52 protein-coding genes (1 of these 52 cut by a window edge) are annotated in these 56,983 nt (G+C 61.0%); 28 read left to right on the top strand and 24 right to left on the bottom strand.

The genetic code is table 11. The annotated features are described in order from the left end of the window. The 6 genes from I2G20_RS16970 to I2G20_RS16945 form a co-directional block, all read left to right on the top strand. Positions 1 to 987 carry the 3' portion of a CoA transferase gene (locus I2G20_RS16970; protein ID WP_196260926.1) on the top strand. Its footprint begins 108 nt before the window's first position, so only the last 987 of its 1,095 coding nucleotides appear in the window; its start codon lies off the left edge, out of view; its stop codon occupies positions 985 to 987. Next, a complete protein-coding gene (locus tag I2G20_RS16965) occupies positions 984 to 2,153 on the top strand; it encodes a CaiB/BaiF CoA transferase family protein (RefSeq protein ID WP_196260925.1) in 1,170 nt (389 codons plus the stop codon). The genes I2G20_RS16970 and I2G20_RS16965 overlap by 4 nt, the downstream gene beginning before the upstream one ends. 48 nt (positions 2,154 to 2,201) lie before the next feature. Beyond that, positions 2,202 to 3,215 carry a TRAP transporter substrate-binding protein gene (locus I2G20_RS16960; protein ID WP_196260924.1) on the top strand — a complete coding sequence of 338 codons (1,014 nt, stop codon included), beginning with the start codon at positions 2,202 to 2,204 and terminating at the stop codon, positions 3,213 to 3,215. A gap of 62 nt (positions 3,216 to 3,277) precedes the next feature. Next, a complete protein-coding gene (locus tag I2G20_RS16955; protein ID WP_196260923.1) occupies positions 3,278 to 3,796 on the top strand; it encodes a TRAP transporter small permease in 519 nt (172 codons plus the stop codon). Continuing rightward, the gene (locus I2G20_RS16950; protein WP_196260922.1) at positions 3,793 to 5,088 is read left to right on the top strand and encodes a TRAP transporter large permease; all 1,296 of its coding nucleotides are present in this window, start codon (positions 3,793 to 3,795) and stop codon (positions 5,086 to 5,088) included. The genes I2G20_RS16955 and I2G20_RS16950 overlap by 4 nt, the downstream gene beginning before the upstream one ends. Beyond that, positions 5,085 to 6,317, top strand: a complete 1,233-nt coding sequence (locus I2G20_RS16945) for an MFS transporter (protein ID WP_196260921.1) — start codon at positions 5,085 to 5,087, stop codon at positions 6,315 to 6,317. Before I2G20_RS16950 ends, I2G20_RS16945 begins: the two co-directional genes overlap by 4 nt. A gap of 415 nt (positions 6,318 to 6,732) precedes the next feature. Here I2G20_RS16945 and bla read toward each other — a convergent pair whose 3' ends face one another. Then, entirely contained in the window at positions 6,733 to 7,620 is an 888-nt protein-coding gene (gene bla, locus I2G20_RS16940) for a class A beta-lactamase (RefSeq protein WP_196260920.1), read from the bottom strand. A gap of 99 nt (positions 7,621 to 7,719) precedes the next feature. Between bla and I2G20_RS16935 the strand changes: the two genes are divergently transcribed. Next, complete coding sequence (locus I2G20_RS16935) at positions 7,720 to 8,079, top strand: phosphotransferase (protein ID WP_196260919.1); 360 nt, start codon at positions 7,720 to 7,722, stop codon at positions 8,077 to 8,079. Positions 8,080 to 8,134: 55 nt separating this feature from the next. Here the strand turns inward: I2G20_RS16935 and I2G20_RS16930 are convergent, their stop codons facing one another. The 4 genes from I2G20_RS16930 to I2G20_RS16915 form a co-directional block, all read right to left on the bottom strand. Beyond that, positions 8,135 to 9,163 carry an ABC transporter ATP-binding protein gene (locus I2G20_RS16930; RefSeq protein ID WP_196260918.1) on the bottom strand — a complete coding sequence of 343 codons (1,029 nt, stop codon included), beginning with the start codon at positions 9,161 to 9,163 and terminating at the stop codon, positions 8,135 to 8,137. Between the two features lie 8 nt (positions 9,164 to 9,171). After that, complete coding sequence (locus tag I2G20_RS16925) at positions 9,172 to 11,376, bottom strand: ABC transporter permease (protein WP_343070362.1); 2,205 nt, start codon at positions 11,374 to 11,376, stop codon at positions 9,172 to 9,174. Further along, complete coding sequence (locus I2G20_RS16920) at positions 11,373 to 12,398, bottom strand: ABC transporter substrate-binding protein (protein WP_196260916.1); 1,026 nt, start codon at positions 12,396 to 12,398, stop codon at positions 11,373 to 11,375. Before I2G20_RS16920 ends, I2G20_RS16925 begins: the two co-directional genes overlap by 4 nt. A gap of 130 nt (positions 12,399 to 12,528) precedes the next feature. Next, positions 12,529 to 13,554 (bottom strand): LacI family DNA-binding transcriptional regulator, encoded by a 1,026-nt coding sequence (locus I2G20_RS16915; RefSeq protein ID WP_196260915.1) that lies wholly within the window; start codon positions 13,552 to 13,554, stop codon positions 12,529 to 12,531. 267 nt (positions 13,555 to 13,821) lie between these two features. Here I2G20_RS16915 and I2G20_RS16910 point away from each other — a divergent pair, with 267 nt between their 5' ends. Next, entirely contained in the window at positions 13,822 to 15,432 is a 1,611-nt protein-coding gene (locus tag I2G20_RS16910) for a Na/Pi cotransporter family protein (RefSeq protein WP_246473161.1), read from the top strand. Positions 15,433 to 15,477: 45 nt separating this feature from the next. Here I2G20_RS16910 and I2G20_RS16905 read toward each other — a convergent pair whose 3' ends face one another. Then, complete coding sequence (locus tag I2G20_RS16905; protein ID WP_196260914.1) at positions 15,478 to 16,491, bottom strand: LacI family DNA-binding transcriptional regulator; 1,014 nt, start codon at positions 16,489 to 16,491, stop codon at positions 15,478 to 15,480. Positions 16,492 to 16,614: 123 nt separating this feature from the next. Between I2G20_RS16905 and I2G20_RS16900 the strand changes: the two genes are divergently transcribed. The 5 genes from I2G20_RS16900 to I2G20_RS16880 all read left to right on the top strand — a co-directional run bounded on the left by I2G20_RS16900 (position 16,615) and on the right by I2G20_RS16880 (position 21,932). After that, positions 16,615 to 17,568 (top strand): glycoside hydrolase family protein, encoded by a 954-nt coding sequence (locus tag I2G20_RS16900; RefSeq protein WP_196260913.1) that lies wholly within the window; start codon positions 16,615 to 16,617, stop codon positions 17,566 to 17,568. A 5-nt stretch (positions 17,569 to 17,573) separates the two neighbouring features. Next, positions 17,574 to 18,728, top strand: a complete 1,155-nt coding sequence (locus I2G20_RS16895) for a serine hydrolase domain-containing protein (RefSeq protein WP_196260912.1) — start codon at positions 17,574 to 17,576, stop codon at positions 18,726 to 18,728. A gap of 111 nt (positions 18,729 to 18,839) precedes the next feature. Further along, entirely contained in the window at positions 18,840 to 20,141 is a 1,302-nt protein-coding gene (locus I2G20_RS16890) for an extracellular solute-binding protein (protein WP_207747678.1), read from the top strand. Between the two features lie 46 nt (positions 20,142 to 20,187). After that, on the top strand, positions 20,188 to 21,111 hold the full coding sequence (locus I2G20_RS16885; RefSeq protein WP_196260911.1) for a carbohydrate ABC transporter permease: 924 nt from the start codon (positions 20,188 to 20,190) through the stop codon (positions 21,109 to 21,111). Next, complete coding sequence (locus I2G20_RS16880) at positions 21,108 to 21,932, top strand: carbohydrate ABC transporter permease (RefSeq protein WP_196260910.1); 825 nt, start codon at positions 21,108 to 21,110, stop codon at positions 21,930 to 21,932. The genes I2G20_RS16885 and I2G20_RS16880 overlap by 4 nt, the downstream gene beginning before the upstream one ends. A 67-nt stretch (positions 21,933 to 21,999) precedes the next feature. Here the strand turns inward: I2G20_RS16880 and I2G20_RS16875 are convergent, their stop codons facing one another. The 9 genes from I2G20_RS16875 to I2G20_RS16835 form a co-directional block, all read right to left on the bottom strand. Beyond that, a complete protein-coding gene (locus I2G20_RS16875; RefSeq protein WP_196260909.1) occupies positions 22,000 to 24,633 on the bottom strand; it encodes a nitrate reductase in 2,634 nt (877 codons plus the stop codon). A gap of 9 nt (positions 24,634 to 24,642) precedes the next feature. Next, entirely contained in the window at positions 24,643 to 24,978 is a 336-nt protein-coding gene (gene nirD / locus I2G20_RS16870) for a nitrite reductase small subunit NirD (RefSeq protein WP_196260908.1), read from the bottom strand. Positions 24,979 to 24,984: 6 nt separating this feature from the next. Beyond that, positions 24,985 to 27,432 carry a nitrite reductase large subunit NirB gene (nirB, locus tag I2G20_RS16865; RefSeq protein ID WP_196260907.1) on the bottom strand — a complete coding sequence of 816 codons (2,448 nt, stop codon included), beginning with the start codon at positions 27,430 to 27,432 and terminating at the stop codon, positions 24,985 to 24,987. 28 nt (positions 27,433 to 27,460) lie between these two features. Next, positions 27,461 to 28,726: an MFS transporter gene (locus I2G20_RS16860; RefSeq protein WP_246473160.1), complete on the bottom strand. Its 1,266-nt coding sequence runs from the start codon at positions 28,724 to 28,726 to the stop codon at positions 27,461 to 27,463. Between the two features lie 321 nt (positions 28,727 to 29,047). After that, positions 29,048 to 29,839, bottom strand: coding sequence for an ABC transporter ATP-binding protein (locus I2G20_RS16855; RefSeq protein ID WP_196260906.1), 792 nt, complete (start codon positions 29,837 to 29,839; stop codon positions 29,048 to 29,050). Positions 29,840 to 29,851: 12 nt separating this feature from the next. Further along, positions 29,852 to 30,742, bottom strand: a complete 891-nt coding sequence (gene ntrB / locus I2G20_RS16850; protein ID WP_196260905.1) for a nitrate ABC transporter permease — start codon at positions 30,740 to 30,742, stop codon at positions 29,852 to 29,854. Between the two features lie 52 nt (positions 30,743 to 30,794). Beyond that, on the bottom strand, positions 30,795 to 32,102 hold the full coding sequence (locus I2G20_RS16845; RefSeq protein ID WP_196260904.1) for a CmpA/NrtA family ABC transporter substrate-binding protein: 1,308 nt from the start codon (positions 32,100 to 32,102) through the stop codon (positions 30,795 to 30,797). A 359-nt stretch (positions 32,103 to 32,461) separates the two neighbouring features. Beyond that, on the bottom strand, positions 32,462 to 33,694 hold the full coding sequence (locus I2G20_RS16840) for a CmpA/NrtA family ABC transporter substrate-binding protein (RefSeq protein ID WP_196260903.1): 1,233 nt from the start codon (positions 33,692 to 33,694) through the stop codon (positions 32,462 to 32,464). Between the two features lies 1 nt (position 33,695). Beyond that, positions 33,696 to 34,283: an ANTAR domain-containing response regulator gene (locus I2G20_RS16835; RefSeq protein ID WP_196260902.1), complete on the bottom strand. Its 588-nt coding sequence runs from the start codon at positions 34,281 to 34,283 to the stop codon at positions 33,696 to 33,698. Positions 34,284 to 34,394: 111 nt separating this feature from the next. Between I2G20_RS16835 and cutA the strand changes: the two genes are divergently transcribed. Together cutA and I2G20_RS16825 are read left to right on the top strand one after the other, a co-directional pair. Next, positions 34,395 to 34,721, top strand: a complete 327-nt coding sequence (cutA, locus tag I2G20_RS16830) for a divalent-cation tolerance protein CutA (protein WP_196260901.1) — start codon at positions 34,395 to 34,397, stop codon at positions 34,719 to 34,721. Between the two features lie 137 nt (positions 34,722 to 34,858). Beyond that, on the top strand, positions 34,859 to 36,784 hold the full coding sequence (locus I2G20_RS16825; RefSeq protein ID WP_196260900.1) for a potassium/proton antiporter: 1,926 nt from the start codon (positions 34,859 to 34,861) through the stop codon (positions 36,782 to 36,784). 9 nt (positions 36,785 to 36,793) lie between these two features. On the opposite strand, the gene I2G20_RS16820 is transcribed toward I2G20_RS16825, so the two are convergent. After that, complete coding sequence (locus I2G20_RS16820) at positions 36,794 to 37,360, bottom strand: flavin reductase family protein (protein ID WP_196260899.1); 567 nt, start codon at positions 37,358 to 37,360, stop codon at positions 36,794 to 36,796. A gap of 88 nt (positions 37,361 to 37,448) precedes the next feature. Between I2G20_RS16820 and I2G20_RS16815 the strand changes: the two genes are divergently transcribed. From I2G20_RS16815 to I2G20_RS16800, 4 genes are all read left to right on the top strand, one after another. Next, positions 37,449 to 38,105 carry a helix-turn-helix transcriptional regulator gene (locus I2G20_RS16815; protein ID WP_196260898.1) on the top strand — a complete coding sequence of 219 codons (657 nt, stop codon included), beginning with the start codon at positions 37,449 to 37,451 and terminating at the stop codon, positions 38,103 to 38,105. Positions 38,106 to 38,223: 118 nt separating this feature from the next. After that, entirely contained in the window at positions 38,224 to 39,162 is a 939-nt protein-coding gene (locus tag I2G20_RS16810) for a VOC family protein (RefSeq protein ID WP_196260897.1), read from the top strand. After that, positions 39,159 to 39,761 (top strand): alpha/beta hydrolase, encoded by a 603-nt coding sequence (locus tag I2G20_RS16805; protein ID WP_196260896.1) that lies wholly within the window; start codon positions 39,159 to 39,161, stop codon positions 39,759 to 39,761. The genes I2G20_RS16810 and I2G20_RS16805 overlap by 4 nt, the downstream gene beginning before the upstream one ends. A 134-nt stretch (positions 39,762 to 39,895) precedes the next feature. After that, complete coding sequence (locus tag I2G20_RS16800) at positions 39,896 to 41,728, top strand: sensor domain-containing diguanylate cyclase (protein WP_246473159.1); 1,833 nt, start codon at positions 39,896 to 39,898, stop codon at positions 41,726 to 41,728. 9 nt (positions 41,729 to 41,737) lie between these two features. Here the strand turns inward: I2G20_RS16800 and I2G20_RS16795 are convergent, their stop codons facing one another. Beyond that, positions 41,738 to 42,031, bottom strand: coding sequence for a GNAT family N-acetyltransferase (locus I2G20_RS16795; RefSeq protein ID WP_246473158.1), 294 nt, complete (start codon positions 42,029 to 42,031; stop codon positions 41,738 to 41,740). A gap of 95 nt (positions 42,032 to 42,126) precedes the next feature. Here I2G20_RS16795 and I2G20_RS16790 point away from each other — a divergent pair, with 95 nt between their 5' ends. Then, positions 42,127 to 42,501: a RidA family protein gene (locus I2G20_RS16790; RefSeq protein WP_196260952.1), complete on the top strand. Its 375-nt coding sequence runs from the start codon at positions 42,127 to 42,129 to the stop codon at positions 42,499 to 42,501. Between the two features lie 3 nt (positions 42,502 to 42,504). On the opposite strand, the gene I2G20_RS16785 is transcribed toward I2G20_RS16790, so the two are convergent. Then, complete coding sequence (locus I2G20_RS16785) at positions 42,505 to 43,476, bottom strand: VOC family protein (protein WP_196260895.1); 972 nt, start codon at positions 43,474 to 43,476, stop codon at positions 42,505 to 42,507. An 84-nt stretch (positions 43,477 to 43,560) separates the two neighbouring features. Next, complete coding sequence (locus I2G20_RS16780) at positions 43,561 to 44,322, bottom strand: GntR family transcriptional regulator (protein WP_196260894.1); 762 nt, start codon at positions 44,320 to 44,322, stop codon at positions 43,561 to 43,563. A gap of 187 nt (positions 44,323 to 44,509) precedes the next feature. Between I2G20_RS16780 and I2G20_RS16775 the strand changes: the two genes are divergently transcribed. Continuing rightward, on the top strand, positions 44,510 to 45,055 hold the full coding sequence (locus I2G20_RS16775) for a thermonuclease family protein (protein WP_246473157.1): 546 nt from the start codon (positions 44,510 to 44,512) through the stop codon (positions 45,053 to 45,055). Positions 45,056 to 45,059: 4 nt separating this feature from the next. Here I2G20_RS16775 and I2G20_RS16770 read toward each other — a convergent pair whose 3' ends face one another. Continuing rightward, positions 45,060 to 45,281 carry a SlyX family protein gene (locus I2G20_RS16770; protein ID WP_343070361.1) on the bottom strand — a complete coding sequence of 74 codons (222 nt, stop codon included), beginning with the start codon at positions 45,279 to 45,281 and terminating at the stop codon, positions 45,060 to 45,062. A 135-nt stretch (positions 45,282 to 45,416) separates the two neighbouring features. Between I2G20_RS16770 and I2G20_RS16765 the strand changes: the two genes are divergently transcribed. Continuing rightward, a complete protein-coding gene (locus I2G20_RS16765; RefSeq protein ID WP_196260893.1) occupies positions 45,417 to 46,376 on the top strand; it encodes a carbohydrate kinase family protein in 960 nt (319 codons plus the stop codon). A 111-nt stretch (positions 46,377 to 46,487) separates the two neighbouring features. Next, the gene (locus I2G20_RS16760; RefSeq protein WP_196260892.1) at positions 46,488 to 47,351 is read left to right on the top strand and encodes a c-type cytochrome; all 864 of its coding nucleotides are present in this window, start codon (positions 46,488 to 46,490) and stop codon (positions 47,349 to 47,351) included. Here the strand turns inward: I2G20_RS16760 and I2G20_RS16755 are convergent. Further along, complete coding sequence (locus I2G20_RS16755) at positions 47,348 to 48,937, bottom strand: L-aspartate oxidase (protein WP_196260891.1); 1,590 nt, start codon at positions 48,935 to 48,937, stop codon at positions 47,348 to 47,350. The genes I2G20_RS16760 and I2G20_RS16755 overlap by 4 nt on opposite strands. A 58-nt stretch (positions 48,938 to 48,995) precedes the next feature. On the opposite strand from I2G20_RS16755, the gene I2G20_RS16750 reads away from it, so the two are divergent. Next, positions 48,996 to 49,388: a VOC family protein gene (locus I2G20_RS16750; protein ID WP_207747677.1), complete on the top strand. Its 393-nt coding sequence runs from the start codon at positions 48,996 to 48,998 to the stop codon at positions 49,386 to 49,388. On the opposite strand, the gene nadA is transcribed toward I2G20_RS16750, so the two are convergent. After that, positions 49,385 to 50,422, bottom strand: coding sequence for a quinolinate synthase NadA (gene nadA, locus I2G20_RS16745; RefSeq protein WP_246473164.1), 1,038 nt, complete (start codon positions 50,420 to 50,422; stop codon positions 49,385 to 49,387). The genes I2G20_RS16750 and nadA overlap by 4 nt on opposite strands. Before the next feature lie 164 nt (positions 50,423 to 50,586). Here nadA and eda point away from each other — a divergent pair, with 164 nt between their 5' ends. Further along, positions 50,587 to 51,222: a bifunctional 4-hydroxy-2-oxoglutarate aldolase/2-dehydro-3-deoxy-phosphogluconate aldolase gene (gene eda, locus I2G20_RS16740; RefSeq protein ID WP_196260889.1), complete on the top strand. Its 636-nt coding sequence runs from the start codon at positions 50,587 to 50,589 to the stop codon at positions 51,220 to 51,222. Here the strand turns inward: eda and I2G20_RS16735 are convergent. Both I2G20_RS16735 and I2G20_RS16730 read right to left on the bottom strand, forming a co-directional pair. Then, entirely contained in the window at positions 51,212 to 52,561 is a 1,350-nt protein-coding gene (locus I2G20_RS16735; RefSeq protein WP_196260888.1) for an MFS transporter, read from the bottom strand. The two genes, eda and I2G20_RS16735, sit on opposite strands and share 11 nt — an antisense overlap. Before the next feature lie 125 nt (positions 52,562 to 52,686). Next, a complete protein-coding gene (locus I2G20_RS16730; protein WP_196260887.1) occupies positions 52,687 to 53,112 on the bottom strand; it encodes a hypothetical protein in 426 nt (141 codons plus the stop codon). A gap of 138 nt (positions 53,113 to 53,250) precedes the next feature. On the opposite strand from I2G20_RS16730, the gene I2G20_RS16725 reads away from it, so the two are divergent. The 3 genes from I2G20_RS16725 to I2G20_RS16715 are packed head-to-tail and all read left to right on the top strand — an operon-like array spanning position 53,251 to position 56,534. Then, on the top strand, positions 53,251 to 54,036 hold the full coding sequence (locus I2G20_RS16725) for a creatininase family protein (RefSeq protein ID WP_196260886.1): 786 nt from the start codon (positions 53,251 to 53,253) through the stop codon (positions 54,034 to 54,036). A 12-nt stretch (positions 54,037 to 54,048) separates the two neighbouring features. After that, complete coding sequence (locus tag I2G20_RS16720) at positions 54,049 to 54,957, top strand: LysR family transcriptional regulator (protein ID WP_196260885.1); 909 nt, start codon at positions 54,049 to 54,051, stop codon at positions 54,955 to 54,957. After that, the gene (locus I2G20_RS16715) at positions 54,954 to 56,534 is read left to right on the top strand and encodes a HoxN/HupN/NixA family nickel/cobalt transporter (RefSeq protein ID WP_196260884.1); all 1,581 of its coding nucleotides are present in this window, start codon (positions 54,954 to 54,956) and stop codon (positions 56,532 to 56,534) included. Before I2G20_RS16720 ends, I2G20_RS16715 begins: the two co-directional genes overlap by 4 nt. Positions 56,535 to 56,983 lie beyond the last annotated feature (449 nt).

Raw genomic sequence — 56,983 nt, 5'->3', positions numbered from 1 at the left:
AGCGGAAGTCGACCGGAGGCCGACATTGCTATCCATCACGGCAAGACGCGCATAAATGCCGACTCCCGGGATGCCATTGTGGCCCTGGCACGACAAGCCGACATCGTTCTCGATGGACAGCGGCTGGGAGACAAGTTCGGCCTTGCCGAGGCGCTGAGCGGCAACCCGGAAACCATTCATGTTCTGGTTACCCCGTTTTCGAGCGAAGGTCCTTACGCCCGGCGCCCGGCAACAGATCTAACGCTATTTGCACTCTCCGGGCTCATGCACGTGACAGGTGATCCGCAAAGTCCTCCGCTCAAGTTTCCAGGCCGGCAAGCTTATGTGCTGACGGGAATTCAGGCCGCCACCGCTGCTCTTCTGGCGCTGTATGCTCGCCGCGCTACGGGCCACGGCCAGCAGGCGAGTCTTTCGGCGTTCCAGAGCGCGACGCTTGCCAATTATCGCGAAGCGGTCATGTATGAATGGACCGGCCGAATCGGTCGCCGCCAAGGCAACATGCTGGTGCGGGGGAAGTCCGGTGTGCGCCAGATCTGGCCATGCAAGGACGGGCACGTTACCTGGTCCATGATCGACAACCCCTCGATGATGCGAGCCTTGGTTTCGGTAATGGCCGACCAAGGCTGCTCAGGCGAGCTAAGCGACATTGATTGGGACAATACCCTTGTTGCCGACACGCCCCAGGAAACGATCGAGCGCTGGCAAGCGATTGTTGGCGCATTCTTTGCGGAAAACACAAGGCAGCAACTTGGCGCCTGGTCGCTTGAGAAGGGCTGGGGACTTTCCGTAATTGCCGAGCCGCGTGACGTGCGCGAAAGCGAGCATCTCAAGGTGCGCGGGCTGTTTGTGCCTGTAACTGACGAGCAGACCGGCAAGGTGATCAATCTACCTGGCCCGATGTTTCATTGTGACGCCATGGATGGGTCGGAACGTGTCTTGAAGGCCCCGATTCCCGCATCGCAGTTTGAAGGATGGGGGGGGCGATGAGCTTGCCGCTTGAAGGCCTGAGCGTCATTGACTTTTCCAAGTTCCTGCCGGGTCCGTATTGTACGTGGTTATTGGCCGATATGGGCGCGGACGTTATCCGCATCGAGAACCCGCGTGAAATCGCCAAACAGGCGAAAGTCTTTGGTTGGGATAGGCTCTCGGACCAGGAACGCCTTCGCTTGCGCGAGACCGACATTCTGGCACGCAATAAGCGTTCCATCATGCTTGAAATCGGGGATGACAAGGCGCTCGAAGCAATCAAGGCGCTGGTCGCGACAGCCGATATCGTGGTCGAGGATTATCGTCCGGGAGTTCTCGCGTCACTGGGGTTGGGATACGACGCATTAAGCGCCGACAATTCGCGTCTGATCTATGCCTCACTGACGTTGTGCGGGCAATCGGGGCCTTACCGAGACAAGCCCGGTCACGACCCTATCGCCCTTTCAATCGCGGGAGTGCAGTCGCGTGTCGGCGAAGATCCCGAGGCCCCGAACTTCGCCGGTATTCCTGCCGCCGACGTGATCACCGGGACGCACGCTGCGTTTGCCATACTCGCGGCCTTGCGCGCGCGCGAAATGACCGGGCATGGCCAGCATTTGGATGTGGCCATGAGCGACTGCGCAATGAGCCTGCTGGTTAATGTACTCTCCCGCCATCCCGACGTTTCTCAAATTCCCCCTCGTGGGTCGCGCCGCGCGGACATGGGGCTTTGGAAAACTCGGGATGGCTCCTTCCTTTGTACCACCGATATGGAGCCGCGCTATTGGGCAAAGTTCTGCGAGGCCGTGGGGCGTTCCGATCTTATACCCGAGCAGCACAACACCGAGCGGCGTGCCGAAATCCGGAGCGCGCTCGAAGAGATTTTCGCCTCGAAAGATCGAGCAGAATGGCTCGAAATTTTGGGAGCCGCGGGCACCCAGTTCGCCCCGGTGCTTTCGGTAGCCGAAGCGCTCACCGACCCTCACAACCAAGCACGCGGGATGGTGATCTCGCATCCAGGATCGGATGGACGCGCGATACGCCAGTTGGGTCAACCGGTCCGCGTAGGCGGTGAGACGAGAATCGCCAATCTGGGCCGGGCGCCCGGTGCGGACACGATCGATATTCTGTCAGGTATCGGGCTTGACACCGAACAGATCAAGCAACTTTCCGGGCAGGGCGCATAAGGGAGTGCCTTGCTCTTCACCGGTCTTTGAAAATTGGGAGGAGACCTCATGACTATAAGAAAACTTTCACTGACCTTGCTTGCTGCCACCGGGCTTTCGCTCGCGGCAAATGCGGTTACGGCCGCTGAATTCGAATTGACCTATTCGACCACGTATTCTCCGACCCACCCCTATGGGCAGGCCGATGAAGAGTGGATCGAGCGTATTCACGCGCAGACCGATGGGCGTGTGAAGATCACCCCTTTCTGGGGCGGTGCGCTCATCAATTCGCGTGAAGGTGTGGACGAGTTGGCGGCAGGTGTTGCCGATATCGCTTTCATCGCGCCTATCTATGCCAGTTCGGGGTACGACTTAAGTCGACTGACCCCGCAATTCTTTTATGGATATGACGACGCGCTCGAAGTGCTCGACGTCTATCTCGGGCTTTGGGAGGACTATCCCCAGTTTGCCGAGGAACTTGAGGGGGTGAAGGTGCTTGCCTACAATGTGGGCACGCCTATGCATCTGATGCTGCGTGATGGACCGTTCACTCAGATTTCCGATCTCCAGGGCCTGCGTATCCGCTCGGCGGTCGACTATATTGGCGCTTTGGCCGCACATGGAGCGGAAGGCGTCACCATGCCAATGACCGACACTTATCCTTCGCTCCAACGCGGGGTTCTCGATGGCGTGATCGCGCCATACGAAGCGCTTCGCTCGCTCAGCTTTGCTGAGGTGATCAGCTATTATTCCGAGCTGCCGCACTCGCGTGGGGCTTATCCGTCCCGCGCGATCAATGCGAATGTCTGGGACAGCCTGCCTGAAGATATCCAGCAGGTATTCGATGACAATATCGAATGGTGGACACGCGCCACATTCGACTATGCTCAGGAGTCCGAGGATGCGGGCCGCCGATATGGTGAAGAGCAGGGTGTGATATTCAACGAGGTCGATCCTGTCGTTATCGCCGAGTATTCCGAGGCCTTCGTGCCAGCCGCCCGGGCCACGGCGGAACAACTTGATTCAATCGGGCTGCCGGGAACTGAAATTCTCGCCAGAATTCGCTCGGCTATCGAAGACTGACACCAAATGTCCGCCCCTCGCACATTTGTGTGCCAGGGGCGGCTACGGGAGCGGAGGCGCTCATGCAGCGGTTCGATACGATACTCACGCGCATATGTCAGGGTGCCGGAATTCTCGGGGTAGCCAGCATTCTCGCGTTAATGGCCCTGACGGTCACGACTGTGGTGTTTCGCGCGCTGTCGATCGCATTCCCGGGCACATATTCGCTGTCCGAACTCCTGCTTATTCCTGCGGTCTCGCTCTCGCTGGCATATGCGGCTATGCAGAACGAGCACACAAGGGTAGTTCTGTTTGTCGATAGAATCGCAAATGTTCGGCTCCGACATGCGATCAATGCCCTCATGCTGATCGTTGGCTCGCTGTTCTGGGTTTTCGTTGCCTGGGCAACGATCCGGGAAGCCATCCGCCGCGGTGCGCAAGGCGAATTGTCCCCAATCATCAATGTGCCGGTCGCGCCATTCCGCTGGACCATGGCCGCTGCGATTGTGCTGCTGGTGATCGTTCTGGTCTGGCAGGGCATCAAGCTCTTGAGCGGAAAAGAACTCCAGGATCAATCCAAGAGGCTCGATACTAAATTATGACATCAGTCACCGTCGGCTTTCTGGGGCTTGCGATCCTGTTTTCGCTCATCGGATTCGGCATGCCCATCGGGTTTGCCATGGGACTCGTGGGATTTGCCGGTTTTGCCTTTCTAGTCAGCTTCGATGCGGCAATCGTGCGCATCGGGGTCACCACATTCAATCTGGCCACCAATCACGCCATCGGCACAATTCCACTGTTCCTGTTTATGGCACATCTTTTGTTTGCCTCCGGGATCGGTCGCGATCTTTATGATTTCGCCGCAAAATGGCTTGGCCGCCGACGTGGGGGACTGGCGATGGCCACCATTGGGGCTTCATCGGGGTTTGCTGCAGTCTCCGCATCTTCTCTGGCTACGACCGCTACCATGGGGCTGGTCGCCATGCCTGAAATGCGCAAGCATAACTACGACGTGTCGTTGGCCTCGGGCAGCGTCGTGGCTGGCGGTACCATTGGTGCGCTGATCCCGCCTAGCGGGATGTTCATTATTTACGGCATACTCACCGAGACCTCGATCGGGGCGATGTTTGCCGCCGGCATCGTACCGGGCATCCTGCTGGCCCTGTTCTACATCGTCACCATCGCAATTTGGTGCCGGCTCGATCCTAATGCCGGGCCGCGCGGACCAAAATTCACCTTCATGGAAAAGGTCCGGGCGCTACGGAGTACCGGGGAAGTGATCTTTTTGTTCGGGCTCGTCATGGGCGGGATCGTTCTGGGATGGTTTACACCCACTGAAGCAGGAGCGATCGGAGCTTTCGGCGCGATCATCGTATCGGTCGCACGTGGCCGGTTGAACTGGGCAACGGCCAAGCAAGCCATATATGCGACCCTCCAGACCACCGGGATGATCTTTGGCATTCTATTCGGGGCGCTGGTGTTCAACAGCTTCATAACGGCCAGCACGATCCCGATGCACATCGTCAATTTCGTCACCGATGGCGGGTTCTCTCCAATGGTGGTCCTGTTTTTGGTGCTTGGCGTGTATCTGGTTCTGGGAATGGTGCTGGATGCATCGGCGATGATGACGCTGACGATTCCGCTATTTTTCCCCCTCATCACGACAATCGGTTTTGACGCGGTCCTCTTTGGTGTCCTGGTGGTCCGCATGACCGAGATCGCGCTGATCACGCCACCCGTGGGGATGAACGTCTACATTTTGTCAGGCGTGGCCAAGGACATCCCGCTCGACAAGATATTCAAGGGCGCCTTGCCTTTTGTTGCTGCCGATGTGCTTCATGTCGGACTTCTGATTGCCTTCCCGATATTGGTGCTGTGGCTGCCCAATCTATGAGCCGACAGCAGAGAACCCCATGGGGGCTGGTCGCAACCACGGGGGCGCTTACAGGTTTTGGGCACGGGTTTGCGGCCTTTGCGGTTTCCGCTCTGCTCAAGCCGCTCGCGGTCGATCTTGATACCAGTCGAGGAACGGTCTCCGCCGCCATTGGTCTGGGACGGCTAGTCGCCGGAATATCGTCCCCAATTGTCGGACGCATCACCGATGCCTCTGGACCGCGTTGGATCGTTGCTGCGGGCATGGTCCTCACCACGATCGGACTTGGTGCCCTCGGGTTCGTACAGAACGAGGTCGGGCTCTATCTGGCGTGGTCGCTGCTGCTGTCCGCAGGCGTCGCTGTGGGGTTTACCGTGGCGCTCGACAAGCTGGTGGTCGCTGCAGTCGAACACAAACGTGGCATGGCGCTAGCTGTACGGTTTTCTATCGCGGCAGTGGTCAGTTCACTACTGGTTCCCGTCGTTACGGTCATGGTTGAAACAATCGGATGGCGACAGACCTGCCTTGCCTGGGCGGGTTTTATGGCCTTGCTCGTGCCGGTTCCTCTCATCTGGTTTCGTGCCGAACGTCTGATCCCGCCGCCTGTGCCCGGGCGGACGGCCCCTGACCTCGAACCCGTTCCGGTTCCCGACCGGCAGAGGATGCGCACCATCTTGGGCCGGCCGGCATTCTGGATCGTTGCCGTCGCTTTTGCCGTCCAGGCGGCGGTGACCACGGGACTTTCCATTCACCTTGTGCCTTTGATGACCGATTATGGGCTTGATCCGGTATTTGCGGGGTCTCTGTTCGGCGCAATGATCCTGCTTTCGATCCCCGTGCGGCTGCTGAGTGGTTTTGTTGCCGATCGAGTGGATGCCCAGATTCTGCCGTTCATCCTTGGAGGTCTTCTGGTGCTGGAAGGGCTGGCGATCGGTAGCTTCGCGCTTGCACCGGGTTTTGGTGCAATGCTGATCGTGGTGTTCGCCCTGGGCATTTCGGCAGGCGCGCCAACACTGCTGGTTCTCGTGCTGTGCTCGAGACTTTTTGGCGATGGGCAGTTTGCGACTGTCCAGGGTAGCTTGATGATGCTGCAGGTGCCCGGGACCATGGCAGCACCCATGATTGCAGGCTATTCATATGATTTCACAGGTTCTTACGTGTCCGTGATAGCAGGTTTCGGGTTAATCCTGGTCTTGGGCGGGTGCTTGCTGGGCTTTGTGCGAACACGCACCTTGCAGGTGGAACGCTAGGCGGCACTTCTCCCCGGCTTCTACCTCGAGCGGGAAGCTGGTCCGTCGTCAAGCCGAACCCACGTCCTTCAGCTCCTGAGATAACGCTGGATTGCCTTTGCGGAACAAACAATCGGGTCGGCGCTCATGAGGGACCGGGGTCTCCGTACTGCGCTAGATCTGCTGTTGTCCAGCATCCTCTGCCGATGACCCAAATGACGATCTGCGGTCTGAAAAGTTCGACCCGCCAAGATAATTTCGGTCCCGACACCCGGCGATGTCGAACTCAAGCTTTGGGGCTTCATCGACCACGCAATTCCCGGCTGCGAAATCTGTTTAAGAGTAAAGAGCGCGCGCGGGACATATCTCAAAATGGGGGGTCGGCGCAAAGCGCGCCAACGCCCCAATATTTGGGCCACCGTGGACGAAGCCTTGGTTACGGCGCAGCTCTTACCCAATCCGCCAGCGCCCGGCCAATACCGGCAATCGCCTCGTTGCGCTTATCCATTTCTGCCTCGGTCTCGGTGATATAGATCGCGACTATGAGGGGATCGCGTTGCGGTGGCCAGATGACGGCAGTTATTCCGCGCGTGCCGTGCCCTCCCGCTCCTGTCCTGTCACCGATACGCCAGTTGTCGGGTATGCCCGCTCGCAGCGGCGGTCCGCCCACCTCGTTGGCCACGAGCCATTCCGTCAACGTCTCGCGTGAGGTTGCGGTCAATACGTCGCCGAGAACCAGAGCCTGAAGTGAATTCACCATAGCTGCCGGCGAGGTCGTGTCGCGTGGATCACCCGGCGTGGCCTGGTTGAGCTCTGTCTCCCAGCGATCCAGTCGTGTAACCTCATCGCCCAGGGACCGCATGAATGATGTCAGCGCCTCTGGTCCACCGAGTGCCTCAAGCACCTTGTTCACTGCCGTGTTGTCGCTCGTGCGCATCGTGGCCGCGCAAAGGTCGTCGAGCGTTGCTTCCTCGTTTACCCACCCTTCGGTCACGGGGGAATAGGTGACGAGATCTGACGGATTGATCGGGATCAATCGACTTCCATCCTCCTCACCCGCATCAATACGCGCAAGCAGTGCCCCGCATGCGAGGACCTTGAACGTGCTGGCCATCGGGAACCGCTCATGGGCGTTGTAGAGCCAGCGCTGACCGCTGCCGGTATCGTGGATAGCAAGCCCGACCCGGGCATCAAGCGCGATCTCGGCCTGCCGGGCCGCCTCAATTATTGTATCCTCGACAGCCCAGGCAGACGGAGCATGAACCACGCAGAAAATGCTAAACACGACTGTCAGAAAACGCCGCAACCTCAAGGCCTTCCTCATCTAGGCATACAGAGCCGATCTTCGGCTCGACAGAAGATCAAGCGAATTCCTGCCGCTGCGGAAACGGTCTAATGAAGCAACATCAAAAGCGCAACGCAGTTGAGCGCTCAGGATCGTATCAATCTGCTCTCCCGGCTCCAGAGCCTTTCGAACGACGATAGGCTCTGCCACGGCGACTTTCATCCCGGGAACATCCTGGGCAGCGAAGCGGAGCCGTTTATCGTCGACTGGCTCGATGCCACGTCGGGGCCGGCGCAGGCAGATGCATGCCGCACATACTTGCTGGCGCTGCATCACGAACCCTGGTTAGCGGATCAGTACCTCGCCGCTTACGCGCAGGCGAGCGGATGGCCAGCCGAACGAATCCTGGTGTGGCTTCCTGTCGTTGCTGCGGCCCGGTTGGCCGAAAACGTGATAGATGAAGATTCGCGCCTATTAGCCCTCGCTACAAAAAGCTGACCGCCCACCTCTCGCCAATTTCGGTCGCTTGGTCTTCGTGGCACTTTGGGGTGGTTCACGCATCGGAAAGAAGCGTGTAGCCGCCGGGTGAAAGAATGACGGATATTTCTTCACCCGGCTCTAGCGCCGGAGCGGAAATGGGGGCGGATACCAGCAGCGTGCCGTAGGCGGTCTCGACGCGGTATTCACGGCGCGAACCGAGATAGCTGGCCGACTTGACCTTGCCGTCCGATCCCGATTTTTTCAGAACGATCCGCTCGGGACGGATCGAGATCACGGCCGGGCCCGTCCGGGACGTCGCGGGGAGCGGAAGCGAAAGGCCGGGCGCGCGGAAGGCGCCGTTCTCTATCTGGCCCTCGATAAGATTGGCATCGCCGATGAAGTCGGCGACGAAGCGCGAGCTTGGGCTTTCGTAGAGTTCCCGCGGGGTGCCGATCTGGGCGATCTTGCCGTTGCTCATGACAATGATGCGGTCGGACACGGCCAGGGCTTCTTCCTGGTCGTGAGTCACATAAACCGCCGTCAGGTTGAACCGACGCTGGAGATCGCGAATTTCCTCACGGACACGGCGGCGCAGCTTGGCATCGACGTTGGAGAGGGGCTCGTCGAACAGGAGCACGTCGGGCTGCTGCACGATGGCGCGGGCGACCGCTACACGCTGTTGCTGCCCGCCGGACAGTTCGGAAGGAAGGCGCTTGCCCAGCCCCTCGAGGCCCAGCATGGACAGGATTTCGTGGCCGCGCGCGATTGCCGATTTCTTGTCGCTGCCGCGAATGGTGGGACCGTAGGCTACATTCTCGATAACGCTCATATGGGGAAAGAGCGCATAAGACTGGAACACCATGCCGACATTGCGGTCCGGCGCGGCGCGGGTGGAAACGTCCTCGCCTGCAATGCGGACCGTGCCAGAGGTCGGGAGTTCGAGGCCAGCGATCAGGCGCAATGAGGTGGTCTTGCCGCAGCCGGAGGGACCGAGGAAGGTGACGAGCTCACCGCGCGATATGGAAAAATTGATCGTATCGACAGCGGTCACCGCCCCGTAACACTTTACCACGTCGACGAATTCAATGGCGGTATCGGTCATGGAGATCCTCAGGCGGTGGGCAGGGCGGGAGCGGTATTCTGCAGCTGTGTGCGGCGGCCAAGTTGGCGCTTGCCGATCAAAAGACCGATGAGCGCAATCGAGGCGATCATGATCAGCATCAGAACCGCCGAATAGGCAATGGCCAGCGCATATTCCCCGTTTTCAACCCGGCCCATGATATAGGCTGTCGCCATGTTGTGGCGGGCGCTGACGAGGAAAATCACCGCCGAAACCGCTGTCATTGCGGTGACGAAAGCATAGACCATCGAGGTGAAGATCGCGGGGCGGATCAGCGGCAGCACGACTGTGCGCAGGGTGGAAAGCCCGTTGGCGCCCATCGTCTGGCTGGCCTCCTCCATCGAACGGTCGATCTGGGAGAGCGCGGCAATACCTGCGCGCAGGCCCACGGGCATATTGCGGAACATGAAGCAGATGACGAGGATCGCCATTGTGCCCGTAATGTCGACTGGCGGCACATTGAAGGCGGCCACGTAGGAAACGCCTACCACGGTGCCGGGAACGGCAAAGCTGAGCATGGTGCCGAACTCGAAACTGCGCTTGCCGGCGAAATCCTGGCGCGAGATGAGCCAGGCGGTAAGAATGCCAATCGCGGTGGTAAGGGGGGCAGCGATTGCCGAAACGAGAAGCGTGGTGTGCAGCGAATTCCAGGCAGACCCAAAAAACTGCACACCATCGGGGCCAATCTCGAGAGAGAAGGCAGTCAGGAGGTGTCTAAAGGTCGGCGTGAGGTCCCAGCGGCCCACGTCATTGACAATTCCGCCGATCAGGATGATCGCGTAGACGCCGAGCGTGAAAACGACCCAGGGAACCACCGCCGCATAAGCTGCACCCTTCAAGGGGCCGGGCAGTGGCGCTACGAGCCCGGCGTCGGACTTTCCGGTTATGGTGACGTAGGATTTGCGGCCCAGCCAGCGGGTCTGGAGCCAGAATGCGCCTAGCGTCAGGGACAACAGGATGATCGAGAGTACGGCCGCATTGCCCAGATCATAGCGCGCGCCAACTACGGCGAAAAAGATCCTGATCGAGAGCACGTCGTAGCCCCCGCCCAACACGATGGGGTTGCCGAAATCGGCGAGGCTTTCGATGAAGGCGAGAAGGAACGCTGCGGCCAATCCGGGACGCAGCAAGGGCCAGGTGACGCTTTGAAAGGTCTTGAGCGGCTTGGCGCCGAGCGTCTTTGAGGCCTCCTCGAGCGTTGGATTGATCGCTTCGATCGTTCCGAGGAGCACAAGAAAGGTAATCGGCGCGAAGGCCAGAACCTGCGCAAGCAGGATACCTGGCAACCCATAGATCCAACGGGTGCGCGGAATGTCAAAGAGGTATTCGAGCCAACCGGTCACCAATCCGGTGCGCCCGAAAAGAACGATGATCGCGACGCCCACCACGAAAGGAGGAGTGATGATCGGTAGGATCGAAATGGCCCGCAACGCCCCTTTGAAGCGGAAGCCGGTGCGCGCGACGAGCAGCGCAAGCGCTAGACCCAGAAGGGTCGAGAGTACGCCCGACGAAATGCCGAGGATGAGCGTGTTGATCACCACGCCGCAGCGGCCTTGGCCGACAAAGCATCCGAGGCCCCAAAGATCGGGCGCTGTAAAGCGCGTGACGAAAACGCCGGGCTGAAAGACCCCTTCGGGGGTAAAGAGCGCTGCTCCGCCCAGGCGCAGGATCGGGAAGAAGACAAAGAGCGACAGCAGCGCGACGACAAATATGACTGCATTGGCGGCAAATCGCTCGCCGCGGCAGAAGCCGCGCGCCGCCAGCGCGTCGGCAATGATCCCGGTAATGGCAATGCCAAAGAGAAATCCGCCCAGGCCGAGGCCGGGCTGTCCCATCGTCGCCAGGGGAAAGACTTGACCGACAGCGTCGAATGCCGGCCCCCGCAGTCCGATGGCAAAGGCTTGCAGCAGGAAAAGGCCCGCCGCGGCGCCAGCGATCCACAGAATCGAAGGGTGGCTTTGCCAGCGTTCATCCGAACGAAGGCGGACGAGCGAAAAGGCCAGCATGGCCAGCACCGGAGGCAAGAGCCAGATGCGGCCGGCCAGCACTTGGCCGGCGGCCGAACCCCAAAGCGCCACGCCCTCACCGGTGTGGGGCGCGGCCACCTTGTACCAGGGCAAGACGAGAACGGCGGCCAACCCCAACAGGAGCCACAGGCCGCCGAGCCGGTTCATTCCGGCGAGGACGTGCCTCACCGCGCGCCGATTTCACTATCCCAGCGGGCAAGGAGCCGGCCGCGTTCGTCCGAAGAACCATAAAGCGCGAAATCGTAATCGATAAGCTTGATGTCCTCGAGATTGGGCGACTGTTCGGGCGTTGCCGCGTTAACGTTCGAGGGTACCTGGAACGAGTTCGCCTGTGCGCCGAGTTCCTGCGCGGCCGGGGTCAGGACCCAGTCGTAAAAGAGCTTGGCATTTTCCGGATTGGGACCACCTTCGATGAGGCTCATTGAGCCCACTTCGTAACCGGTGCCCTCACAGGGGGCGACGACGTGGATCGGTGCGCCTTGAACGGCCTGGGCGACGGCATCGTGCATGAAGACGATCCCGATAGAGGTTTCCCCCGTGCCCGCCGCGCGGATCGGCGCCGAGCCCGAGCTCGTGTATTGGGATACGTTGTCGTCAAGAGCAGCGAGATATTCAAAGGCTTCGTCTTCGCCCATGATCTGCACCAGTGTTGCGAGCAGCGTATAGGCGGTTCCCGAGGAGTTGGGATTGGCGACCTGAATTTCGTCGCGGTAACGTTCGTCGAGCAAGTCGGCCCAGCAGGTTGGAGCGTCTTCGCCCGCGGGATCGATCATATCGGTGTTGTAGCCAAAGCCCAGTGCACCGGCGTAAACGCCAACAGTGCGGTATTCTGCAGTTTCGGCCTGCCGGACAGCCCAGTCCTGAAGTTCGGAGAGCATTGGAGACTGGTAGACGGAGGTCAGGCCTTCCTGGGCCGCCTGAAGGTGCGGATCGCCCGTGCCGCCCCACCATACGTCGCCGCGTGGCTGGCCTTCCTCGGCCTTGATCTGGGCATAGGTCTCGCCCGACGACTTACGGGTCATCAGGACATTGATGCCGGTTTCGCGTTGGAAGGATTCGGAAAGAAGGCGGCAGATGGCTTCATCGGCGGCGCAATAGAGTACGACTTCACCCGATTGGGCGTTGACTGCACCTCCCATGCCCATGAGGGATGCGGCGGCGAGGCCGGCAGTGGCCAGTGTGCGGATCATGATGTTTCTCCCGTTTATGTCCGGTATTGGTTCCGGCTTAGTGTTCGCGTGTGACAGCGATGTGACGAGCTTAGCATTTGTGCACGGCTGTGCAAGACGGTTGAGACGGACGGTGTACGAGGCGGCCTGATCATCGCGGGCGGACGGTTTTGCGCCAGACAGGTTCGGCAGAAAAGCGCGTGGGAGGCTGGATGGTATGGACGGCCGGTTGGTGATGGAGGAGCCCGACCACGTGATCGGCGATCTGGTCGACCGGCTGGCGAAAAGTGGTCAGCTGATAGGAGGACCAGCCAGCCTGCTCGATATCATCGAACCCGACAACGCAGACTTCGTCCGGGACGACGAGTCCGAATTCGGTGCGCGCGACGTCGAGAAATCCGCATGCGAGAAGGTCGGTGACGCAGAATACCCCGTCAGGACGGCTGGTGCTGACAAGCACCTGGCGTGCGGCTTCGGCGCCCGATGCGTAGGCGGTGGGACCCAGGCGGATGACGCTGGCGTCGAACTGGGCACTCCGGGCCGCTTCAAGGAACGCCGTTTCGCGCGCCACAAGAGAGGCCGTGCCGACGGTCGAAGTCACTACGGCAAACTTTTGGCAACCCGCGCGGCGGAGCATGTCGAAAGCCTGGCGCGCTGCAGTGCGGTTGGTGACGACGACCGTTTCGGGGCCGGGCACCGGATCGTCGCGATTTACGAGGATGACGTGCTGGCCATTGTTGAGGCACGTTTCGATCAGCGAAGCTGCGGGTTGGCCGGATAATACGATCGTAGCGTCGGCGCGGTAGTGGAGGGCTTGGCGCAGGGCAGCTTCTACGGCGGCGCTTTCACCCGAGGTATTGATGAGCATCGCCACCTTCTGCGCCGCCTGCAGATGTCTCGTTAGAGCGTCTATCATCCGGGATTGATGGGGCGTTGCGATGTCGGTGCCGATCACGCAGACGATATTGGAGCTGTCGTGGATGAGGCCGCGTGCCAGATGATTGACGTGGTAGCCCAAGGCCTCGGCGGCTTCGAGTACACGCTTTCGGGTGGCGGGAGAAACGCTGGCGCCGTCGGTAAACGTGCGCGAAACCGCCGAGCGGGACACGCCGGCGCGTTCGGCGACCTGCTGGGCCGAGACGAAGGATTTCCCCCGAGCCCGGACTGGGGTTTTCATGGTATCCCTGCCTAGTCGATGGCGCTGGAAAACGTTGCACAGGTGTGCGGGCGGTTGCAAGAGTGCTTTTGCCGGCTCCGATTATTCGGCGCGACAAACGACACTGCCGAGGAACCATCGGAGCCCTTCCGGGGTTCGGGTTGACGGTCCTGCACAGGCGTGCAAGATTCTCCGGGACCGTTAGGAGCGGCAAGACGATGGACCTTCGGGAGGGGCACTGACATTTCCTCGACTCTGGTTCTGATCGATCTTCTAGGCGCCGGTGCATTGCTCATTTGGGGCTTGCGGCTGATCAAGACCGGGATGCTCCGCGCCTTCGGAACATCGTTGCGCATGTGGATCGGGCGGAGCACCGGCAATCGTCTGATGGCCGCGGCGGTGGGCATGTTCGCCACCCTTGCCGTACAGTCGAGCACCGCGACAGCGGTGATCACGGCGTCCTTCGTGGCACGCGATCTCGTTTCGAGCCTTATGGCACAGGCAATCATGCTGGGGGCCAATGTCGGCACGAGCCTTGCCGCGCTCGTGCTTTCGCTCGATCTGCGTTGGCTGTCGCCCGTGCTGATCCTTACGGGCGTCGTCACGTTTTCCCGCTCCAAGCACGCGGCGGGCAAGGGTGTTGGCCGCGCTGTCCTGGGGCTGGGGTTGATGCTTTTGGCCCTTACGCTGCTGGGGCAGGCAACCGAGCCGGTGAGGGCGTCCGAAACCGTTATCCTGATCCTCACCGGTCTCTCCAGTGCTCCCATCTTTGCGTTATTGTTCGCAACAGGGATGGCCTTTCTGGCCTCGTCGAGCCTTGCCGTGGTGCTCTTTGTCGTCTTGCTCGGGCAGGCAGGGGTGATCCCGTCGGAACTAGCTCTGGTGCTGGTTGCGGGAGCTAATCTCGGTGGGGCGATTCCGCCCTATCTTGCCGTGCTTGCGGAGGGCATCGAAGCCCGGCGATTGGCCTTGATCAACCTGGCAATCAGGGCGGTCGGGGCTATCATCCTTACCTTTGCGGCCGGTCTTATCGCGCCGTGGCTGATGGGTTTTGTTCCCGATACCGGGACCTTGGCCCTGACCGCCCATATCGGCTTCTCCTTTGTCTTGCTGGTGATTTTCCTTCCCCTTCTCGGCCCCATCGTGCGCCTGGGAGAAAAGCTGATGCCCGAGGCCGCCGGAGCGCGGCCGGGTCCGCGCTATCTCGACGAAAGCGCGCTTTCGACCCCAGCAATCGCGTTGGCGGCGGCGGCGCGTGAGACTCTTCTGCTGGGCGACATGGTGCGCGATATGCTGGAAGCATCGAAGACCACTCTCGCGAGCGCTGATACCAGTGTGCGTTCGCAATTAGGGGCAATCGAGAATGACATCGACCGCATCCACAGCGGCATCAAATCCTACCTCTCCCGCCTGGGGCGTGAGGAGATGGATGAGGAGGACGCGCAACGGGCAGCCGAAATCATGTCCTATGCGGTCAATCTCGAACACGCCGGGGATATCATCGACAGCGGACTTTCCGAGATGGCGGTCAAAAAGGCAAAGCGTAGGGTGACGTTTTCATCCGAGGGGCTTGCGGAAATTCTCAAGTTCTATGACCGGACATTCGAAATCCTGCAAATGGCGCAATCCGTGTTCCTCTCGCGCGATCCCCAATTGGCGCGGCAACTGGCGGGTTGCAAATCGGACGTGCGACGGCTGGAAGCGGAAAGTGCCGAGCGACACCTTGAGCGGCTGCGCGAACAGCGCACCGAAACGATAGAGACATCGGGTCTGCATCTGGACATCCTGCGCGATCTCAAACGCGTCAACGCCCACTTGATCTCCGTGGCCTATCCGATCCTCAACGACATGGGGGCGTTGCGCGAAACCCGGCTGCGGTCTCCCGTGGAGGATCAATAAAAGGTGCCGAATAGTCAGGCACCCAGCGACACAGTCACCGGCACGCTAACGGGGCAGGGAGCCCCGAAGGACCACGGGCATTTCGACAAGGACCCTGGCCGGTGTGGGCGTTCCGAGCAGCAGGCTTATCGCCATTCGCCCCATTTCCTCATGGGGGAGCCCGATCGTCGTTAGCCCCGGGCGGAGATAGGAGGCGATCTCGTCGTTGTCGAATGAAACCAGCGCGACATCTTCGGGGATCGCGAGGCCTGCTTCGTCAAGTGCCTGATAGGCCCCGAAGGCCAACCGGTCGTTCAGACACAGCAGCGCGCGGGGTTTAAGGGACTTCAGAACGGTCCGGGTGAGGTCGTAGCCATGGTCCGGCTCCCAGTTCCAGCAACTGAGTTCGGCCACAAAGGTTGTGCCGGCAGCCGCCATGGCGTCGCGGATGCCGGCCAACCGGTTGGTGACGGTTTCGGAGCGAAAGAGGCCCGTTTCTTCCTTCTCATTATAGCCCAGGAGCACGATGCCCTCGCGGATGCCGGCCCCGGCCAGGAGTTCGACGGCGGCGCGGCCGCCCCGGTACTCGTCGGGAAGGATCGAAACCGGAAAGCGCGGAGATGTGCCGTTGAGCATTACGGTTGGCACGTTGATGGCGATGTCGGGCACAAATACTTCGCGGGCGCGCATAGCCGCGAAAATCAGCCCATCGACCTGCCGGTCGAGCGCCGCCTCGATGGCTTGGATTTCACGCGCCGGCTCGCCGCCAGTTTCCAGCACCAACATTACGTGCTGGGCCTGCTCGGCTCCCGCCAGAGCCCCCCGAATAAGCCCACTGGCAAAGCGGGTGGTGGCAACATAATCGGAAATGAAGGCAATGGTCCGGGTCTTGTCGGTGCGCAGCGCCCGCGCAGCGATATTGGGACGATACCCAAGGCTTGCGGCGGCGGCGTGGACTTTGGCGTGAGCCTCGGCTGAAAGGCGTGTGTCGGGACGCCCCGTCAGGATCATGGATGCCGCGGTGGTGGAAAGGCCGGCCAGGCGGGCGACATCGGCCAAAGTTACGCGCTTCTTTGCCAAGACTTCCCCCCACTTTCGCCGCTTCCGCGGCCATGCCCTCCATTCCTCATTAGCCATGCAGCCACCGCTTGACAACAGGGGTGCGCCGAAGCGATAGCTAAATGGTTTTAGCGAGGATTGGACGTGGCTTTCGATCTACCCGATCATTGGGTTTGGGATTTCTGGTTTGCCGACGATGGCGAGCACTTCCACCTTTTCTATCTTCATGCGCCCAAGGCTTTGGGCAATTCCGATCTCAGACACCGCAATGCACGGATCGGCCACGCCACTTCCTCCAATCTGACCGATTGGCTCGATCACGGGCAATCGATCCCGGCAGGTGCCGCGGGAAGTTTCGATGGGAGTGCTACCTGGACGGGCAGCATCGTAAAGGACTCCGCCGGCGTGTGGCACATGTTCTATACCGGCGCGCGCTTTCTTTCGCAGGACAGTCTCGCCAATATCGAAGCGGTGGGCCTCGCCACATCGACCGATCTCTTTGCCTGGAACAAAGCGCCCGGGGTGGTCTGTGCTGCCGATAGCCGCTTCTATGAGACTCTGGGCACCTCGTCCTGGCCGGAAGAGGCATGGCGCGACCCTTGGGTTTTTTACGACATCGACGACCGCCTCTGGCATATGCTGATCACCGCGCGCAGCAAGGGCGGAGTGGAGCCTGATCGCGGCGTCATGGCGCATGCCACCTCTACCGATCTCCTCAGTTGGACAGTGCAGCCGCCCCTCAGCGCGGCGGGTAGCGGTTTCGCGCACCTTGAGGTATTCCAACTGGTGGACATGGGCGGACGCAACCATCTGGTTTTCTCCTGCGATACGGCCAAGCTCTGCGGACCACGGACAGGGCAGACCGGCGGCGTATGGACCCTTCCCGTTGGAAAGATGCCCGGGCGTATTGATTTCAGCCTGGCGCGGCTGCTTGTGAACGAGCGGCTCTATGGGGGGAGGATCGCTAAGGACCGGCAGGGGCAGCCGTGGCTGCTGGCCTTCAATAATACGGGCGACGACGGTAGGTTTTCAGGCGGCGTGTCCGATCCCATGCAGATCGTGACGGGGGCCGATGGCTATTTGCAGATGCGAGCGTGACCAGAATGGTGAGTGTTGAAGGAACGGTCCATTCCGGTTTCGAGCCGTTGGCGGATGCCTTCACGCGCGCATTCGAAGGCCGTCCGACCATGGGCGCCGGGCTCCATGTATTCATAGGCGGAGAAAGCGTCGTCGACCTCTGGGGCGGTGTTGCCGATGCGCGGATCGGACGGGTATGGGAGCGGGATACGCCGTCGGTCATCTTTTCCTGTACCAAGGGTCTGGTTTCGATCCTTGTTGCCCGTCTCGTTCAGGAGGGGCGCATCGCCTACGACGCGCCGGTGAGCCACTATTGGCCGGAATTTGCCGCCGAGGGCAAAGACGAGGTTACTGTCGGCCAGGCGTTGGCCCATCAGGCGGGTCTTTCGGCGCCGCGGAGGGATCTCGATGAAGACGACATCGTCAATTGGGACCGCATGGTCGATGTGCTCGCCGCGCAGGCCCCACTTTGGCCACCGGGGGAGGGTTACGCCTATCATGCCCTGACGCATGGGTGGGTCGTCGGCGAAGTCCTGCGGCGTGTAACCGGCCAGCCCGTTGGGCGCTGCTTCAGCGAACAGATCGCGGCGCCCCTCGGTGTCGATGCCTGGATAGGCCTGCCCCAAGCGCTGTCCGGGCGTCCAGCTCATCTGCAGGTCGATCCCGCGCTTTCCGCGCTTTGGGCGGAGGAGGGGCGTAAGCCAGAGCCCAACTGGCCTTTCAAGGCGATGACCCTTGGCTCGGCTTTACCGGCCGACCTCGTCACCGAAGAGGGTGGCTTCAACAAGCAACGTATCCGGTCGGCCGAAATCCCCGGTGCCGGAGGCATCGCCACGGCCGAAGCCCTGGCGGCCATGTGGTCGGCCACGGTCGTCGAGACTCGGGGGGTACGTCTACTGGGCGAGCGAGTCATCGCTGACGCAACGCGTACCCAGAGCGAGGGTGCGTCCGTTTTTGGTGGCGAGCCTCCATATGCCCGCTGGGGGTATGGCTTCCAGCTTGAATCCGACGCGCGGCGCTACCTTGGGGGCGGCTGTTTCGGGCATGATGGCGCTGGCGGGCAAGTCGGTTTTGCCGATCCGACCCGCCAGATTGGTTTCGGCTTCGTCACTAATTGGATGATGGGGCCGGAAGATAGGCGGGCTACCTCAATCATAGAGGCGCTGCACGCTGTGGTATAGTCGATGCGAATGGCAGGAGGCGAATATATTGACAGACAATTCGAGCCATGCGCTAAATCCATTTAGCAAAGGAAAGTATCGCCAATTGTAATTGCCTTGGAGGAGGTCGTCGTGAAAACTCGTTCATTCCATGCACTTCGTGTTGCCTTGGTGCTTTCGGTGGCCGCCACAACCGGCACAGCCATTGCTGCGCCTAGTTGCGGTACGGACCCCATTGCGCTCAATGCCTATTTCGAAACCGGCTTTCCGCTGCCCACGCGGTTGGCCGAGGAGTTCATGCGTCAGTTTCCCAATGTCACCTTCGACATCAAGGAAGACCAGTTCGCCAACATGATGGAGAACTCCCCGCGCATACTTTCCGAAAGCAACGCACCGGACCTGATCCGCTTGCCGTCCATCACCGATCTGGTGGCCAACAATCTGCTCATGAATCTCGATGAATACTTTGAGGCATTGGGCTGGGATCAGTTTCCAGCGGGACAGCTGGTGCAGCTGCGCGTCGAGGAGGGTGGACGCCCCCGTGGGACCGGATCGCTCTATGGCATGGGTCTCAACTATTCAATGACTGGCGTGTTCTACAACAGGGAACTGGCCGCCCAGATCGGGATGGCCGAGCCCCCGTCGACGCTGGCGGAATTGGACGCCATAATGGCGGCCGCCAAGCAGGCTGGCATTCAGCCCATCATGCAGTGGAACAAGGGTACCGCCGGCTTTGCCTTTCCTCTGCAGAACCTGATGGGAGCCTATGGCCCTCCAGAGCCGATCAACGACTGGATCTTCCAGAAGGATGGCGCGACCATCCACACGGAAGACAACCTCAAAGCCGCAGAGCACCTGAACGCGTGGATCGAGGCTGGCTATTTCCCTTCTGACGCCAACGCCATTGAATATTTCCAGATGATGAGCCGCTTTATGGGTGGCGAAGGCCTGTTCATGTTCAACGGCGACTGGGAATCGGGCAATCTCGATGGCAATGCCCCGGGCAAGTTCGGCTTTTTCATCATGCCGAGCCTTGAGGATGGAGGACGTCACGCCTCCATGTCGGCACCGCTCACCTACGGGATCGGCGCCAAGGCAAACAATCCCGAATGCGCCGCCTTCTTTCTCGATTGGGTTGCGCGCAACCAGGCGGCCCGTAAGATCAACGTCGCCGTGGGCGGTTCGAACCCGGGCGGGCCGACCGATCTGGCCATGCCCGCCGTCGAGCCCGGATCTGTGACCGAACAGTCCCTTGCTGCAGGCGCCATTCTTGCACAGGACAATGGCGCGATGGACTTCATCGCGAACGCTACCGGTGCCATATTCGCGGCCGGCTGGACACCCGAACTGCAGAAGATGGCTGGAGGACAGCAGACCCCCGTGGGGCTGCTCGAAGCCGTCCAGCGCGAGTACGAAACCCAGCTTTCGCGCTGAGGCCATATTCCTGCGCGACTGCTGTTCGAGAGATAGTGACACCGCGATGACCTCGACTCCTGCCGCGCAGCGGCAAGCAAAGCAGCTCTCCCCAAGAGGGGCGAGCAACAAGGGCAAACTGGCCGCGTGGCTCTTTATAGCGCCGGCTGCCCTTGCCTATACGGCTTTCGTGCTCGTGCCGCTGGCAATGAGCTTTTATTATTCCTTCTTGCGATGGGACGGGATCGGAGAGGCGCGTTTTCATGGTCTCACCAATTACGTCACGGTCCTGACCGACCCAAAGCTGCTGCAGATCATTGGCAACGCCTTCCAGCTTGTGGGATATTTCACCGTCATCCCCGTCGCGCTTGGATTGGCCGTAGCTTCCGTCATTCGTGGCCATATGGCCGGGGCGTTCGGAACGGTAACGCGCACCGTGCTGTTCCTTCCGCAAGTTATCCCACTGGTTGCGGCGGGCATTGCCTGGAGCTGGATGTTCGCCTCGACCGGCGTCGTCAATCAGGGATTGCGCGCCATCGGCATGTCCGAATGGGCCCGCGGATGGCTGGGGGACTTCGTGTGGGCTCTGCCCGCCGTCGGGTTAATCGGTGCCTGGGTCTTGCTGGGCCTGTGCACCATGCTGCTGGTCACCGGCATCACCAAGATCGATCCCAGCCTTTATGAAGCCGCCCGGCTCGACGGTGCCAATCCCTGGCATGAATTTCGCTACATTACCCTGCCGGGCCTGCGGCAGGAGCTCGGTGTCTGCGTGACGCTGACGGTGATTTCGGCGCTCGCAAGTTTCGATATCGTCTATATTTCAACGCTTGGAGGCCCGGGAATCTCGACGACCGTGCCCGGCCTCGAAATCTATCGCCTGGCCTTCGCTCACCGCCAGGTCGGGCTGGCGTCGGCGCTTGCCATCGTTCTGATGGTCCTCGTGCTGATTTCCATCGCCCCGATCCAGTGGCTTTCGCGGGAAAAGAAATGAGGCTTGCCCCCGCCAATGGTCTGGTGGCGCGCGGACTGGTCGTGCTGTTGATGATCGTCACCATCCTGCCGTTTCTGTCGATGTTCTCGGCCGCTCTGGCACCCCAAGGCACGTATCCGAATGGGCTGCAATGGCCTGCCGATCCGCAATGGGGCAATTTCGTCCGGGCTTTTGAGGTTGCCCGGATGGACCAGCTGCTGCTCTCGAGCACCCTTATCGTGCTGGGTGTCGTGCCGGTCTCGGTTCTGATTGCAACCATGGCAGGCTATGGTCTGGCCAAGCTCACCACCGACAGGTACCGGTGGCTCTATCTCGTCTTCGTCTTCGGGCTGACCCTGCCCTTCGAGGCCGTCATCACACCGCTTTATTATGAGGTGCGAGCGATGGGGCTGCTGAACACGCGCTTTGCTATCATTCTGCCTCTGATCGGCCTCTATATGCCCTTCGGCGTCTATTGGATGCGCGCCCATTTCCTCAATGTGCCGCACGACCTCTCCGAAGCGGCCCAACTCGATGGCGCGACGCGCTGGACAGAGTTCTGGCTGGTTCAGGTGCCGCTTGCGCGCCCGGCGATCATGTCGCTCACAATTTTATTGTTTCTCTGGACCTGGAACCAGTTTCTCCTGCCTGTCGTGCTGGTGCAAGACCCCATGCAGCGGACAATGGCGGGGGCACTTGGCGCCTTTCAGGGCCAATGGGGTACCGACATTCCGCTGCTTTGTGCCGGGGCGCTGCTGATCCTCTCCCCCACGATTGTCATATTCCTCATCTTCCAGCGCCAGTTCGTCGCGGCGCTCATGCAGGGCGCGGTCAAAGGCTGAGGTGCGCGATGTCCGCCTTCGATGGTTCTGCCGGCCGTACGATGCTATCGAGCTGCGATTATCCGATCTACTGCGCTGCAGCGAGGCGATGAGCTTCAATGATGCGCCGGATTTCGGTTCGGCATGAGCCGCAGTTGGTGCCGGCGCCCAGCGCCGCGCCCACAGCGTCTACCGTAACACAGCCTTCGCTCGTCACCGCATCGGCGATCTGGTTGGCGCCCACCGAGAAGCACGAGCAGACCAACGGTCCGGGGTCGGGGCGGTCGGAGCCCGGGCGGCCAGACAATATGCGCGTCCTCTGCAGGGGATCGGCGTGGGTCTCGCTCAGCTGCCCGGCGGCCCATTGCCGCGATACGAGGACCGGGTCGGGCGAGAGATAAAATGCAAAGGTCAGGCGGTCGAGATCGAAGCGGGCAATGGAAATACGGCCGGATCGTGCGTCGATCGATGTGGTCAGTGTCACGTTTTCGGGAAGGCCGAACATGGACCTTGCAAGGGAGAGGACGTCGCCCGGCCGCTGGAAAAATGCCAGTTCGGTCCGCCATCCTCTGTCGGCCGGCGCCAAGGCCCAGTAATCGGCTCCGGCGAGAAGCGGCTTTTCGCGGGACACGGCGAATCCGTAAAGGGCGACATCGACAGGGCTCATGCTGGCGCGGCCCATCTTCAGACCAGGCTGTCCCGATGCCGGGTCGATATGGGGCGGGATCAGGGCGTTGACCCGCCCGGTAGGGGCGGTTTCCCCTGTCCAGTGCATGGGCACGAATACCGAACCCTTTTGCTGGCGTTCCGTGACAAGCGCGCGGACGACGGCGCTACCGAAGCGATTTTCAAGCCGTACGAGCTGGGTGCGTCTGATGGCGAAGTGTTCGGCATCCTCGGGATGAATTTCGGCGAACGGTTCGGCGTAATGTGCCGAAAGGCGCGGGGTCCGGCCTGTTCGGGTCATAGTGTGCCAATGGTCGCGAACCCGACCGGTGTTGAGCAACAATTGGCCGGGCTCCGATGTTCGCGGGGGCGGGGGCGTGAGGGGCACGAACCGGGCTTTGCCATCGGGCGTATAGAATCCACCGCCGGCGAAGAAGCGTCTGCGCCGCCCGCCTGCGGCCGGTATCGGCCATTGGACTGGAGAGAGCGTTTCGTAGTCGCGTCCGGCGAGGCCGGAAATATCGAGATCGCGGCTGCCGTTGTTCTCGAACCCGGTCAATTCGGCATATTCTGCGAAGATTTCGGCGGGCGAGCTGAAATCGAAGCCGTCAAAACCCAGGCGCTTCGCGATCTCGCAGATGATCCACCAATCCGGTCGCGCTTCGCCGGGAAGAGCAAGGAACGGACGCTGGCGGGAAATGGTGCGCTCGGAATTGGTCACCGTGCCGTTCTTTTCACCCCAGCCAGCGGCAGGCAGAAAGATATGGGCCTGGCGGGCTGTATCGGTCGTGGCGAACATGTCCGAAACGATCACCGTATCGCAGGCCCTGAGCGCTGAGCGCGCCGCGTCGGCATCCGGGAGCGAAACGACTGGGTTCGTCGCCATCACCCAGACGGCCTTGATGTGGCCAGCTGCGATGGCCTTGAAAAGATCGACCGCCTTGAGGCCCGGCGTGGTCGCAATGCGCGCGGCATTCCAGAAGCGGGCGACAAGCTCGGCCTTGTCGAAATCCATATGCGCCGCGAGCATATTGGCAAGCCCGCCCACTTCGCGCCCGCCCATGGCGTTAGGTTGACCGGTTACCGAAAACGGCCCCATGCCGGGGCGGCCGATGCGGCCGGTGGCGAGGTGGCAATTGACAATGGCATTGACCTTGTCGGTCCCCGAGGTGGATTGGTTAACCCCCTGGGAAAAGACCGTCACGGTCTTTTCCGTCGCTGTGAACATATCGAAGAACGCCGCGACCTCTGCGGCGTCCAGCCCGGTCGCTTCTGCGGTGCGGGCAATAGTCCAGCCTTCGGCGGCATCGAGCGCGTCATCGAACCCGGAGGTATGGGTAGCGATATAGTTCGAAGCGAACGCGCCGGCGTTGTGCATATGAGCAAAAAGGCCCGAAAACAGCGCCACGTCGCCATCGGTTGCTATGGGCAGGTGAAGATCTGCGGTCTCGGCCGCATTGGTGCGACGGGGATCGATGACCACGATGCGCATCGAGGGCCGCTTTTCGCGCGCGGCGAGAATGCGCTGATAGAGCACCGGATGGCACCAGGCGAGATTGGAGCCGACCAGGACGATGAGGTCGGCCAGCTCGAGATCCTCATAGCATCCGGGGACCGTATCGGTGCCGAAGGCGCGCTTGTGACCGGCTACCGAAGACGCCATGCACAGGCGTGAATTGGTATCGATATTGGCCGTGCCGATGAACCCCTTCATCAGCTTGTTGGCGACGTAATAGTCTTCGGTCAGCAATTGCCCCGAGCCATAAAGCGCCATCGCGTCGGGACCGTGCTCGTCGATCACGCTTTTCAGGCGCGCCGCCGCAGCGTCGAGTGCCTCGTTCCAGCCCACCCGCCGTCCATCGATCATCGGAAAAAGCTGGCGCCCTTCGAGCGAAATCGTTTCGCCGAGCGCCGAACCTTTCGAGCACAATCGCCCAAAATTTGCCGGGTGATCGGGATCGCCTGCGATAGCGACGCTTCCATCGGCTTGGGGGGTGGCAATTACCCCGCAGCCGACGCCGCAATAAGGGCAGGTGGTTTTGACGGGGGATGTCAAATCAAGCACCTACTCGGCTGCGATGGCCATGACGAGGTCGGCATCCATCAGAATGGTTTCACCATCGAGCCTGAGCGCGACGGTGCGGACGCGTCCTTCGTCGGCCCCTTGCGCCTCGCCGGTTTCTAGCGAGAACACCCAATTGTGCAGCGGGCACGTTACCTGCGCGCCATGTACGATGCCCTGGCTGAGCGGCCCGCCCTTGTGCGGACAGCGATCCTCTATGGCGTAGATCTCGTCCTCGGCTGTGCGGAACACCGCAATGGTGCCGATGGGGGATTTGACGCAGCGTGCGCCGCGCCTGGGGATATCGTTGATCGATCCAATTGCGATCCAGTTGCTCATGGGGTCCTACTCCGCCGCCTGGGGAAAGCCGAATTCGGCCATTGCCGCGAATTCGTGAGCGTCCTTGCCGTTGACGCGCTCCTCCCAGGGGTCGACTTGCGCGAATTTCTGCGAATAGACGAAGCGCTCGAAATAGTAGCGGCGCTTTTCGAGGTCCTCGACGATATTGGCCTTGATCGAATCCGAGCCGACCCGCTTGGCCCATTTATAGATGCGCTCGAGATAACGCCCTTGTTCGCGGTAGAGTTGGGTCAATGCGACAATGATTTCGAGCGCCTCGTCCTCGGTCTTGGCGTGGCAGAGGACTTCGGTACCCTTAATGTCGAGCCCCGCCGCACCGGCAAAGTGAATCTCATAGCCGGAGTCGACGCAGATGACGCCCACGTCCTTGCAGGTCGCCTCAGCGCAATTGCGGGGGCAGCCCGATACGGCCATTTTGACCTTGGCCGGCGTCCAGCTTCCCCACATGAACTTCTCGATCCTGACACCAAGCCCGGTCGAGTCCTGAGTCCCGAAGCGGCACCAATCCGAGCCGACACACGTCTTGACCGTACGCAGGCCCTTGGCATAGGCGGCGCCCGAGACCATGCCGGCGGCATTGAGGTCGGCCCAGACGGCGGGCAGGTCTTCCTTCTTGACGCCGAGCAAATCGATGCGTTGGCCGCCTGTCACCTTGATGGTGGGTATGGCGAACTTGTCGGCGACATCGGCGATGGCGCGCAATTCGCGCGGATTGGTGATCCCGCCCCACATGCGCGGGACGACCGAATAGGTGCCGTCCTTCTGGATATTGGCGTGGACGCGCTCGTTGATGAAGCGGGACTGGTTATCGTCCTCATATTCGCCGGGCCAGGTGGAGAGCAGATAGTAGTTGAGCGCGGGGCGGCACTTGGCGCAGCCGCAACTCGTCTTCCACTCAAGCTCCTGCATGACGGCTGGGATGGACTTGAGGCCCTTGGCGACGATCAGGCGGCGAACTTCGTCATGGCCGAGATCGGTGCAGGGGCAGATCGGCTGGATCGCGGCGGGGTTATAGGCATCGCCCAGAGTGGAGGCGAGGAGCTTTTCGACAAGCCCGGTACATGACCCGCAGCTCGCCGAAGCCTTGGTGTGGGCGCGGACGTCGTCGAGCGAGGTCAGGCCTTTGCCAACGATCGCGCCGGTGATCGTTGATTTGCATACGCCGTTGCAGCCGCAGATTTCTGCATCATCCGGCAAGGCTGCAACGGCCGCCATAGGGTCCAGTTGGGCACCCCCCTGGTAGGCCTGTCCGAAGATGAGCGTATCGCGCATCTCGGAGATTTCGGCACCGCGCTTCATCAAATCGAAGAACCAGGAGCCGTCACCGGTTTCGCCGTAGAGTACGGCACCGATCAGTCGATCGTCCTTCAAGACGAGACGCTTGTAGACGCCCGCGCTCGCGTCGCGCAGGACGATTTCCTCTCGATCCTCGGCGTCGGCGAAATCACCGGCCGAGTAGACGGAAACCCCGGTTACCTTAAGCTGGGTAGCCGTCTGAACGGGGCGGAAAGCCGCGTCTTGCTTGAGCAGCGTGCGGGCCGCTACCTTGGCCATGTCGTAGAGCGGGGCGACGAGGCCGTAGACGACGTTCTCATGCTCGACACACTCACCAATGGCCAGAACATCCGGGTCCGAGGTCACCATCTGGTCGGAAACGATGATGCCGCGTTCGACATGCAGCCCGCTATCGGTAGCGATGCGCGTTTCGGGGCGGATGCCGACGGCCATCACGACGATGTCGGCGGGATAGACCGTCCCGTCATCGAGCGCTACGGCTTCGACGCGGTCATTGCCGAGGATGGCCTTGGTCTGCGCCTTGCAGTGAACCTTGATGCCGCGGGATTCGAGCTCCCTTTGCAATAGGTATCCGGCCGCCGGGTCGAGCTGGCGTTCCATAAGGTGGCCCATCAGGTGGAGCACCACGACTTCCATGCCGCGCAGACGCAGGGCCGCGGCGGCTTCGAGGCCGAGCAGGCCGCCACCGATCACGACAGCCTTGGCCCCAGGCTTTCCGGCGGCGGCGACCATGTTGTTGACGTCGTCGAGATCGCGGAAGGCCATGACACCGGGCAGTTCCTTGCCCGCGACGGGGATGATGAACGGCGCCGAACCTGTGGCGATCAGGAGCTTGTCGTAAGCTGTCTCGCCATCCTTCGAAATCACCACCTTGCGCTTGCGGTCGATTGCGGTGACGGTTTCGCCGAAGCGGCAGTTGACGTTGTTGTCGCGATACCAATCGGCATCGTGGGTGACGATCTCGTCATAGGTCTTTTCGCCCGAGAGCACCGGAGAGAGCATAATACGGTTGTAGTTGCCGCGTGGCTCAGCGCCGAAAAGGGTCACTTCGAACGCGCCGGGATCTGCCTCGAACAGATGCTCGAGCATACGCCCCGAGGCCATTCCGGCACCGATGACGACTAAACGCTGTTTCATGGGTCTAATTCCACTTCACTAGGAAATTTCAGGCCGGCTGGGGAACCGGGCGGCGCTCCATGCGCCCGATCGCCAGGTGCATCCACACCAGCAGGCCGACAACGAGGACAAAAAGGGCCATGAAGCAGCTGCTCCAAAGTCCGGTCAGGTCGTTGAGCACTCCGAACAACAGCGGCAGCAGGAAACCGCCCAGCCCGCCGATCATCCCGACGAGCCCGCCGACAGCGCCAACATTGTTGGGGTAATAGACGGGGATGTGCTTATAGACCGCCGCCTTGCCGAGACTCATCATGAAGCCGAGAATGAAGGCAACGGCGATAAAGGTCAGCGGCCCGATCTCGAAATGGAAGGCGAGGGAGCCTTCGATGCCGCGTACGATGAAATCGGCGGGCGGCAGGGCGAGGATGAAGGTTGCGACTGCCGAGATGCCGAATGTCCAGTACATGATGGTTCGCGCGCCCACCCGGTCGGACAGTACGCCACCATAGGCACGGAATATCGAGGCCGGTATCGAATAGGCGGCGCCAATCAGGCCGGCCGTCGCAATATCGAAGCCGTACACTCCGATCAGGTACCGCGGCAGCCAGAGGGCCAGCGCAACAAAGGCGCCGAAGACGAAGAAGTAATACAGCGCGAAACGCCAGACCTGCACATTCCTGAGCGCGGCGAACTCCGTGCCGAGGCTCGCGGGCTTGCTCCCGTTCTGGCGGCGCGCGACGATGACTGGATCGTCGCTGGTGGTGAACCAGAAGATTACGGCCATCACGACGAGACCCGCGGCCCAGATCACAGCCACCGACTGCCAGCCCCAGGCGAGCATGACGAAGGGAGCGGCGAATTTGGTCACCGCCGCGCCGACATTGCCAACCCCGAAAATGCCCAGTGCAGTGCCCTGCTTGTTTGCCGGGAAAAAGCGCGAGACGTAGGCGACGCCCACAGCGAACGCGCCGCCCGCCAGCCCTACGCCGAGGGCAGCGAGCAACAGTTGCTCATAGGTCTGGGCGAAGGCGAGCGCGAAGGTCGCGAGGGCTGCGCCGAGCATGGTGAGCGTATAGACCAGCCGCCCTCCGAACCGGTCGGTCCAGATGCCGAGCGCCACGCGCACGAGAGAACCGGTAAGGATCGGGGTGCCGACCAGCAGGCCAAACTGGGTTTCGCTGAGCCCCAGTTCGTCCTTGAGCGCCACGCCGATGATCGAAAAAATCGTCCAGACCGCAAAACACACGGTAAAGGCGACGGTGGACATGCCGAGGGCGCGGTTGGGGGAGGGCTGCGCGCTTTGTGGTCCGGGCATGAGCAAGAACTCCATACTCACGAGTTGCATCTGGAAACAAAAAGCCGCCAACCGAGATATGCGAAGCCAGAGTTGGCGCGCATATTTCCGTTGGCGGCGTTGCCGTAGTTCGCGGCGCCCGTCCTTGGACGCCGCTGTCGGTTGTGTCTCTTGCAGAATTCGTGCCAACTAGAGGGCTATCCGAATACTGTTTTCGTTTCAGTGGCTTACGCGATCAACACCTTTTTGCCGTTTCTTGGCAGAAGGGCGCATTCAGGGTCATTTCATTGGCAAGATGCGTAAAGTTTGCGCACTCTGAGTGTTGGGTAAAATTTAGGCACCCTATGCTGCTTCCACAAAACGGTGTCGTTCGTAGAGGAATTTGAGCACGGCCTCGCGGCATTTGAGATAGGTGCGATCCGAGGCCAATTCGATCCGCTTGCGCGGACGTTCGAGGGGCACATCCAGCACCTCGCCAATGGTCGCGGCGGGACCGTTGGTCATCATCACGATACGGTCCGAGAGCAATACGGCCTCGTCCACGTCGTGGGTGATCATGATCATGGTGTTGCCCAGCCTGGAATGAATGTCCATCATCTGGTCTTGAAGATGCGCGCGGGTCAGGGCGTCGAGCGCCCCAAACGGTTCGTCCAGCAGCAGGATCTTGGGCTCCATCGCCAGCGCACGGGCGATGCCGACGCGCTGTTTCATGCCGCCCGAAATCTCGCCCGGCCGCTTGTCCTTGGCGTGCGCCATCTGAACGAGATTGAGATTCTCCATGATCCAGTCATGGCGCTCGGCGCGCGACTTGTTTTTGAACACCTTGTTCACGGCCAGCTTGACGTTGTCGTAGACAGTGAGCCAAGGCAACAGAGAGTGGTTCTGGAAAACCACGGCGCGATCCGGGCCGGGTCCGGTCACTTCCTTGTTCTCGAGCAGCACCCCGCCGACGGTTGTTTCGGTGAGACCGGCGATGAGGTTGAGGAGCGTAGACTTGCCGCAGCCGGAATGGCCGATAATCGATACGTATTCTCCCTTGTCGATGGTCAGTCGAATATCGCGCAGGACTTCCGTCGTGGCCATGCCGCGGGTGAAGGTCTTGCCGATGTGATCGAGTTTGAGATAGGCGGACATTGGCGTTCTCCCTTAGCTGGCGGTTGTGCCGCGGGTGACGATGGCGCCGACAAAGCTCACGAGCTTGTCGAGCATGAAGCCGACAAGGCCGATATAGATGAGCGCCACGATGATATCGGTCAGGCGGGACGAGTTCCACGCATCCCATATGAAGAATCCGATGCCCACGCCGCCGGTCAGCATTTCGGCGGCGACGATGGCGAGCCAGGAAAGTCCGACACCGATTCTCAGACCCGAGAAAATGTAGGGCGCGGCCGCCGGCACCATGATCTTGAAGAAAAATTCGATCTGGTTGAGCCGAAGGACCAGCGCGACGTTCCGGTAGTCCTGGGGGATGTTGCGGATGCCGACGGCGGTATTGATGATGACCGGCCAGATCGAGGTGATGAAGATCACGAAGATAGCCGAGGGGGCCGAGTCCATGAAGGCGGCGAGCGATAGCGGAAGCCAAGCGAGCGGCGGCACGGTGCGCAACACCTGGAATACAGGGTCGAGGCCCCGCATCATCCAGATCGACTGTCCGATCACCGCACCGACAAGCACGCCGCAAATGGCAGCAAGCCCGAAACCATAGGCGACGCGTTCGAGCGAGACGAGGACGCGCAGGCCGAGGCCGATATCCTGGGATCCGTAAACGAAGAAGGGATCGATGATGAGATCCCAGCTCTGCGCCCAAACTTCCGTCGGGGGTGGCAGGGACGCCCTTGGCGAGGAAAAGGCAATTTGCCAAACGACCAGGATGACCGCGATGACGATCAGCGGCGGGAGAATGTTGGCCGCCGCCCTGGCGAGGAAAGCCTTGGCGTCGAACCCTTTTGGCATGGCGCGCTTGAGCGCGATGACGGTCGCCGACTTTTGGGGCAGGGTGGCAACCGGTTCGTCATTGGTGGCGGGGAGGGTCATGGAGCGTACCCTTTTTCTGAAGTTGAAAGGAAAGTCTGGGGGGAAATCCCCCTCAGACCATCGCCTTGATTTCGAGGCTATCGAGATATGCGGACGGATCGGCGGGGTCGAAGACCTTGCCGTCGAAGAAGGTCTCGGCACCGCGGCTGTCGCCCGTTGGCAGGTTGGAAAGTCCAAGCTCCCCTGCTGCTTCGAGCCAGAGATCGGAGCGGTTGGTGTTGTCGACCATCGTCTTGATATCCATGTCGCCGGGGAAGTAGCCCCAGCGGATATTCTCGGTCAGGAACCATGTGTCGAGGCTCTTCCAGGGGTAGGAAACCTCCCCGCTCTCGCCCCAGAATTTCATGTAGAGGTCGGTGCCCGTTTCCGTCCGGCCATTACCGTAGTTGATGTCGCCCTTGATGCGGCCGATGATGTCGGCGACCGGGACGTTGTACCACTGGCGCCGGCCCACGATCTCGGCCATTTCCTGCTTGTTGGCCATGTCGTCGCACCAGATCTGGGCTTCCATGACGGCCATCAGCAGGGCCTTGGTAGCGATCGGGTTATCGTCCACCCATTGTGCGCGCATGCCGAGAATCTTCTCTGGGTGCTTGAACCAGACCTCGCCCGTTGTTGCGGCGGTGAAACCGATCCCCTGGTTGACGAGCTGTTCGTTCCACGGTTCGCCCACGCAGAAGGCGTCCATATTGCCGACCTTCATGTTGGCGACCATCTGCGGGGGCGGGACGACGATAACGTTGACATCGACGTTCGGTACGATGCCGCCGGCCGCCAGCCAGTAGCGTAGCCAAAGATCGTGGGTGCCCCCGGGGAAGGTCATGGCTGCAGTTGGTTCGCCGCCGGCGGCTTTTTTGGCGGCAAAAGCATCCTTGAGGGGCGAGGAATCCAGATTTACGCCGGTTTCTGCATATTCCTGGGCTACTGAAAGCCCCTGGCAGTCCTCGTTGAGGTTCAAAAGCGTGTACATCGGCAGCGGCACGTTGTTCTGCATGACCGCACCGGAGGAATAAAGATGGGCCTTGGGCCGCAGGATATGGCCGCCGTCGATCCCCCCGGAGCCGCCGCCCAGGAACATATTGTCGCGCGTTGCGCCCCAACTCGCCTGCTTTTCGACCTCGACGTCTGGCAGGCCGTATTTGGCGAAGATGCCCTTTTCCTTGGCGATGATGAGCGGAGCGGAATCTGTGAGCGCTATATAGCCCAGCTTGCAGCCGGTCACCTCCGGTCCCGCCCCTTGCGCAAAGGCGCCGGACGGAAAGAGCGCCTTGGCCGCGAGCAGCGTTGCCGCCGTTGCCGAGGCGCTCTTTAAGAAGTTGCGACGGCTGGTCGTATGCGAGGACTTGGTCCAGGTCGTCATATTTTCTGGTTCTCCAGTGTTTGCACCACATTGATCCTGAGCGGCCCGAGCCGGTTGCACCGTCCCCTTCTCAAAAAAACAAAAGCCGCCAACCTCATCAGCGTCTTCGCGAGGACGCTTCAGCCGGTTGGCAGCCTTGCCATTTCGGGGGACGCCCGCCTTTGGACGCCGGATAGTTTAGCGCCAGAGCGCCTGGAGCAGACTTTGCATAAAGCGTGCCAATTCCCGCCGTCAGGAGAATAAGAATATATATCAACAGGATAGAGAAATTGCGGCCCACTGGCATATTATGGGCCGGGGCGCCGCCGCGGCTAAGCTGCGCGCAGTACGGCTAAATGTTGATCACTTTTAATACATGCCTAAATATGGTGCATCGATTTCTGCGCGGCGATATACGCCTCTACATTGTCGGGATCGAACTGAGTTCCGTCGAAGAACCCGTCCGGTCCGAGCGTCAGCCTGCCACCGCTGGCACCCACGGCGGTCGGCTCGGTCAACGCGCCTTCGATCTTAGCATTTGCGGCCGGGACCGCGACTCCCATCCCTTTCAGTGCTGCGCGATAGAGGTCCGGTCGGTATGCCTGCCGGGCCTTCTCAACGTTACCGGCCGAGTGCCGCGCCTGCCCCCACCGCACCATTTGCGCATAGAACCATAGCGCATGGCTCTGCCAGGGGAAGTTTGCGGCGTGGTTGAACGGCACGAAGAAGTCGGTCACGTTGAGTACATCGCCATCCCCAAGCAGCAGTTCTCCGGTCAATGCCCGCATTAGCAGCGGTTCGGCAACGCCCAGCCGGTTGGCGCTCGAGAGTTGCCGTGCAAGCGCCCCGTGGTTGGCGGGGTCTCCGCACCATCGGGCGGCACGGGTCACGGCGCGGATCAGCGCGCCCAGACGTTCGGGATACCGATTGGCCCACTCTACCCGCGTGCCGAGCACTTTTTCCGGGCTCGAACGCCATATCGAGGACTTGGTCGTTATAATCCGTCCCACCCCGCGGGCCACGCCGACGGAATTGTACGGCTCACCGACGCAATAGCCGTCGATACGGCCGGCGGCGAGGGCGTCGGGCTGATAGGACGGCGGCACGATGATGATTTCGACATCCCTGTCCGGCACGATACCGGACGCGGCCAGCCAATAGCGCAATTCGTAGTTGTGTCCGCTCTCTGGATGGACGACGCCGAATTTGAGACGCGGCGCATCGTTGCGCTTGCGTTCGGCAATCACGCCGGCAAGCGCTATTCCTGCCGCGCGCGCATCCACGCCGCCCGTTGCGCCGTGCTCGCGCATTTCCGCCCAGACAGCACTGGATACGGTCACGGCATTGCCACCGAGCCCCAATGCCATAGGCGCAATCATGGCTACGTCGAGTGGGGTCAATCCGAGATTGGCGCTTAGCGGCATTGGCGCGAGCATATGGGCGGCATCGAAATGCCCGATCGCCACGCGGTCGCGGATATTGGCCCAAGAGGTTTCGCGCACGAGATTGAGCTCGAGCCCTTCTGCGGCGGCAAAGCCCTGTTCCTCTGCGGCGATCAGCACGGCGGCATCGAGCAGGGCGACATATCCCACGGTGATTTGCGTCAGTCCCATATCAGCCCCCTAGCAAGCCCGCCGCAGTGATCAGGCTTTGCGCAATCTCGACGATCTTGCGGTTCTGGTTCATGGCCGTCTTGCGCAAAAGCGTATAGGCCTCGTCCTCGCTCATTCCTCGCGTACGCATCAGGATGCTCTTGGCCTTTTCGATGGTCTTGCGGTCTTCGAGCTCGGATTTTGCGCTGGCCAGTTCGTTGCGCAGCCGTGAAAAGGCGCGGAAGCGCGAAATTGCAGTGTCGAGGATCGGCTTGATGCGCTCTTTTTTCAACCCGTCGACCACATAGGCCGAGACGCCGGCATCGACCGCCGCTTCTATCGAGCCGGGGTCTGCCCGATCGACGAACATGGCGATGGGGCGTTGCAGGACGCGCGAGAGCGTGAAGAAATGTTCGAGCACGTCGCGGTTGGGGTTTTCCAGATCGATGATCACCACATCCGGCGCGATCTGCCCGATCTGTGCGGCCACCTCGTTTATACCGACGATGACATGCACATTCTCATGGCCGGCCTCGCGCAATCCGTCTTCGATAATCGAAGCGCGGATGCGGTTTTCGTCTACCACCAGTATCGAGAGTTGACCTGACATGGCGACGTTATGACCGGGTTTGCGCGTTCGGGCAATCCGTCGCACACAGCCGCGTTACCGAGGGTTTCCCGGTGAAGGGTTGATGATAGTTTTGAGCGGAAGGGATATCTGATGGATGACAACGTAACCCTCGTAATGGTGGCAGTACCTCCCGAGAAAGCCGGACCGATGGCGCGCGCCTTGGTGGAAAAGAGGCTTGCCGCCTGTGTGCAGGCGCTTCCGATCGCGAGCACCTATCGGTGGGAGGGCGCCATCGAACGCGCCGACGAGGTCCTCCTGCTGATCAAGTCGCGCGTCGATCTTTTCACCACACTGGAGGCCGAAGTCCTGTCGCTTCACCCCTATGAGGTGCCCGAGATTATTGCGGTGACGGCGGATCGGGTGCATGATGCCTATCTTGGCTGGTTGATGGCGGAAACGCATCAGCAGCCCAAGTGACGGACCCAATGCAAATATTGTCGCCGCAGCAACGGGTTCGGCCCATTCGTGCCGCATTTCTTTAACTCTATTGCACCATTCTCTGGCTGGCGGTTTTCTCGCCTGCCGCCGTTTTTCATTCATTTGGGTTCAGGGCGATGATCGACTGGATTTACCCGCTGATCTTTGTGGGAGCGGGCCTTATCGTTGTTTCGGTGTTCACGACCCAAGTGGCTTTCCGCTTCGGGGCGCCGCTGCTTTTGGTCTTTCTGGGCATCGGCCTCGTTTCCGGGTCTGATGGGTTGGGGATCGAGTTCAACGACGCGGGCACGGCCTATCTCGTCGGTTCTCTGGCGTTGGCGGTTATTCTCTTTGATTCGGGGTTCGGTACGCCCTCCAAATCCTTCCGCCAGGCTGCAGGGCCATCGATCGTTCTAGCAACCGTCGGCGTTCTGCTCACCACTGCCATCCTCGCGGTCGCAGTGAGAATTGTCCTGGGGTTCGATTGGCCCGAGGCATTGCTGATTGGGGCCATCGTTTCTTCGACTGACGCGGCGGCGGTATTTTTTCTGTTGCGCGTGGGCGGAATCACCATCCGAGAGAAGGTGCGTTCAACGCTCGAAGTGGAATCGGGCTCGAACGACCCGATGGCGATCTTCCTTACCATCATGTTCGTGGAACTGGTCGCCAGTGGCGCAGGGCTCGGCGGCATGACCACGGACCTGCTTATCGGCTTCGGCTTCCAGATGGGGCTCGGGCTTGTTGCCGGGCTCGCTGGCGGCATCGTCATCGTTCAGATCATCAACAGGATCGAGCTTGAAGGTGCGCTCTATCCCATTCTTGTACTGGGTCTGGCGATCTGCCTTTTCGCATTGACGGGTGCTCTTGGCGGGTCCGGGCCGCTCGCGGCCTATGTCGCAGGGCTTTATGCGGGCAACCGCCGGGTCAAAGGCAAGACCAGCTTGACGCGGTTCCAGGATGGCATGAGCTGGCTTGCGCAGATTGTGATGTTTCTCATTCTCGGGCTTCTTGCCAATCCATCCGAGTTCGGCGCTGTCGCATTGCCGGCGATAGCCCTGGCGTTGTTCCTGATGTTCATTGCCCGGCCGGTGGCCGTCTGGCTGTGCCTGCTGCCCTTCCGCTACGAGCGAGACGAGATCGCCTTCGTCTCCTGGGTGGGCCTGCGTGGCGCGGTATCGATCCTGCTCGCCATTCTGCCGCTCATTGCAATGCTCCCCAATGGTGGGACGATGTTCAATGTCGCGTTCATCATTGTCCTGACCTCGCTGCTTGTGCAGGGCTGGACGATCCGGCCGATGGCCCAGTGGCTCAACCTCATCACGCCGCAGCGTATTGGGCCGGTCGAGCGCGTGGGGCTGGAGTTGCCGGGCAATGCCCATCACGAGTTGATCGTTTACCGGGCTGTGGCCGGAAGTCCCGTGACCGAGGGCGAGAGGCTGCCGCGCTGGGCGCGTCCTTCGCTCATCGTGCGCGACGGACATTCGATGCGCTATCAATATGCCGGGCGCATAAAGCCGGGCGACTACATCTATATGTTCATTGCGCCCCGCTATGCGCGGCTGCTTGACCGGCTGTTTGCCAGCCCGGTGCGGGTGGAGAAGGACGACAAGGAGTTTTTTGGAGAGTTTCGTATCAACCCGACGCGCCCGCTATCTGCGCTCAAGGACGCCTACGACGCGACCATCCCACCCAACATGCCATCGGACCGCACGATTGCCGATTATATGCGCGAGCGACTCGGCGGGACCGCGGAGGAGGGGGATCGCGTTTCGATCGGGCCGATCGAATTGATCGTTCACGCGGTCAACGTCGATGGCGACATCACGGATGTGGGGCTAGCCTTCGACCAGGAGGCGCAGCCTTCGCGCGTACCGATCTTCCTCAACGGCCGCGAACTGATCCAGTTGATAAAGGGCAAAATAGTGCGATGGCGCAAACGGAGGCGGCCGGATCGCCCCAAAGAGACAACACCGCTTAAAGCCGAGGCGGAACACTCTCGGGAAGAATCCGTTTCGCCGGTCAAGCCCGAGGCTGCAAACGATGACCGGGCAAAAAGAGCCTGAAATCTACGCTCAGTCGCTCAGCGTGCGATAACCGCGCCGATACCAGAGCAGGGGGCGCCGGTCGCTGATTTCCGATGCGACGAGCACGCCGACGAAAAGGCAATGGGTGTCCATTTCGATGCAAGCGGCAACGCGGCAGTCGATATTGGTCGCGGCGCCCGCAAGCCGAGGCTGGGCGGATGCCCACTTCTCCCAGATCCCTACGGAGAACCTTTCAGCCACCGGACTCCTGCCTGCAAAGGCATCCCCGATCGCCTCCTGGCCCTCAGCAAGAAGGTTGAGCGAAAAGCGCCCGGTTTCGGCAATCAGTTTCTCAAGGTCGCTTCCCCTGGTGATCGAGACGAGAAGTGATGGCGGCTGGGCCGAGAGCGAGGTCACCGCGGTGACCGTACGACCCAGTCGCCTATCGCCTGCGGCAGCCGTGGCAATGCAAACGGTAGCGGCCAGTGTCGACATGGTGTCGGCAAAGTGGGGAAAGTCGAGTGCGCCGGGAACATCGGCGGCGGCGGGCGAGACTTCGGCATGAGCTGCCGGGCGGTCGTCCGCGGCAGACTTGCGGACCTCGTCTGGGGGCATGGATCTGCTTTCCGGGCACAAGGCTTGATCTCGCGGCCCGGCCCTTGTATTTTCCAAGTCAGTGCTTTCTAAATGTCGCCTTGGAGCCATGTCAAGCAGCGCCACGATAAATACCGGATGGACCCCGCGCAGCGCCGCGGAACGCATCTTGTTCCGGCTCAAGATGCAGGGTCCCCAAACTGCGTCCGCACTCGGCAGGGCGCTCGGCACCTCGGGTGAGGCGGCACGCCAGCAATTGGTGCGATTGTCCGAGGAAGGACTGGTCGAGAGCTGGTCGCAGGCAAGCGGTGTCGGGCGACCGTCCCAGTTCTGGCGGCTGACGACGGAAGGCCAGACGCGGTTCCCCGATACCCATGCTGCACTCACCGTCGATCTTCTCGCCATGGTCAGGGACGAACTCGGTGATTCCACGCTCGAGAAACTGATCGATGCGCGGGAAGCCAAAACGCGCACCGCCTACCGGGCCGCGCTTGAGCCGTGCGGTGATCTTGGCGCGCGCGTGGCGCGGCTTGCACAATTGCGCAGCGCGGAAGGTTATATGGCCGATTGGGCGGCGGACAATGAAGGCTACATGCTTTTCGAGAATCACTGCCCGATCTGCGCGGCAGCCACGGCGTGCCAGAAGTTCTGCCGGGCGGAGATCTCCGTTTTCCGCGACGTCCTCGGTCCTGGGGCTCAGGTCGAGCGCATAGAACATATCGTTGCAGGCGCCCGGCGCTGCGCCTATCGCATTCGTGCGGCGTGATCGTTCGATAATATCGAATAATCTGGGAAATTCTGTGCCGGTTATCGGCAATTGCGCCCGGTCTATATTGTCCCTTGAAAGGGCCTTCAAAAAGGGCCGATGTTCAAGGAGCAATCCGATGACCGGACTGATCAGGGGTCTGCACCACGTCACAGCCATGTCGCGTGATGCAGACGCCAACAACCGCTTCTTCACCCGCACGCTCGGACTGCGCAGGGTCAAGACGACGGTCAATTTCGACGAGCCTTCGGTCTATCACCTCTATTATGGCGACGAGGCGGGCACGCCCGGGTCGGTGATGACCTATTTTCCGTTTCCCCACATCATCCGGGGCCGTCCGGGAACCGGCGAGGTCGGGGAAACGGTCTTTTCGGTACCTGAGGGGAGTCTGCAGTTCTGGCGCGACCGGCTGGCCGCTGAAGGTGTCGAAGGTCTAGCAGCCGCGGACCGTTTCGGTGAAAAGCGTCTACGGTTCAAGGCGGTCGATGGAGACTTCTTCGCAATCGCCGAGATAGCCAACGATCCGCGCGCCGCATGGACCGGGGGCGCTATTGCCGGCGACGAAGCCATTCGCGGTTTCCAGGGCGCAACATTGCGCTTGCGCGATAGCGGCCCGACCGAGGCACTCCTCAAGTTCATGGGTTATGAAACCGTCGATACCGAAAAGGGGATCAAGCGGTTTGCGCTGACCGGCGGCAACGGCGCCGATATCATCGATATCGAAACCCTGCCCAACATGCCGCGAGGAGAACTGGGCGCCGGTTCTGTGCATCACATCGCCTTTGCCGTCGAAACACGGGCCGATCAGCTCGAAATGCGCAAGGCGCTGATCGATGCCGGACACAATGTGACCCCGGTCATCGATCGTGACTACTTTCTCGCGATCTATTTTCGTACGCCGGGAGGTGTGCTCTTTGAAATCGCGACCAACGAGCCTGGCTTTGAACGGGACGAGGATCGCGCACATTTGGGCGAGGCGCTCAAGCTACCCGCCCAGCACGAGCATTTGCGAGCCTGGCTCGAAACCCATCTACCGGAAATCAGGGACGTGCCATGAGCAAGGACAGCTATATCCATCGGGTTCTCGATCAGCACGACCCCGGCGCACCAACCTTGTTCACGTTTCATGGAACGGGGGGCGATGAGAACCAGTTCTTCGAGTTCGCCCGGCAACTTCGACCGGATGCACGGATCGTCGCCCCGCGCGGCGACGTTTCGGAAGGCGGTGCCTTACGATACTTCCGCCGCAGGGGAGAAGGGGTCTACGATATGGACGACCTCGCAAGGCGGACCGAGGCGATGGCAGCCTTCGTTGCCGCCACCAAAGGTGACGGAAAGATATTCGGACTGGGCTATTCCAACGGCGCGAACATACTCGCCTCCGTCATACTCGAGGCCCCCGAACTCTTTGATGCGGCAGTCCTGATGCATCCGCTCATTCCGTGGACGCCCGGGCCGGTGCAAGGCTTTCGGGGCCGCAACATTCTCATCACTGCCGGGGAGCGCGACCCTATTTGTCCCGCACCGCAAACGCGGGCGCTGGCTGACTATCTCGAGGCGCAGGGCGCCAATGTCGAAACCCTGTGGCATCCGGGCGGTCATGAGGTCAGACCCGAAGAATTGCGAGGGATTGCCGCATTTCTCGCCGGACAGTGAGGCAGTACGGACGAAATGTTTTAGCGTTAATGCACTCTAAACGTCTGGCCCGTTAGGTTTGGCTTTGCCTGCGGGCCGGCCTTCCTTCCTGAAAGGCCGCACCGGAGACAGAGCCCTGTAGGAGCTTTCGGGCGATGGCATCTCGCGTGCTTCGTCGCATGATCGGATCCAGCCTGCATACGCGCGTCCTGCTCGTAATTGCGGCGGCGCTAGCTATGCTGGCCGGTCCGGCATGGCTGGCATTTAATCACGTGGTCGACAATCTCGTCCTCGATTTCGGCAGCAAGATCGCCGAACGGCAAGTTCAATATGATCGGTATCGCGGCCTTGAAACGCTCAAGAGCGAGATTGCACTGGCCGAAACCATGTCCCGCGCGCCCGCGATCATCGCCTGGACACGCGACGAAAACGATCCCGACGTCGCCGCGCGCGGGCTGGCCGAAATGGAGCATTATCGCCGTTCCTTCCACGACCAGAGCGCATTCGTCATCATCGATGCCTCGGGCAAGTATTACTACAACGATGCACAGGACAGCTACGGCACCGATCCCTATCGCTATATGGTGCGGTCCGACAATCCGCGCGACGGATGGTATTTCGCGACCAAGGCCCGCCGCCAGGGGTGCTTTGCCAATGTCGATCACGACGACGTGCTGCGCGTCACCAAGGTCTGGATCAACTGCATTGTATCGCAGCAAGGTCAGGTCCTCGGGATGGCCGGAACAGGACTTGATCTCTCAGCCTTTATCCGCGAGGTCGTCGATGTCGCAGAGCCCGGCGTTACGGCCATGTTCGTGGATCACTCCGGCGCGGTGCAGGCGCACCGCGACGCCTCGCTGGTCGACTTTCATTCGCTGACCAAGGAAGCGGGTGAAAAGATCACCATCTTTTCGATGCTCGGCAAGGAAACCGACGTTGCCCTGCTGCGCTCGCTGATGAATGCGGCGTTTGCCAACCCCCACGGTGTCTACACAGGTTATCTGAACGTGGACGGGCACAGGGTGCTGGCCGGAGTCGGGTTCATGGACCGCATCGGCTGGTATAACGTCACCCTGATGGATATCGACGCGATCGTCGACCGTTCGCTGTTCCTGCCCGTGGCGATGTTGCTGGGGGCATTGGTGGTCGCAGCCGCATTCGTCCTCTCCTGGATCTTCCGCGTCATGGTGCTCGACCGGCTCGCGCAGATCGAAAGAGGGCTCGGAGCCATCCGCGACGGACGCACGGCGCGAATCGCACCCGACACTCGCGACGACGAGATCGGGCGGCTGTCGCGCACATTGATAGACATGGCCAAGTCCATAGGCCATGCACGAATCGACCTCGAAACGCAGGTGCGCGAGCAGACCGAGGAACTGCAATCGCTTGCCAACCTCGATGCCATGACCGGGATTTACAATCGCCGCGGTTTTGTCACCGCGTTCAAGACGCATCGGGAGCGCGCCGAGGAGCACGGGTGGACGAACGGGATCATGTTCATCGACATCGACCGGTTCAAGGATATCAACGACAGATACGGTCACCGTGTCGGGGATGTGGTGGCTATCGAGATCGCCCGCCGATTGGGCGCGGCGCTCCGGCGGGGCGATGTGTGCGCACGATGGGGTGGCGACGAGTTCGTTGTCCTGATCCGAGAATGCGATTCGGAGGGGCTCAGGAAGGTCGGTATGGCCTTGCTTGAGATGATGCGACGCTTTCCGGTTACCGTCGGCGATGGCACGGAAGTTCCCGTTACGGTCAGCATCGGCGCGGCGATCGTGGAGCCCACAGATACACTCGACGTTGCCACTGAAATGGCGGATGCCGCTCTTTATGCTGCCAAGGAAAATGGACGCGACCGTTTGGTCTTTTTCGGCGATAGCTCCCCCGAACCCGAACTGGTTGAAGAACCGGCAGGGGCGACGGACCATTCGGAAGCAGAACGCGAGAGCGCGGAATCAGCTGCCTGGCGGGGGACGAACGGATAAACGATCCCCTCAGGCCTGCAGATCGTTCCAATCGGGATGACGCCGGAATTGCAGCGCGACATAGGGGCATTGCGGCTCGATAAGAAAACCGCCGCTGCGCGCGTCCTCGATAACGCGCTTCACGAGCTTTAAGGCAATCCCCTGGCCCTCGAAGGCCTTGGGCACACCGGTGTGATTGATCACCATCACCTCTCCGCGCCAGACATAGGTCAGTTCAGCCTCGTAGCCTTCGCCAAGCGCCATCGCATAACGGCCGTGAAGCTCGTTGCCTGAGTGTTCAATCTGGGAGTCGGTGGTCATCATCGGGTCCTGCTCGTCAATTGCCGTTCGGCATGTCATTGTGGATATAGGTCGAATACAACCCGGAGCCTATCGCAATGCCACTTCCTGTCCATCACATGATCGAGCGCGGACCGCGTCCCGTCGCGCCGTTTTCGCATGCCGTGGAAGCAGATGGATGGATATTTGTGACAGGACAGATGCCCACCGATCCCGATGCACCCGACGCGCCTCTGCCCGAAGGCATCGAGGCGCAAACGCGCCGTGTGCTCGACAACCTGACCATCGTGCTGGGTGGTATCGGACTTTCGTTCGAGAACATTGCCATGGCCCGCATCTATCTGACGCACTTCGATCGGGACTACGCGGCGATGAACGCCACCTATCTCACCTACTTTGAGAAAGGCAAGCTGCCGGCGCGCACGACGATCGGGGTCACAGGGCTGGCCGTCGGCGCGCTGGTCGAGATCGACCTTATCGCCCGGCGTCCCTGAGGGTTACCCCACGAGAATTTTCAGGGCGTTCCCAGCCGGATCCTGCGTCGCGATGCCTTGATCGATCCGCTCCACCGCGGTGCCGGCAGTTTCTAGCCGGGAGACAACTTCGTTCAGCGTTATGTCGTCCGGCAGGATGATTTCGTACCAACGCAATCCTGCGGCCCGGTCGGCGGGCCGGGGGGCGTTGCGGCCTGCCCAAATGTTGAAGGCCAGGATATGGGGGGCATAGTCGAGAGCGACGTCGCCCATGCCATAGCGGCGCGAAAGAAGCTGGCCGGCAAAGCCCAACTGGTCGCGATAAAAGTGCATGGCTGCATCGAGATCGTCGACATGCACGTGGACATGGCCGATCCGGGTTCCTTCGGGCATGACACCGAGCGGGTCTGCATCGTCGTCCAATTCGGCAAGAAGGCCCGAAATGTCGATGGGCTCACGGCCGGAATGGGGTTTGCCGTCGGTCGTTATGGCCATCAACTCGTCATTCTCGACGAACCGACCGCGCCAAGGCGTCTCGAAGGTAATTTCGATACCGTTCCCATCGAGGTCCCACAGATACAGGGCTTCGGATACCAGATGGTCGGTAGGAGAGACGCGAACGCCGGCATAGGCGGCGCGGTTTAGCGCACGTGCAAGGTCGCGCCGTGTCGGTACGTGGATTGCGACGTGATAGAGCCCGAGCGTATTCGCCGTGACCGGTGCGTCCGCTCCCGGATAGAGGACGACGAGGGGGGTCGTCCCCACGCCGAGCACAAGCTTGCCATTGTCCGAGGCAAGCAGCGCCAGTCCAACGACGTCGCGCCAAATCGCCAGCGCGCGGGCAACGTCGGTCACCCTGATATGGATTGGCCCCAGTCGCGTGGACGTGGGGAGGCGCAGAGGCGTCGCGATCGTCCCGGCTTTTGCATCGAGCATGGTCTTGTCCTTCCTGTCCGGAAAACCGTTCCGGCCTTGATGGACAAGATAGTCGCTCACGACGTTTCCATTAAGAGGACAGACAGCAACGGTCCGTTCTCTCAGGCTGCAACAATGGAAGGTGCGGGACCCCGATCCCGACGCTCAGGACGGCGGTCGGTCCTGCAATTTCGGAGCGATCGCATCAAAGACGATGATGCCACCATTGAACAGGTGGGGGCTTTCACTCGCGAGCTGGCGTACCTCGGTGACGACGTCGTCCAGATGCTTGCGCATCAGTCGCGCTGCCATATCCCCGTCGCCATGTTCGATGGCCTCGGTAATGGCCATATGCTGGTAGAGCCCCTCGGTTATTCGGCGCTTGGAGTTGGTAAGCTGGCGTGCGCGATCGAGGTTGTTGCGCGCGGTGTCCACCATCGCCTTCATGCGGGGATAGCCCGTGCTTTTGAGCAGGATTTCGTGGAACTCGAGATCGAGGGGATGGAAGGCTACGGTGTCGTCGGCTTCCACCACCTGCTGCTGTCGCTCCAGATTGGCGCGTAGCGCCTCTACCATGCCCTCCGGCCGCGATCTGGCGAGCGCCCTGACGGTCTCGCATTCGAGGCCCCTGCGCACGAAAATATACTCTTCGACCGCGCTGAGCGAGACGGGTGACACCACCGTTCCCCGCTGCGGCAGGATGTCGATCAGTCCTTCGGATTTGAGGCGCGCCATGGCTTCGGCGACGGGAGACCTCGACACGCCGAGCCGCGCGCAGATCTCGCTCTTGTCGAGCATGGTACCTGGCGTGAGCTTGAGCGTCACGATTGCGTGGCGGAACTGGTCGGCAACGTGGCTGGCCAACGATCCGCGCGGCATATGAATGGGACGCTCTAGAAAATCGTAGGGATCGGTATTGGCGTTCATGAGCCCCCAACTCAGAATTCCAGCGGTCTGCTCGACCTCACCAATGCATATACCACATATCGAATTGCCGGACCACTTTTCTGTCCAGCAATCTGTGGGCTGCATTCGCGTCAATCTTCTATTCGCTACTTACGATTTGTTAGGCCAGCCCTCCTACCGTCCGGCGTCGATTTGCCGGGAGGACGGCTTGAGCAGAACACGTTTTGGACGAGCGCAGCGGAATGGCGCCTCTGCCGGTGCGTTGCGTCCCCGGCGGCCGGTTTTCGAATTTGCGATGGCATTTCTGGCCGTCGGCCTCCTTGCCTATGTCGCGATCGATCGTGGTTATGTCAGTCTGCCGCTATCTGGACTGGAGGCTGGACGGTCGGTTGGGGGCGCTGATGTCGTCGGCATTCGTTTTGCGGTATGTGCCGGCCCGGGGGGCACCTGCGTTATCGATGGGGATACGATCCGGGTGGATGGGATGAGCATCCGCATCGCCGATATCGATGCGCCTGAAGTCAGGAACTATGGCTGTCCCGAGGAGTTGGCACTGGGCCGGGCGGCAACCGCAAGGATGGTCACGCTTCTCAACGAGGGACCTTTCGTTCTCGCGTCCTATGAGCGCGACGAAGATGTCTATGGCCGCAAACTACGGATCCTCGAACGCGACGGGCATTCTCTCGGCATGACTCTGGTCGCCGAGGGTCTAGCGAGGGTCTGGGACGGCGGACGGCGGAGCTGGTGCGGATAAGCTCTCAATAATGGGGTGGAGGCGGCTCTTTCGTACCGCTGCGCGCCAGGTTCTCGACGGCCGCGAGCTCGTCGTCGATCATTGTCAGGCGACGCTTGAGCCGGTCGATCTCGCGCCACTGCTCTGTGACCAGGGTATTGAGTTCCTCTATGGTGCGCTCCTGGTGGATGGCGCGGATTTCGAGGGCTTCGATGCGGCTTGAAAGATCGCCTGCTTCCGGCATCATGAAATTCCTTTTTGGGCAGGTTCGGTACACCGTTTAGCGCAGGAAAACCTCCTTTGTCGCATAAACATTTGCCACAAGGCTTGGCGAATGCTCGCGCCTGCGTTAGATCGCGCTATCCAACAAGGGGGCTGGCGAATGTTCGTTGTGGCAGGGGAAAGTCTGGTCGATCTGGTGGCTGCGCCCCAGGAGGCGGGACAGCCTCTGATCATGAGCGCGCATCCTGGCGGTTCGCCCTATAACTGCGCCATTGCGCTGGCGCAGCTTGGGAACGAAAGTGGCTTTCTCTGCCCGATCTCGACCGACACGTTCGGAGACCTGCTGGCGGAGCCGCTCGAGGCTGCTGGCGTTACCCAGTTGATCGCAGAACGTTCGACCGCGAACACGACATTGGCGGTCGTCACGCGTAACGCAAGGGGGCTGCCCTCCTATGCCTTTTACCGGCAGGGAACAGCCGAGCGCGACATCTCGGTGGAAGGGTTGAAAGCAGCGCTTCCCGGCAGGTTCGATCTCCTCCAGATCGGGGGGTTCCTGCCCATCGAGGCCGAGGATTTCGCAGTCTGGAGCGAGGTCGTCGCCGGGGTTGCCGCGGCGGGCGTCGTCATCTCGATCGATCCCAATGTGCGCCCGAGCCTCATTCCCGATTTCGAAGGCTACAAGGCCCGACTTTCGGCTTTTCTCGACCTCGCCCATATCGTCAAGGTGTCCGACGAGGATCTCGGTTATCTCGATCCCGAGCTGAGTGTCGAGCAGCATGTCGCGGGGCTCCTCGCCCGACCCAATGTCGAATTGGTAGTCGTCACGTTCGGTGAAAACGGTTCGCAGGGCTTTACCCGCATGGCGCGCGCGCGGGTGCCTGTCTACGCTCCGCCGGTGTTTGGAGATACGGTCGGGGCCGGCGACAGTCTCATGGCAGGAATATTGACCGCCCTGGCCGACCGGGGCGCACTCGGAAAAGGTGCAATCGGCGCGCTGGATGCGGAGGCGCTCGAAGCGGTGCTGAAGTTCGGTGCCGCAACCGCGGGCCTCAACTGCGCCCATATCGGCTGCCACCCGCCCACGCGAGGCGAAGTCGAAGCCGTTCTCGGGCAGTTCTGACTTTCCTGCGTAGACTCGGGATCGGCTTCATATCTTGAAACGGCCTTGTGTTATGTTGCCAAATCGATAGCGACCGCGTTTGATTGTGCAGGGCGGGAGAGGGGCAGCAACATGGGACGGCGTATTTTCATAGGTCTGGCGGCTTTGGCGGCAGCCGGGGTGGGGATCGCAGCATGGTTGCTTTCGCCGCAACCGGGGCCAGGCCGCGATCTGGCCCTCACACCGGATGCCGAGCATGGCCAATACCTTTTACGGTTAGGCGGATGCGTTGCCTGTCATACCGATACGCAGAACAACGGCGCCTTCCTCGCCGGCGGCGCGCCGATTGAATCACCGTTCGGGACCTTCTTTGCCCCCAATATCACTCCGCACCCGCAGGCAGGGATCGGCGCCTGGACGCTTGAGGAATTTTCCCGCGCGCTCAGCGACGGTGTCGGGCGGCAGGGCGAGCATCTTTATCCTGCTTTCCCCTATGATTTCTATACGCGGATGAGCGACCAGGACATCGTGGACCTTTACGCGGGGCTGATGGCGGTTCCGGCGGTGCAGTCGTCCAACCCGCCACATCGGCTCGGCTTTCCGTTTTCGGTTCGCTTGGGCGTTGCGGCCTGGAAGACCATGTTCTTTGAACCAGTGCGATTCGCGCCCGATACCACGCGGTCCGATCTCTGGAACCGGGGAGCCTATATTGTAACGGGCCCGGCGCATTGCGGTGCCTGCCATACGCCGCGCAACGCGATCGGGGCTACCGACGGAGCGCCGCTATCGGGAGGAATTGCGCCGGCGATTACCGCCGAGGCGCTCGAGGAACTCGGCTATGACCGGGCATGGCTCGAGGACGTCCTCACGGGCGGGGTAACCCCGGAGTTCGACATCCCCGGCAAGGAAATGGCGGAGGTCATTTCTGAGGGCACGATGCACTGGACCGCAGAGGACATCACGGCAGTTGCAGCCTATCTGCTGGACGAAGACTAGGCTTCCGCCCTAATTGCCAGCGCCTCGTCGAGCGTCATTTCGGTATGGGTCTGCCAGGTCTCGTCGGTTGCCGGGAAATCGGTACGGAAATGGCCGCCGCGGCTTTCAGTGCGTTTCAGCGCGCCAGCCGCAACGAGCGTCGCCGATGTCGTCATATTGAGATAGGCGCGGGTTACGCCTTGTGCGGTCCGTTCCAGATCGAGGATGGTGCGGAGCGCCGTCCGCAACCCTTTTCTGTCCCGCTCGACCCCAACATAGGCGCTCATCACCGAGCGCAGGTCGCGCACCGCTTTCAGATCGCGCAGCACCTTTTCAGCCTCGGCGCCTTTCTGGGGGTCCCAGCCGATCCCATCGAATGGCGGCAATGCGGCCTTGACCGGCTCCAGGCCGGAAATATCCTCTGCGATGCGCGCGCCATAGACGATCGCTTCGAGCAGCGAGTTCGACGCCAGCCGGTTGGCGCCGTGCAGGCCCGTACAAGAAGCCTCTCCGCAAACCCACAGACCGGGCAATGAGGAGCGGCCGTCGTGGTCCACCTTCACGCCGCCCATGTGGTAATGGGCTGCCGGGGTAACGGGAATAGGCTCGGTCACAGGGTCGATGCCGGCTTCCTGGCAATATTGCACGACCGTTGGGTAGGCCTCGAGAATGCGCGCGCCAAGCGCTTCGCGTGTATCGAGAAAGACCTTCCTGCCCGCCTTGATCTCGCGGAAATTGGCGCGGGCGACGATGTCGCGGGGGGCGAGCTCGGCGTCCGGATGGATGTTCGTCATGAAGCGCTCGCCAAGATCGTTGACGAGGATCGCGCCTTCTCCGCGCAGGGCTTCAGTGGCGAGAGGAGCGGGATCCTTGCCGGTCAGAATCGCGGTCGGGTGGAACTGGACGAATTCGGGATCGGCGATGATCGCCCCGGCGCGCGCCGCCATGCCCATCGCGTGCCCGCGCACCGAGGGCGGGTTGGTGGTCACCGCATAAAGCCCGCCCAAGCCACCGGCGGCGAGGACGGTCGCGCGGGCGCGGATGAAAACGGGCTCCACATAACGGTCGCCGAGCTTGCGGCAGAAAACGCCGACCACGCGCCCGTCGGCGCGGGCGAGATCGACGGCCGTGATCCCCTCGACGACCCGGATCGAGGGAGTCGCACGCACCCTGGCGATGATTGCCTGCATGATGGCGTGCCCGGCCCGATCGCCCGAAACGCGCACCACGCGGCTGGCCGAGTGCGCCGCCTCGCGGGACAGGACGAACTCGCCCAGGGAATCGCGATCGAAAGGGGTGCCCCAGCGGGCCAGATCGTCGATGCGCGCGGCGGCTTCCGCGGTCACCGACTCGGCGATGCCGTGATCGACAATCCCTGCGCCCGCCATTTCGGTGTCGCGGGCATGTGCCGTTGCCGAATCGCCCTTGCCGACGGCTGCCGCCACGCCACCCTGTGCCCAGGACGAGGACGCGCCATTGCCCAGCGGCATGGGCGAGAGCACTGTGACGGGCCTTGGGCTCAATTTGAGCGCGCAAAAGAGCCCCGCCAGCCCGGCGCCGACGATCACAACGCCTTCGGCGTTGAGCGTATTGTCGAAGATTTCCATCGTGTTCCCCACTCGTGCGGCGTTATTACGTGACTACGGATGAATTGTGGAGGGTCAAATGGCGAAGGCAACGAGCATCATGCCAATGCTGTCGGTCAACGATTTCGCAAAATCCATGCGATTTTACCGGGACCGGCTGGGCGGCGTGCAAAATTACCAGTTCCCGCCAGAAGGCGAGCCGGAATTTGTCGTCCTTGGCTTCGGTACCGGCGAGATCGGGTTCGGGCTTGTCAATGAGGCGCCGATGCACGGACAGGCGCAGCGGCCGGCGCGAGGCCACCGAATTGAGTTGTGCATCTATGTCGATAACGTCGACACGGCAATGGCTGAACTGGAGCAGGACGGTGCACCGGTCTTGGCTAGCCCGAAAGACCAGCCCTGGGGCGAACGTGTGGCGTTTGTGGGCGATCCCGACGGCAATATCGTCATGCTGGTTACGCCAACGAGTTAACGCCCGGCCGCCGACATTGCAATCATCCGCTCGACCGAGGCCCGCGCGGGTTCGACCAGTTCCTCGGGGATCGTCACTTCCTCGGTGCCAGTGTGCAGGCTCCAGAGGATATTTTCGAGGTTGATGCGCTTCATATGGGGGCAGATGTTGCAGCCCCTCAAGAATGAGACGCCCTCGGTTTCGGCGGCCACGTTGTCGCTCATCGAGCATTCGGTGACCATTACGACCCTGGCGGGCCTTTCCGACTTCACCCAGGCAATCATGCCCGACGTCGAGCCGGCGAAATCGACGGCATCGATCACTTCAGGCGGGCATTCGGGATGAGCGATGATCCTGGCGCCCGGATAGGCGGCCCGCAACTCGGCGATATCTGCGGCTGTGAAGGTCTCGTGTACTTCGCAGGCTCCCGCCCAGGTGATGATCTTCTTTTTGGTCCTTTTTGCCGTGTTCTGTGCCAGATACTGGTCCGGGATCATGATCACGGTATCGCCCTCGACACCTTCCACGATCTGGAGGGCGTTCGAGGACGTGCAGCACACATCAGTCTCCGCCTTCACGGCGGCTGAAGAGTTCACATAGGTCACCACCGGCACGCCAGGATATTGCGCGCGCATGGCACGTACGTCGTCGGCGGTGATCGAGGAGGCCAGGGAGCACCCCGCGCGGCTGTCGGGGATGAGAACCGTCTTGGTGGGATTCAGGAGTTTGGAGGTCTCGGCCATGAAATGCACGCCGCACTGGACGATCGTATCGGCCTCGACTTTCGTGGCTTCGATGGCCAGTTGCAGACTGTCACCTACGACATCGGCCACCCCGTAATAGATCTGCGGGGTCTGGTAATTGTGGGCGAGGATGACCGCGTTCTTTTCCTTCTTGAGCCGGTTGATCTGGAAAATGAGCGGGGCATAGAACGGCCACTCGATCTCGGGGATGCGGTCGCGCACCTTCTCGAAGACCGGGCGCGTCGCCTTCTCGACAGCCTTGGAGAATTTGAGCTCGAAGGCATTGGCGAGTACCGCGCGAGCCTCCTCCATCGGCGTTATGGCGTTGATCTGCTGGATCATCTTCGGTCCCCGACGAGCAAACGATCAGCCGCACGCGCGACCGGCACCGTACTTAGGCAGTTTCGGTTCCCAATTCAATAAAGCGCGTGCTAGAGGGAGCCATATCGCATTCGACTGACTTGGGAGACCGGCAGATGGCGCAGGACGCACAAAGGCTCAAAACCATTCTTTCCTCTGCCCCGGTGGTGCCGGTCATTGTCCATGACGATGTTTCAACCGCCCGGGCGCTCGCCGAGGCCCTGGTTGCAGGCGGGCTGGCCAATCTTGAAGTGACACTGAGAACGCCCAATGCGCTCAAGGTCATGGCCGAAATGGCAAAGGTTCCGGGCGCGGTGGTCGGGTCGGGGACGTGCCGCAAGCTCGACGATTTGAAGGCCTCCGAGGACGCCGGCTGCCAGTTCATGGTGTCGCCCGGCGCGCCGGTCAAGCTGCTCGAAGCGGCCGAGCAGGTTTCCATCCCGCTGCTGCCGGGTATCGCCTCGCCCACCGAGGCGATGACTGCTTCGCTCATGGGTTACGCATATCTCAAGTTCTTCCCCGCTGAAGCGATGGGCGGTGCGCCGGTGCTCAAATCCTTTGCCTCCCCGTTACCGGATCTTACCTTCTGCCCGACCGGCGGTATCGATATCGAGAAGGCCAAGACCTATCTCGCCCTGCCGAACGTTATTTGCGTCGGCGGGTCCTGGGTCGTGCCCGACGCGGCGATCAAGGCGGGGGATTTTGACAAGATTCAGAAGCTTGCCGCAGGCGCTGCCACGCTCAAGGGGTAGTGCCCGGAGCCACCTCGGCAGCCTCTTCGCTTTCCGCGTTCTCATTGAGATATACAGCTGAAAGCCTGCGATAGGCGTTCGAGGCGAAGGCCAGGAGCGTCACGATCACGCCCACGATACCCGCGACCGTAAAGACGAGTGCGATGCCCCGGTCCGGGCCGGTGCCGAACCAGCCCCCGATGGTCCGTGCACCCGCGCCGTCAGTCATGAAGGGGATGACGACAAACTGGGTATACGGGCCGATCAGGAAGGCCGTCAGCGGAGAAGCAGCCTGCTCGATCGACTGGGCGAAACCAAAGACACGCCCCTGCCTTTCGACCGGGACCACCTTCTGAAGCGTGGTCTGTTCTGCCGCCTCGGCGGCAGGCGAGAGCAGCATCCAGACGAAACAGCCGGCAACCAGCAGCCAGAACGAAGGTTGGATCGTGAACACGCAGCACACGGCCCATGCAATGAGGTTGACCGTCAACAGCGTCTTGAGCGGATTTTTGCCCAGTCCGAACCGCGAAATGACGATGCCCGAGATGATGAAGCCGGTGGACAGAACTGCAAAGGTCAGCCCCCATATTTCGACAGACACCAGCGATAGCCCATAGGCATCGAGCAGCGCCATGAAGATGCCGCCGAGGAAGTTGTTGAAGGTGGCAAAGAATATGAGCGCAAACAGCCCCGGCACGGCGGCGATGACGCGAATGGTGCCCGCTATGTCGATACTCTGCTTTTGAGCCGGTTCACCCTCGACAGGGACCGGGCGGCCCTCGTCGATCCGAACGAGGCTCAAATGGCCAAAGGCAATCGATGTCGCGACCAGCGCCACGATCAGCGTCAGGTACATGCCACCCCAGGCGACCAGGAAACCCGAGATCGCCGAAGTAATGAGAAACCCGATCCCGCCAACCATGCCTACGAGGCCGTTGGCCTTGTCGCGCTCGCCTTCGGGGATGAGAATGGTCACAAGCGTTGGGAGCGCGATCATGCGTATATTGCCCGCGATCACGCCAAGCATAACCAGCAATACAAAGACCCAAAGATAGGGCCCATAGGGGTTCTGGAAGGCGCCTTCCGGTTCAACCAGAACCATCACGAACCCAGCAGCGTAGAACAGCAGGGATACAGCGCTCGAACCCAGCATCGAGCGGATGCGGCCGTTGTGGTCGATGATCGCGCCGAACCAAAATCCGAAGGCGGCGGTGAAGACCAGATAGACGCCGGCCACCATGCCGGTCGCGAAGACCGATTGGGTCTCGATGAAGATCCAGAAGGTTATGGCGAACCAGGCCGTAAAGTTGGTCACATTGGCAACGAGATTGTTGCCGAGAATGAGATGAAAGGGCTTCATTTATTATGTCCAAAAACGGCCGCGAATAATATGCGAGGCGTTATCAATGCGCAATCGGAACGAGGACGATCGTGGAACGGGCATTCCGACAAGTCGTACTGAAATTTTGCCCGGCCGCTTTCGAGCTAGAAATCAAGGAGCGCAATAATGCGCTTGAGGCCTTTGCGCAGATGACGATGGCGCTTCTCTCCGAGGTCTTGGGCAAGCGTCGCTTCGAGATGCCGCCAATGTTCTTCGATGGCCTGGCGGACGAGGTGCCCCTGCTGGGAAAGCCGCGCACCCGCTTCCATCTCCGGGCCCACGGCAAGGCGTAGCAGCAGAGCCTTGTCTTCGAGCCGGCGCAGGATGGCATCGAGCGCTTCGGCATCGAGACCGGTAAATTCGGCGAGTGCATCCACCGTTTCCCCGCCCGCCTCGGCCAGTCCCAGCAGAACCGCATCGTCGCCTGCCTCGAGCCCGCGTGCCGTAAGGGGGGCGAGCAGGGCCTGCCGGGCCAGATGACCGGCTTCGATCAGGCGATAGAGCGTGGATGCGGACGGGTTTTTCGACATGGAACGAGAGATAGAGGATCGCGATGGAAAGGTCGAATCACCGATAGTGGCAAAGTTAACCGGGAGACGCGTGGTTGTTCGTTTCGAGCGCACAAGCTAAACCTCACCGTCCAAGCGGTATTGACGGAGATGCCCGTATTGCCCCTCAGGTCCCTTGAGACGCTCGATAGGCTCGATGATGCGACGCTGTCCAAACGCACGGTCGTGATTCTGCCGGTCGCCGCCACTGAAGCGCATGGGCCGCATCTTCCATTGTCGACCGACAGCGATATTGCGCAAGGTCATATAGAAGCGCTCGAGGCCTATCTCGACGATACCATCGATGCGGTGGCGTTGCCCATAGAACGGATCGGCGCCTCCCAGGAGCATTCCCGGTTTGCGGGAACCGAAAGCCTGCCAGCGGCAGCGCTGATCGAGCGATGGTTCGGGATTGCAAAGAGAGTCGCTGCGGCGGGCTGTCGGCGGCTGGTCATCGTTTCCAGCCACGGCGGCAACACGGCTGCCGTCGATACCGTTATTCTCAGGGCACGTGCCGAACTGGGGCTTCTTGCGGTGGGCACGGCTTGGATGCGCTTCGGATTTCCCGAAGATCTTTATCCTCCGCGCGAGAAGAAATTCGGCATTCATGGCGGCGCCATCGAAACATCGCTGATGTTGCACTATCGTTCTGATGCCGTGGTCAACGGTGAAGTGGATGACTTTGTTTCGCGGCTGGAAGGGATCGAGAGTCGCATGCATTACCTTTCCGGCTATGGGCCGCACCGATTCGGTTGGCTCTCGGGCGATCTTAATGCCGCAGGTGTCGTCGGAGATGCGCGGCTTGGCAGCGCTGAAAAAGGCGCAATTCATGCCGATCATATTCTCAAAGGGTTTGCAGCTCTGGTTGGAGAGGTCACAAATTTCGATCTCGACTGGCTGACATAGGGGAACACGCTAATGCAGGATCTGGCGCGGATCAGGGCTTTCGTACAGGTGTTCGATGCAGGTGGGTTTTCCTCGGCAGCGCGCGTTCACGGGCGCTCGAAGGCTTTGCTGAGCAAATATGTCACCGACCTCGAGGATTATCTGGGGGTCAGGCTTATGAACCGCACGACCCGCAAGCTGAGCCTCACGGAAGCGGGTGAAGCCTATTACCGCGAGGTGAGCCAGATTCTATCTCAGCTCGATGATCTGGATGCGACTATTTCCGAGCAGACGGCGGCGCCGCGCGGCATGTTGCGGGTTTCCGCTCCGCGAAATTTTGGGGAGGCAAGTTTGCTCGATCCCCTGTTCGATTTCGTGAAACTTCATCCCGACGTGACTCTCGATCTGCGCCTCGAGGATCGCATGGTGGATCTTGTCGAGGAGGGGTTCGACGTGGCGCTGCGTATTTCCAAGATGGCCGATTCCTCGCTGATTGCCCGCAAGATCGCCGAGACTTCCGTCCTCGCCTGCGCCGCGCCTTCGGTGATCAAGGCATATGGCATGCCGCAGACTCCCGAAGCCTTGCGGGGATTGCCGTGCGTCATCGATACCAATTTCTCGGGTCAGGCGAACTGGCAGTTTTCAGATGGCAACCGGACCATATCGGTGCACGTTGATGGCCCTGTTCGCGTCAATTCCCCACAAGGAGCGCTGGTCGCGGCGCAAAAGGGCCTCGGTTTCGCCCTGGTGCCCAGCTTTCTTGCCGACGACATTGTTGAAAAGGGAGAGCTTGTGTCCGTTCTTGCCGACTATCTGCCCTATAGGCCATTCCTGCAGGCCGTCTATCCGCACCGGCGGCACCTTTCGGGCAAGGTGCGCGCCCTCATCGATTTTCTTGTCGATTGGTTCGAAAAGAACCCGGTCGGATCGCTCACCAAATGATCCGTATTTTCCTTGTTATCTTGCTCAGCCTGTTTGCGCTGCCCGCGGTTGCGCATCCGCATGTGTGGATCGACGCACGGGGCGAAGTGATCTTCGAGGATGGCGCCCTCACGGCGATGCGCCATAGCTGGATGTTCGATCCCTATTTCTCGGCCTGGGCCATTCAAGGCCTTGATGCGGATGGCGATGGGGTGTTGACGCCCGAGGAGTTGCAGCCCCTCGCCGAGGAGAACATCGTTGGGCTCGATTTCTACAATTACTATACATTTGCCGGATCGTGGGATGACCCCTTGGCCATTGCGCGTGCGGACAATCCCAGCATGGCGTTCGATGGCGACCGACTTACCCTGAATTTCACCGTACGCTTCGCCCAACCCCGGCCGATTGGCCGGACCATCGATATCGAAGTAGGCGATCCCGAATACTATGCGGCCTTCACCTTTCCCGGGGCGGATGCCGTCACGTTGCGTGCCGCACCGGCCGACTGTTACGCCGAGGCGCACGGGCCCGAGCCTGTCGATCCGGCGATCGAGGAGGAACTCTGGCTTCTGGGTCCCGAGGTCACCGAATTGCCCGAAGAGTTGCGTGAGGCGGCGCGGAGCCTTGCCAATCTGGTCGTCATTACCTGCCCGCTACAACAAGCCGAAACCGCGCTCGATGCCATAGGAGAAGCAACCACGCCCGCACGCCCGCGTACGCCTTTTGCTGCACCGCCAGCCGAACCGGTGATCGCCCCGGGGCAGGGCGGCTTGCTGGGCTGGATTGGCGAGCAGCAGCGCAGCTTCTACCAGGCGATGACGGGCGCGCTGTCGGCGCTGCATGAGGATGGCAATGCCTTCTGGATTCTGGGCGGCCTGAGCTTTCTCTACGGCGTTTTCCATGCCGCCGGACCGGGGCACGGCAAGGTTGTCATCTCTTCTTACGTGCTCGCGAACGAGCGGCAACTGCGGCGGGGCGTTCTCCTGAGCTTCCTCGCCTCCATGATGCAGGCTGCCGTTGCCATCGGCTTCGTGCTCATTGCGGCGCTGGCGCTGCGGCTCACTGCAATCGCGATGAGCGACGCCGCGCACTGGATGGCCGTTGGGTCGTATGGGCTTATCGCGCTGCTCGGCGCCTGGTTGGCCGCCCGGCATCTGCTGGGGCTGGGGCACCGACATCATCACGGACGGGACGATCACCACCACGAACACCACCACCACCACGATCACACCCACGGGCACGGCGAAGGCTGTGAACACCATGTCGTCAAACCGTCCCAGACCGGAGGCGACTGGCGCGCGGCACTTGGGGTGATCGTTTCGGTCGGGATGCGGCCGTGCTCGGGTGCACTGGTCGTTTTGGCCTTTTCGCTCAGCCAGGGGCTCCTTGCTGCGGGAATCGTTGCGACGCTTATGATGTCGGTGGGCACGGCGCTGACGGTCGCCTCGCTTGCGTCGCTTGCCGTCGGAGCCAAAGGCCTGGCCTTGCGGCTCGCCGGAGGAGGAAGCGCCGGGGCTTCCGCTCTTTGGTGGCTTGAGTTGGCCGGGGCCCTGCTGATTATGGGTTTTGGGCTTATGTTGTTGTTTGCCAGCCTGTGAATCAAAAAACGACCTGTTGACTCGGCAATAGAGCGTCCCTATATACCCTTCACGCTGATCGGCAGGGCCTGCAAAGGCCGGCAAAATCGGCCAAGGATCTGGAAAAAAAGAAGTTTCGATTTTTTCAGAACCGGGTGTTGACAGGTCGAAACCTCGGCCCTATATACCCCCAGCGCTGACGACGCGGTGCCTTGAAACAGGCGCGGCCGAGGCGAGCTTCAGGAAAAGTTCGGCAAGGAACTGCCGGTTGTCAAACCGGGAATAGAACAGTTTGCGCCGCTTTTTAGTAGTAGCAAAGTTTCTGACGCCGTCAGGCGTCCGTTATTTGACATTGTTGGTTATGTTGGAAAGGGAAACGTGGACTGCGGGAAGTGTTTTGGCCTTTGGCGCGAGCTGGAGGTTATTGCGGATACGACTGACAGGTGCACGTTTTCTATTGAGGTACACTC

This window comes from Pelagibacterium limicola (assembly GCF_015694405.1).
GTDB lineage: Bacteria > Pseudomonadota > Alphaproteobacteria > Rhizobiales > Devosiaceae > Pelagibacterium > Pelagibacterium limicola.
The sequence above is the reverse complement of the archived record's forward strand: the minus strand, read 5'-3'. Positions and strand labels throughout refer to the sequence as shown.

What these genes read in the sequence shown, in the direction of transcription:
- I2G20_RS16765 (WP_196260893.1), top strand. Translation starts at nt 45,417, where the DNA reads ATGTTCGTTGTGGCAGGGGAAAGTCTGGTCGATCTGGTGGCTGCGCCC.
- I2G20_RS16825 (WP_196260900.1), top strand. Translation starts at nt 34,859, where the DNA reads ATGATCGACTGGATTTACCCGCTGATCTTTGTGGGAGCGGGCCTTATC.
- I2G20_RS16735 (WP_196260888.1), bottom strand. Translation starts at nt 52,561, where the DNA reads ATGAAGCCCTTTCATCTCATTCTCGGCAACAATCTCGTTGCCAATGTG.
- I2G20_RS16915 (WP_196260915.1), bottom strand. Translation starts at nt 13,554, where the DNA reads ATGAAAACCCCAGTCCGGGCTCGGGGGAAATCCTTCGTCTCGGCCCAG.
- I2G20_RS16930 (WP_196260918.1), bottom strand. Translation starts at nt 9,163, where the DNA reads ATGACCGATACCGCCATTGAATTCGTCGACGTGGTAAAGTGTTACGGG.
- eda (WP_196260889.1), top strand. Translation starts at nt 50,587, where the DNA reads ATGGCGCAGGACGCACAAAGGCTCAAAACCATTCTTTCCTCTGCCCCG.
- I2G20_RS16955 (WP_196260923.1), top strand. Translation starts at nt 3,278, where the DNA reads ATGCAGCGGTTCGATACGATACTCACGCGCATATGTCAGGGTGCCGGA.
- I2G20_RS16760 (WP_196260892.1), top strand. Translation starts at nt 46,488, where the DNA reads ATGGGACGGCGTATTTTCATAGGTCTGGCGGCTTTGGCGGCAGCCGGG.
- I2G20_RS16790 (WP_196260952.1), top strand. Translation starts at nt 42,127, where the DNA reads ATGATCGAGCGCGGACCGCGTCCCGTCGCGCCGTTTTCGCATGCCGTG.
- I2G20_RS16840 (WP_196260903.1), bottom strand. Translation starts at nt 33,694, where the DNA reads ATGGGACTGACGCAAATCACCGTGGGATATGTCGCCCTGCTCGATGCC.
- nirD (WP_196260908.1), bottom strand. Translation starts at nt 24,978, where the DNA reads ATGAGCAACTGGATCGCAATTGGATCGATCAACGATATCCCCAGGCGC.
- cutA (WP_196260901.1), top strand. Translation starts at nt 34,395, where the DNA reads ATGGATGACAACGTAACCCTCGTAATGGTGGCAGTACCTCCCGAGAAA.
- I2G20_RS16715 (WP_196260884.1), top strand. Translation starts at nt 54,954, where the DNA reads ATGATCCGTATTTTCCTTGTTATCTTGCTCAGCCTGTTTGCGCTGCCC.
- I2G20_RS16730 (WP_196260887.1), bottom strand. Translation starts at nt 53,112, where the DNA reads ATGTCGAAAAACCCGTCCGCATCCACGCTCTATCGCCTGATCGAAGCC.
- I2G20_RS16720 (WP_196260885.1), top strand. Translation starts at nt 54,049, where the DNA reads ATGCAGGATCTGGCGCGGATCAGGGCTTTCGTACAGGTGTTCGATGCA.
- I2G20_RS16815 (WP_196260898.1), top strand. Translation starts at nt 37,449, where the DNA reads ATGTCAAGCAGCGCCACGATAAATACCGGATGGACCCCGCGCAGCGCC.
- I2G20_RS16950 (WP_196260922.1), top strand. Translation starts at nt 3,793, where the DNA reads ATGACATCAGTCACCGTCGGCTTTCTGGGGCTTGCGATCCTGTTTTCG.
- I2G20_RS16895 (WP_196260912.1), top strand. Translation starts at nt 17,574, where the DNA reads ATGGTGAGTGTTGAAGGAACGGTCCATTCCGGTTTCGAGCCGTTGGCG.
- I2G20_RS16755 (WP_196260891.1), bottom strand. Translation starts at nt 48,937, where the DNA reads ATGGAAATCTTCGACAATACGCTCAACGCCGAAGGCGTTGTGATCGTC.
- I2G20_RS16885 (WP_196260911.1), top strand. Translation starts at nt 20,188, where the DNA reads ATGACCTCGACTCCTGCCGCGCAGCGGCAAGCAAAGCAGCTCTCCCCA.
- I2G20_RS16795 (WP_246473158.1), bottom strand. Translation starts at nt 42,031, where the DNA reads ATGATGACCACCGACTCCCAGATTGAACACTCAGGCAACGAGCTTCAC.
- I2G20_RS16945 (WP_196260921.1), top strand. Translation starts at nt 5,085, where the DNA reads ATGAGCCGACAGCAGAGAACCCCATGGGGGCTGGTCGCAACCACGGGG.
- I2G20_RS16770 (WP_343070361.1), bottom strand. Translation starts at nt 45,281, where the DNA reads ATGATGCCGGAAGCAGGCGATCTTTCAAGCCGCATCGAAGCCCTCGAA.
- I2G20_RS16750 (WP_207747677.1), top strand. Translation starts at nt 48,996, where the DNA reads ATGGCGAAGGCAACGAGCATCATGCCAATGCTGTCGGTCAACGATTTC.
- I2G20_RS16780 (WP_196260894.1), bottom strand. Translation starts at nt 44,322, where the DNA reads ATGAACGCCAATACCGATCCCTACGATTTTCTAGAGCGTCCCATTCAT.
- bla (WP_196260920.1), bottom strand. Translation starts at nt 7,620, where the DNA reads ATGAGGAAGGCCTTGAGGTTGCGGCGTTTTCTGACAGTCGTGTTTAGC.
- nadA (WP_246473164.1), bottom strand. Translation starts at nt 50,422, where the DNA reads ATGGAGGAGGCTCGCGCGGTACTCGCCAATGCCTTCGAGCTCAAATTC.
- I2G20_RS16880 (WP_196260910.1), top strand. Translation starts at nt 21,108, where the DNA reads ATGAGGCTTGCCCCCGCCAATGGTCTGGTGGCGCGCGGACTGGTCGTG.
- I2G20_RS16800 (WP_246473159.1), top strand. Translation starts at nt 39,896, where the DNA reads ATGGCATCTCGCGTGCTTCGTCGCATGATCGGATCCAGCCTGCATACG.
- I2G20_RS16920 (WP_196260916.1), bottom strand. Translation starts at nt 12,398, where the DNA reads ATGATCCGCACACTGGCCACTGCCGGCCTCGCCGCCGCATCCCTCATG.
- I2G20_RS16805 (WP_196260896.1), top strand. Translation starts at nt 39,159, where the DNA reads ATGAGCAAGGACAGCTATATCCATCGGGTTCTCGATCAGCACGACCCC.
- I2G20_RS16810 (WP_196260897.1), top strand. Translation starts at nt 38,224, where the DNA reads ATGACCGGACTGATCAGGGGTCTGCACCACGTCACAGCCATGTCGCGT.
- I2G20_RS16855 (WP_196260906.1), bottom strand. Translation starts at nt 29,839, where the DNA reads ATGTCCGCCTATCTCAAACTCGATCACATCGGCAAGACCTTCACCCGC.
- I2G20_RS16820 (WP_196260899.1), bottom strand. Translation starts at nt 37,360, where the DNA reads ATGCCCCCAGACGAGGTCCGCAAGTCTGCCGCGGACGACCGCCCGGCA.
- I2G20_RS16845 (WP_196260904.1), bottom strand. Translation starts at nt 32,102, where the DNA reads ATGACGACCTGGACCAAGTCCTCGCATACGACCAGCCGTCGCAACTTC.
- I2G20_RS16965 (WP_196260925.1), top strand. Translation starts at nt 984, where the DNA reads ATGAGCTTGCCGCTTGAAGGCCTGAGCGTCATTGACTTTTCCAAGTTC.
- I2G20_RS16860 (WP_246473160.1), bottom strand. Translation starts at nt 28,726, where the DNA reads ATGCCCGGACCACAAAGCGCGCAGCCCTCCCCCAACCGCGCCCTCGGC.
- I2G20_RS16960 (WP_196260924.1), top strand. Translation starts at nt 2,202, where the DNA reads ATGACTATAAGAAAACTTTCACTGACCTTGCTTGCTGCCACCGGGCTT.
- I2G20_RS16835 (WP_196260902.1), bottom strand. Translation starts at nt 34,283, where the DNA reads ATGTCAGGTCAACTCTCGATACTGGTGGTAGACGAAAACCGCATCCGC.
- nirB (WP_196260907.1), bottom strand. Translation starts at nt 27,432, where the DNA reads ATGAAACAGCGTTTAGTCGTCATCGGTGCCGGAATGGCCTCGGGGCGT.
- ntrB (WP_196260905.1), bottom strand. Translation starts at nt 30,742, where the DNA reads ATGACCCTCCCCGCCACCAATGACGAACCGGTTGCCACCCTGCCCCAA.